The 56,287-nt window shown below is 67.0% G+C and carries 52 protein-coding genes and 1 pseudogene (1 of these 53 cut by a window edge); 28 read left to right on the plus strand and 25 right to left on the minus strand.

Annotation, left to right across the window (positions count from 1 at the left end; translation table 11 throughout):
• Positions 1-102: 102 nt before the first annotated feature.
• The 4 genes from FHJ30_RS19325 to FHJ30_RS19340 form a co-directional block, all read right to left on the minus strand.
• On the minus strand, positions 103-816 hold the full coding sequence (locus FHJ30_RS19325) for a hypothetical protein (protein ID WP_139030880.1): 714 nt from the start codon (positions 814-816) through the stop codon (positions 103-105).
• Between the two features lie 195 nt (positions 817-1,011).
• Positions 1,012-4,506 carry an ATP-binding protein gene (locus tag FHJ30_RS19330; RefSeq protein WP_139030881.1) on the minus strand — a complete coding sequence of 1,165 codons (3,495 nt, stop codon included), beginning with the start codon at positions 4,504-4,506 and terminating at the stop codon, positions 1,012-1,014.
• A complete protein-coding gene (locus FHJ30_RS19335) occupies positions 4,503-5,315 on the minus strand; it encodes a DUF4194 domain-containing protein (RefSeq protein ID WP_139030882.1) in 813 nt (270 codons plus the stop codon). Before FHJ30_RS19335 ends, FHJ30_RS19330 begins: the two co-directional genes overlap by 4 nt.
• Positions 5,315-6,763 (minus strand): DUF3375 family protein, encoded by a 1,449-nt coding sequence (locus tag FHJ30_RS19340; protein ID WP_139030883.1) that lies wholly within the window; start codon positions 6,761-6,763, stop codon positions 5,315-5,317. The genes FHJ30_RS19335 and FHJ30_RS19340 overlap by 1 nt, the downstream gene beginning before the upstream one ends.
• A 228-nt stretch (positions 6,764-6,991) precedes the next feature.
• Between FHJ30_RS19340 and FHJ30_RS19345 the strand changes: the two genes are divergently transcribed.
• From FHJ30_RS19345 to FHJ30_RS19355, 3 genes are all read left to right on the plus strand, one after another.
• Positions 6,992-7,294, plus strand: coding sequence for a hypothetical protein (locus tag FHJ30_RS19345; RefSeq protein WP_139030884.1), 303 nt, complete (start codon positions 6,992-6,994; stop codon positions 7,292-7,294).
• Positions 7,295-7,355: 61 nt separating this feature from the next.
• The gene (locus FHJ30_RS19350; protein WP_139030885.1) at positions 7,356-9,401 is read left to right on the plus strand and encodes an acyl-CoA dehydrogenase family protein; all 2,046 of its coding nucleotides are present in this window, start codon (positions 7,356-7,358) and stop codon (positions 9,399-9,401) included.
• Between the two features lie 64 nt (positions 9,402-9,465).
• The gene (locus FHJ30_RS19355) at positions 9,466-10,305 is read left to right on the plus strand and encodes a TIGR04086 family membrane protein (protein ID WP_139030886.1); all 840 of its coding nucleotides are present in this window, start codon (positions 9,466-9,468) and stop codon (positions 10,303-10,305) included.
• Here FHJ30_RS19355 and FHJ30_RS19360 read toward each other — a convergent pair whose 3' ends face one another.
• Positions 10,306-10,704 carry a YchJ family protein gene (locus FHJ30_RS19360; RefSeq protein ID WP_240793770.1) on the minus strand — a complete coding sequence of 133 codons (399 nt, stop codon included), beginning with the start codon at positions 10,702-10,704 and terminating at the stop codon, positions 10,306-10,308.
• 163 nt (positions 10,705-10,867) lie between these two features.
• On the opposite strand from FHJ30_RS19360, the gene FHJ30_RS19365 reads away from it, so the two are divergent.
• From FHJ30_RS19365 to FHJ30_RS19390, 6 genes are all read left to right on the plus strand, one after another.
• On the plus strand, positions 10,868-11,659 hold the full coding sequence (locus tag FHJ30_RS19365) for a hypothetical protein (RefSeq protein ID WP_139030887.1): 792 nt from the start codon (positions 10,868-10,870) through the stop codon (positions 11,657-11,659).
• 27 nt (positions 11,660-11,686) lie between these two features.
• The gene (locus FHJ30_RS19370; protein WP_139030888.1) at positions 11,687-12,691 is read left to right on the plus strand and encodes an aldo/keto reductase family protein; all 1,005 of its coding nucleotides are present in this window, start codon (positions 11,687-11,689) and stop codon (positions 12,689-12,691) included.
• A gap of 7 nt (positions 12,692-12,698) precedes the next feature.
• A complete protein-coding gene (locus FHJ30_RS19375; RefSeq protein ID WP_139030889.1) occupies positions 12,699-13,553 on the plus strand; it encodes an SDR family oxidoreductase in 855 nt (284 codons plus the stop codon).
• Between the two features lie 104 nt (positions 13,554-13,657).
• Positions 13,658-14,785 (plus strand): sulfite oxidase, encoded by a 1,128-nt coding sequence (locus FHJ30_RS19380; RefSeq protein ID WP_139030890.1) that lies wholly within the window; start codon positions 13,658-13,660, stop codon positions 14,783-14,785.
• Between the two features lie 75 nt (positions 14,786-14,860).
• Positions 14,861-15,244, plus strand: coding sequence for an RNA-binding S4 domain-containing protein (locus FHJ30_RS19385; RefSeq protein WP_139030891.1), 384 nt, complete (start codon positions 14,861-14,863; stop codon positions 15,242-15,244).
• A complete protein-coding gene (locus tag FHJ30_RS19390; protein WP_139030892.1) occupies positions 15,241-16,704 on the plus strand; it encodes an amidohydrolase in 1,464 nt (487 codons plus the stop codon). The genes FHJ30_RS19385 and FHJ30_RS19390 overlap by 4 nt, the downstream gene beginning before the upstream one ends.
• Positions 16,705-16,717: 13 nt before the next feature.
• On the opposite strand, the gene FHJ30_RS19395 is transcribed toward FHJ30_RS19390, so the two are convergent.
• Positions 16,718-17,224, minus strand: a complete 507-nt coding sequence (locus FHJ30_RS19395; protein ID WP_139030893.1) for a hypothetical protein — start codon at positions 17,222-17,224, stop codon at positions 16,718-16,720.
• 246 nt (positions 17,225-17,470) lie between these two features.
• Here FHJ30_RS19395 and FHJ30_RS19400 point away from each other — a divergent pair, with 246 nt between their 5' ends.
• From FHJ30_RS19400 to FHJ30_RS19410, 3 genes are all read left to right on the plus strand, one after another.
• The gene (locus FHJ30_RS19400) at positions 17,471-19,009 is read left to right on the plus strand and encodes an HNH endonuclease signature motif containing protein (RefSeq protein WP_139030894.1); all 1,539 of its coding nucleotides are present in this window, start codon (positions 17,471-17,473) and stop codon (positions 19,007-19,009) included.
• Between the two features lie 163 nt (positions 19,010-19,172).
• Entirely contained in the window at positions 19,173-19,790 is a 618-nt protein-coding gene (locus FHJ30_RS19405) for a uracil-DNA glycosylase (RefSeq protein WP_139030895.1), read from the plus strand.
• A 12-nt stretch (positions 19,791-19,802) separates the two neighbouring features.
• Positions 19,803-20,735 carry a hypothetical protein gene (locus FHJ30_RS19410; RefSeq protein WP_139030896.1) on the plus strand — a complete coding sequence of 311 codons (933 nt, stop codon included), beginning with the start codon at positions 19,803-19,805 and terminating at the stop codon, positions 20,733-20,735.
• 21 nt (positions 20,736-20,756) lie between these two features.
• Here FHJ30_RS19410 and FHJ30_RS22055 read toward each other — a convergent pair whose 3' ends face one another.
• From FHJ30_RS22055 to FHJ30_RS19425, 4 genes and pseudogenes are all read right to left on the minus strand, one after another.
• Positions 20,757-21,599 carry a type II toxin-antitoxin system HipA family toxin gene (locus FHJ30_RS22055; protein ID WP_373683161.1) on the minus strand — a complete coding sequence of 281 codons (843 nt, stop codon included), beginning with the start codon at positions 21,597-21,599 and terminating at the stop codon, positions 20,757-20,759.
• 153 nt (positions 21,600-21,752) lie between these two features.
• A pseudogene (locus FHJ30_RS22060) lies at positions 21,753-22,006 on the minus strand (HipA N-terminal domain-containing protein); the annotation flags it as partial.
• 3 nt (positions 22,007-22,009) lie between these two features.
• The gene (locus FHJ30_RS19420; protein WP_139031016.1) at positions 22,010-22,255 is read right to left on the minus strand and encodes a helix-turn-helix transcriptional regulator; all 246 of its coding nucleotides are present in this window, start codon (positions 22,253-22,255) and stop codon (positions 22,010-22,012) included.
• 270 nt (positions 22,256-22,525) lie between these two features.
• Positions 22,526-22,939, minus strand: a complete 414-nt coding sequence (locus tag FHJ30_RS19425) for a hypothetical protein (RefSeq protein ID WP_139030897.1) — start codon at positions 22,937-22,939, stop codon at positions 22,526-22,528.
• Between the two features lie 116 nt (positions 22,940-23,055).
• On the opposite strand from FHJ30_RS19425, the gene FHJ30_RS19430 reads away from it, so the two are divergent.
• The 4 genes from FHJ30_RS19430 to FHJ30_RS19445 are packed head-to-tail and all read left to right on the plus strand — an operon-like array spanning position 23,056 to position 27,785.
• The gene (locus FHJ30_RS19430) at positions 23,056-23,757 is read left to right on the plus strand and encodes a FadR/GntR family transcriptional regulator (protein WP_139030898.1); all 702 of its coding nucleotides are present in this window, start codon (positions 23,056-23,058) and stop codon (positions 23,755-23,757) included.
• Positions 23,758-23,787: 30 nt separating this feature from the next.
• Complete coding sequence (locus FHJ30_RS19435) at positions 23,788-24,825, plus strand: asparaginase (protein ID WP_139030899.1); 1,038 nt, start codon at positions 23,788-23,790, stop codon at positions 24,823-24,825.
• Positions 24,826-24,831: 6 nt separating this feature from the next.
• On the plus strand, positions 24,832-26,253 hold the full coding sequence (locus FHJ30_RS19440) for an aspartate ammonia-lyase (protein WP_139030900.1): 1,422 nt from the start codon (positions 24,832-24,834) through the stop codon (positions 26,251-26,253).
• Positions 26,254-26,270: 17 nt separating this feature from the next.
• Positions 26,271-27,785, plus strand: coding sequence for an amino acid permease (locus FHJ30_RS19445; RefSeq protein WP_139030901.1), 1,515 nt, complete (start codon positions 26,271-26,273; stop codon positions 27,783-27,785).
• A 105-nt stretch (positions 27,786-27,890) separates the two neighbouring features.
• Here FHJ30_RS19445 and ggt read toward each other — a convergent pair whose 3' ends face one another.
• Entirely contained in the window at positions 27,891-29,732 is a 1,842-nt protein-coding gene (gene ggt, locus FHJ30_RS19450) for a gamma-glutamyltransferase (RefSeq protein ID WP_139030902.1), read from the minus strand.
• A gap of 182 nt (positions 29,733-29,914) precedes the next feature.
• Between ggt and FHJ30_RS19455 the strand changes: the two genes are divergently transcribed.
• The 5 genes from FHJ30_RS19455 to FHJ30_RS19475 all read left to right on the plus strand — a co-directional run bounded on the left by FHJ30_RS19455 (position 29,915) and on the right by FHJ30_RS19475 (position 35,522).
• Positions 29,915-30,862, plus strand: a complete 948-nt coding sequence (locus FHJ30_RS19455) for an L-lactate dehydrogenase (RefSeq protein WP_139030903.1) — start codon at positions 29,915-29,917, stop codon at positions 30,860-30,862.
• A gap of 95 nt (positions 30,863-30,957) precedes the next feature.
• Positions 30,958-31,206 carry an SCO4226 family nickel-binding protein gene (locus tag FHJ30_RS19460; RefSeq protein ID WP_139030904.1) on the plus strand — a complete coding sequence of 83 codons (249 nt, stop codon included), beginning with the start codon at positions 30,958-30,960 and terminating at the stop codon, positions 31,204-31,206.
• A gap of 146 nt (positions 31,207-31,352) precedes the next feature.
• Complete coding sequence (locus FHJ30_RS19465) at positions 31,353-32,669, plus strand: ATP-binding protein (protein WP_139030905.1); 1,317 nt, start codon at positions 31,353-31,355, stop codon at positions 32,667-32,669.
• Between the two features lie 9 nt (positions 32,670-32,678).
• Positions 32,679-33,926 carry a low temperature requirement protein A gene (locus FHJ30_RS19470; RefSeq protein ID WP_139030906.1) on the plus strand — a complete coding sequence of 416 codons (1,248 nt, stop codon included), beginning with the start codon at positions 32,679-32,681 and terminating at the stop codon, positions 33,924-33,926.
• Positions 33,927-34,010: 84 nt separating this feature from the next.
• Entirely contained in the window at positions 34,011-35,522 is a 1,512-nt protein-coding gene (locus FHJ30_RS19475; RefSeq protein ID WP_139030907.1) for a carboxylesterase/lipase family protein, read from the plus strand.
• Here FHJ30_RS19475 and FHJ30_RS19480 read toward each other — a convergent pair.
• Entirely contained in the window at positions 35,519-36,115 is a 597-nt protein-coding gene (locus FHJ30_RS19480) for an HD domain-containing protein (RefSeq protein WP_139030908.1), read from the minus strand. The genes FHJ30_RS19475 and FHJ30_RS19480 overlap by 4 nt on opposite strands.
• Before the next feature lie 9 nt (positions 36,116-36,124).
• The gene (gene gluQRS, locus FHJ30_RS19485) at positions 36,125-37,006 is read right to left on the minus strand and encodes a tRNA glutamyl-Q(34) synthetase GluQRS (protein ID WP_139030909.1); all 882 of its coding nucleotides are present in this window, start codon (positions 37,004-37,006) and stop codon (positions 36,125-36,127) included.
• A gap of 331 nt (positions 37,007-37,337) precedes the next feature.
• On the opposite strand from gluQRS, the gene FHJ30_RS19490 reads away from it, so the two are divergent.
• Positions 37,338-37,805: an Lrp/AsnC family transcriptional regulator gene (locus FHJ30_RS19490; RefSeq protein ID WP_139030910.1), complete on the plus strand. Its 468-nt coding sequence runs from the start codon at positions 37,338-37,340 to the stop codon at positions 37,803-37,805.
• A gap of 3 nt (positions 37,806-37,808) precedes the next feature.
• Here the strand turns inward: FHJ30_RS19490 and FHJ30_RS19495 are convergent, their stop codons facing one another.
• On the minus strand, positions 37,809-38,264 hold the full coding sequence (locus FHJ30_RS19495) for an Lrp/AsnC family transcriptional regulator (protein ID WP_139030911.1): 456 nt from the start codon (positions 38,262-38,264) through the stop codon (positions 37,809-37,811).
• A gap of 105 nt (positions 38,265-38,369) precedes the next feature.
• Between FHJ30_RS19495 and FHJ30_RS19500 the strand changes: the two genes are divergently transcribed.
• Positions 38,370-39,020, plus strand: coding sequence for a LysE family translocator (locus FHJ30_RS19500; RefSeq protein ID WP_139030912.1), 651 nt, complete (start codon positions 38,370-38,372; stop codon positions 39,018-39,020).
• Positions 39,021-39,026: 6 nt separating this feature from the next.
• On the opposite strand, the gene FHJ30_RS19505 is transcribed toward FHJ30_RS19500, so the two are convergent.
• The 6 genes from FHJ30_RS19505 to FHJ30_RS19530 all read right to left on the minus strand — a co-directional run bounded on the left by FHJ30_RS19505 (position 39,027) and on the right by FHJ30_RS19530 (position 44,606).
• Complete coding sequence (locus FHJ30_RS19505; RefSeq protein WP_139030913.1) at positions 39,027-40,004, minus strand: hypothetical protein; 978 nt, start codon at positions 40,002-40,004, stop codon at positions 39,027-39,029.
• 46 nt (positions 40,005-40,050) lie between these two features.
• A complete protein-coding gene (locus tag FHJ30_RS19510; RefSeq protein ID WP_139030914.1) occupies positions 40,051-40,425 on the minus strand; it encodes a nuclear transport factor 2 family protein in 375 nt (124 codons plus the stop codon).
• 39 nt (positions 40,426-40,464) lie between these two features.
• Entirely contained in the window at positions 40,465-40,968 is a 504-nt protein-coding gene (locus FHJ30_RS19515; RefSeq protein ID WP_139030915.1) for a DUF456 domain-containing protein, read from the minus strand.
• Positions 40,969-41,083: 115 nt separating this feature from the next.
• Positions 41,084-42,283 (minus strand): NADP-dependent malic enzyme, encoded by a 1,200-nt coding sequence (locus FHJ30_RS19520; RefSeq protein ID WP_139030916.1) that lies wholly within the window; start codon positions 42,281-42,283, stop codon positions 41,084-41,086.
• Between the two features lie 289 nt (positions 42,284-42,572).
• Positions 42,573-43,181: a TetR/AcrR family transcriptional regulator gene (locus FHJ30_RS19525; RefSeq protein ID WP_139030917.1), complete on the minus strand. Its 609-nt coding sequence runs from the start codon at positions 43,179-43,181 to the stop codon at positions 42,573-42,575.
• Positions 43,182-43,319: 138 nt separating this feature from the next.
• Entirely contained in the window at positions 43,320-44,606 is a 1,287-nt protein-coding gene (locus FHJ30_RS19530; RefSeq protein ID WP_139030918.1) for an MFS transporter, read from the minus strand.
• A gap of 111 nt (positions 44,607-44,717) precedes the next feature.
• Here FHJ30_RS19530 and rraA point away from each other — a divergent pair, with 111 nt between their 5' ends.
• The 3 genes from rraA (at position 44,718) to FHJ30_RS19545 (ending at position 48,625) form a co-directional block, all read left to right on the plus strand.
• Positions 44,718-45,215: a ribonuclease E activity regulator RraA gene (gene rraA / locus FHJ30_RS19535; RefSeq protein WP_139030919.1), complete on the plus strand. Its 498-nt coding sequence runs from the start codon at positions 44,718-44,720 to the stop codon at positions 45,213-45,215.
• A 110-nt stretch (positions 45,216-45,325) separates the two neighbouring features.
• Positions 45,326-46,978, plus strand: a complete 1,653-nt coding sequence (locus FHJ30_RS19540) for an MDR family MFS transporter (protein ID WP_139030920.1) — start codon at positions 45,326-45,328, stop codon at positions 46,976-46,978.
• Positions 46,979-47,185: 207 nt separating this feature from the next.
• Positions 47,186-48,625, plus strand: coding sequence for a sugar porter family MFS transporter (locus tag FHJ30_RS19545; protein ID WP_139030921.1), 1,440 nt, complete (start codon positions 47,186-47,188; stop codon positions 48,623-48,625).
• 7 nt (positions 48,626-48,632) lie between these two features.
• On the opposite strand, the gene FHJ30_RS19550 is transcribed toward FHJ30_RS19545, so the two are convergent.
• From FHJ30_RS19550 to FHJ30_RS19565, 4 genes are all read right to left on the minus strand, one after another.
• On the minus strand, positions 48,633-49,154 hold the full coding sequence (locus tag FHJ30_RS19550) for a GNAT family N-acetyltransferase (RefSeq protein WP_240793771.1): 522 nt from the start codon (positions 49,152-49,154) through the stop codon (positions 48,633-48,635).
• 200 nt (positions 49,155-49,354) lie between these two features.
• Positions 49,355-50,518, minus strand: a complete 1,164-nt coding sequence (locus FHJ30_RS19555) for a mannitol-1-phosphate 5-dehydrogenase (RefSeq protein WP_139030922.1) — start codon at positions 50,516-50,518, stop codon at positions 49,355-49,357.
• Complete coding sequence (locus FHJ30_RS19560; RefSeq protein WP_139030923.1) at positions 50,518-52,551, minus strand: PTS mannitol transporter subunit IICBA; 2,034 nt, start codon at positions 52,549-52,551, stop codon at positions 50,518-50,520. The genes FHJ30_RS19555 and FHJ30_RS19560 overlap by 1 nt, the downstream gene beginning before the upstream one ends.
• Before the next feature lie 75 nt (positions 52,552-52,626).
• Positions 52,627-53,355: a TetR/AcrR family transcriptional regulator gene (locus FHJ30_RS19565; protein WP_139030924.1), complete on the minus strand. Its 729-nt coding sequence runs from the start codon at positions 53,353-53,355 to the stop codon at positions 52,627-52,629.
• 161 nt (positions 53,356-53,516) lie between these two features.
• Here FHJ30_RS19565 and ptsP point away from each other — a divergent pair, with 161 nt between their 5' ends.
• Positions 53,517-55,202 (plus strand): phosphoenolpyruvate--protein phosphotransferase, encoded by a 1,686-nt coding sequence (ptsP, locus tag FHJ30_RS19570; RefSeq protein WP_139030925.1) that lies wholly within the window; start codon positions 53,517-53,519, stop codon positions 55,200-55,202.
• A gap of 8 nt (positions 55,203-55,210) precedes the next feature.
• On the opposite strand, the gene FHJ30_RS19575 is transcribed toward ptsP, so the two are convergent.
• Positions 55,211-56,014: an alpha/beta fold hydrolase gene (locus tag FHJ30_RS19575; RefSeq protein ID WP_139030926.1), complete on the minus strand. Its 804-nt coding sequence runs from the start codon at positions 56,012-56,014 to the stop codon at positions 55,211-55,213.
• 50 nt (positions 56,015-56,064) lie between these two features.
• Between FHJ30_RS19575 and FHJ30_RS19580 the strand changes: the two genes are divergently transcribed.
• Positions 56,065-56,287: the 5' portion of a helix-turn-helix domain-containing protein gene (locus FHJ30_RS19580; RefSeq protein WP_120692758.1), read on the plus strand. It continues 182 nt past the right edge of the window; 223 of the gene's 405 nt are visible here — the first part of the coding sequence; the start codon lies at positions 56,065-56,067; its stop codon lies beyond the right edge, outside the window.

Here is a 56,287-nt window from a genome sequence, read left to right on the forward strand (position 1 = left end):
GCAAATACTGGAAGAATCAGCAGCATAGGACGTGTTGCAACGACCCCTTGAACCTGCCTGGGGAAATGGCACATTAAGTGAGAGAGCGTTTGATGCTCCGGGTCAGCGGTAGGTGAAGCTCATCAGCACAGCCTTCAGGGTTTGGCCTTCAACACCCCAGTACCACTCTTTTGCCGCCTCGTCGTTTGCGAACGGTTGGCCCGCGAACACCACGTCGGCAGACAAGACGCGGTTGCCGAGCATGATGAGCCCGTGCTGCACCTCCCCGTCCGGCGAGACGGGCAGTCCCGCGGTGAGCCCCATCCCGTAGGTGGCCGCACCATCAGTGCGGTCAACAAAGAATGACGAGTGGGGCGTTGGAACGGAATGCCCCCGCAGTCCCAGTACGGGGTCCGTCTCAATGACGGTCCGGTCCACAGTGCTGGCCACGACGTCGGCAATTTCTCCGGTGTAGATGGAGATTTTCGCCTGGCTGGTGGGATCGGACACCGTTGCCGTGCCCACGAAAGGCGAGGCGGATGCCTCGAAGAGCTCCGCATGCCAGCCCCTCGGGTATTGGAACGAAAGCCGGCCGTCCGGGAAGGTGAAGGTCACCAGGCTGTCAGCACTGAAGCCAGGCGGGACCGGCCGCTCCCCTGCCGCGGCCGGGCTTGGCGTGCGGGTCTCGGAAGTGAGGCTCGGTGATGCCGGGGCAGAAGCCATGGGAGCCGGGGATGCAGCGCCTTCGGACGAGACGCTGGCCATGCAGCCTGTGAGGGTGAGGGCTGCGACGGCGGTGAGCGCCATGGAGGTGGCGGCGCGGTGTGCTGGGCGCATTTGTGGTGCCTTTCAAGGGAAGGCCGCCAACCTCATCGGGCGTCAGATGCGGGACCCAGCGTTCCACACGTTGCCCTGCGGGAGGATGAAGGCGAATGTTTGATGCCGACCAGCATGGCACCGGAACAACACCCTGCAACAGCACGCGCGCAATATATCCATCGATTTGTTATAAAGCCGGTCGGCTGGTAACGGCTAGCGCAAAACGATGTCCACAGGGTTCGCTTCCGAGCGCCAGGCGCCTTCTTCGCCCGGCCGCGGCCTGATCACCGGCGCCGTGAGCACCCCGGAGCGGTTGGTGCGCTTGTCCCGGAGGATTTCGGTGACGGAACCAAGGTGCCGGGACAGGTCGATGACGTTCTCCGGGGCAGCCAGCAGCAGCTGGAAACCGAATTCGTGCAGCGCCTTGATCCCGGCGCCCGCGAACTCCTCGGAGGCCAGGACAAAGGCCTCGTCCATCATCACCGTGCCGTACGTGGTGAAGCCCTGCTCCGCGATGCCCAGCTGGTAACTCAGTGCAGCGGCCATGATGAAGGCCGTGAAGCGCTGGCGCTCCCCGCCGGACATGGAGCCGGTGTCCGCGTGCATAAACACCTCAGACTTCTTCGCTCCGCCCTTCTTGCCCGACGCCGGCCCCGCAACTTCACGGTGCTCCTTGCACTGGATGAACAGATGGCCGCGCACGTCCAGCACCTCGGCCCGCCAGCGCCTGTCCTCCGGCGCCTGCGAGCCCAGCCGCTTCACCAGGGTCTCAAGGGACTTGTAGCGGGCGGTGAGCTCGGCGTCGTCGTCCCTTTCCTGGCCGGACACCTCCGCCTTCGAGGCGTCCGGGCGGCCGGCATCTCCCTTGGCGGGCCGCGTGTGCCGGGCCTTCAGGGCGTTCTGGATGGCGTCCTTGAACTGCTTGGCCGTGGGCGGCAGCGTCTGCTTGATGTCCAGCTCAAGGAAGCTGCCCTCGTGGAAGTTGACCTGGGAGAGGATGCCGTTCAGCGGCAGGATGCGGCTGGTAATGGAGCGGCGTTCCTCGTCGAGCAGGTGCAGCAGCGTGCTGAACGATTCGTGCGTCCGCTGGTTGAAGAACTGCCGGAATTCCGCCTCCTGGGCGGGCAGCCCGTCGCTCACGATCGCGTGATACCGCGTCTCGAACTCGCCCGCGGCGCCGATTGTGGTGCCATGGTCCGCGGAGATGGCACTCCCCCAGTCGCGGACGAAGGCCTCGAAAATCCTCGTGAGCCGCTCGGCCGTCGCCTGCCCGCGGGACTCCGCGGCGTGCAGGTCACCCAGCAGGCCGGTCCGCACCCGGTTGGCCAGATTGTCCAGCTCGTGCATCTCCGTCACGTCGCCGAATTCCGCGAAGTAGGGTTCCAGCGCAGTAACGGTAGCGTCCGACGGCGGCGCCTGGGCCAGGCGGTCACGCGCAGCTTCCAGCAGCGAATCCGCAGCGGTCAGCTGCCGGTCCAGCGACTTGTACTCGCTTTGCTGGACGGCCGCGGCCTCGGTGCTGGACTGGTGCTTCTGCCGTACTTCTTCGATGGCCGCGCGGAGGGGCTCCAGGTCCGCCTGGGCGGCCAAGGCGTCCTTGAGGCGCTGCCCGATCCGGGCCAGCTCGTCGGCAGCAACCTCCGCCGAGACCTGCTCCCAGGAACGGTGGTCCTCTGCGATCCGGCGGAGCGCGTCGAGCTGCCGGCTCATGCCCTGGTGCGAGTCTTCCCGGCTTTGCGCCAGCTCCGCCGCCTTGGCAACCTCCTGCCGCAGGTCCTCTACCTGTCCGGCAACGAGTTCAAGCTTGGCCGCATTGTCGAACCCGAGGACGTAATCCTGCCGGCTGGTGAAGCGGTCGTCCTTTTCGACCGTGTGGCGGTTGCGCTTCACCACACCTCCCAGGCTGAGGCCACGGTCCAGCCCGGCAAGCTCGTCCGGATCCTCAACGCAGGGGTAGGCGAAATCAAGCGCGATCCGCTCACGGATCCAGGACCCCGCTTCGGCCGCGACGCCCGTGGTGAGGATGTCGAGCTTGGTCAGCAGGTCGCCGTCGCGCACGTCCTCCAGCGCCAGCGCGCCGCCGGAAAGCGGCTTGGAAACGTCCACCGCGCGCAATGCGCCGCGCACGTTGTGGCTGTTAAGGTAGCGGGTCACGGCGCCGAAGTGCCCGCCCGGCACCAGCAGCGTGGTGGCCAGGTTGCGGAGCGCACGCTCGGCAGCGGGGCGCCACTTCTCCTCGCCGTCGGCAAGGTCCATCAGCTCGCCGGCGAACGGCATGCGGTCTTCCGGGATGCCGGTGGCGGCGGCAATTGCCGCACGGTTTTCAATGCTCGACGGCGGCAGCAGCGACTTGCGCGTCTTCAGCGAGACGAGCTCCTGCTCGGCGGCAGCCAGCTCCCGCTTCTTCGTGGCATGCGCGTCGAACGCTTCGAAGCGCAGCTCCTGCAGGGCCTGGGAGTCGTCCTTGAGCTCCGCCGACCTGGCCGCAGCGTTCTCGTGCGCCTGTTCCCAACCGTCGGAGGACCACTCAAGCTGCAGGCCGGCGTCGGACAAAGCCTGGCGCGCCGCCTCCTCCACCTGCTCGCGGAGCTTCAGGCCCACGCGGGCGTTCTCCAGCGACTGCTCAATGGCGGAAATCGCGTTGCCGCCCTGGTTGTTGTAGTCCGCCTCCAGTTGCCGCAGTTCCTTGGCCAGGCCGTCCCGGACCATTCGTTCGGCGCCGAGCTCCTTGGCCTTCGCCTGGGCCAGCTCCTTGAAGCGGACCAGCGTTTTCTCGTGGACAGTGACGGCCAGCTGCTGCCTGTATGCCTCGAACTCCTCGCCGGTGAGGTCCCGCAACCGGTTCGCGTCCAGCAGCGCCTGCGCATACTCCTTGTTGAGCCCGGGGACCGGGGCGAGCTGGTCGCGCTGCTGCCGGACGTCCTCCAGCCGCTGCCGGATGGACATCAGGTTGCTGAATTCCTCCACGACGTCGTCCGCTGCTGCGAGCGTTGCCGGGGCGTCCAGGACCTGGTCGCGGAAGAACGTGTTGACGCTGCCGCCCAGCCCTTTGCCCGCCTGGATCACGCGAAGCAGCGGAAGGGCCTGGTCCGAGTTGATGCCGAGCAACCGGCGGAACCGTTCGGCAAACGCCTTGTGGACATCGAAAACCTGGGCGTCCGGGAAAATCGTCTCCAGGGCAGCCTTGGTGAACCGCTTGTCCGCGATGCCCTCCAGCGCCTCAAGGTCCAGCGGCTGGTGGTCGATCAGGTAGAACCGTCCCACGCTGGACTCCGTGCCGTTCTTTGGCAGGTCGAACAGCGCCGAAACGGTCACCCGCGTGCCTGCGGCGTTATCGAACGTCAGGGCGACGGCGGACCACGTAGCACCCGGCCGCTGGAAGGCACTCGCCGAGCCCTCGCCCACGGCCTTGTCGCCCACCTTGCCGCGCATGTACGTGAACGTGGTCCGCTTGTCCTCCACGGCACCGCCCGAACGCTGGGCGGCTGCCTCATTGGACCTGGGCCGCGCGTCGAAGACCCGCAGCATGGCATCGAACAGGGTCGACTTGCCCACACCCGAGTTGCCGGTCAGCAGCGTACCGTTCCGGTCCACGTGCATGGTGTGCGCCCCGTGGAAGGTGCCCCAGTTGACCACCTGCACCAGGGCAAGGCGCATCTGGCCCGGGTTCACCACGTCGCCCATCGGAAGCATGCTCGCGATGCTCACTTGGTGCCCTCTTCAGTTTCGGTGGTTCCGTTCTGCTCCGCAGCCGATGCTGCGCCTCGACCAAACTCACCATCAGCGTCGTCGTCCTCCGGCGCCGGATCCCGGTCGAGGTCCAGCATTGCCTCGGTGCCCGCGGGATCTGTGGTCGCCACCACCAGGGCCTCGATTTGGGCGGGGATGTCGCCGATGTTCTCGAACGGGAGGGCCAGGGGCAGGGCGTTGGAGATGGTGTAGACGTCGTCCAGCCCGGTGGGCAGGAGGAGCTGGCGGGCCAGGAGCTTGGTGATGGCCCTGTTCACCACGTCAGAGTCCCGGAGCGCATCCTGCTGGCCTGCCGGCTGGTAGTGGGCCACGAGGTCCGCGATCTCCTCACGCGTGATGGTGGGGTCCGTCTGCGCCGTGACATGCCGGTCCAGCAGCAGGCGCAGGCGGAGCAGCACAATGGTCTCCACCCGGCTGAGCGCACGCTGCTGCCGGAGGATGCTGGAACGGGCACTGCCCCCGATCGCGTCCGGATCCACCGGCCGCAGGACGGCGATCTTCCGCTCGTGGTCCAGCTCCATGGTGAGGAACAGTTCCGACAACCGGCTCCGCAGGATCACTTGGTTGTCCAGGAGGACGGTCCAGAGCTTCTCGTCCCGGCCGCCGTCGATATACGGACCCTTGAGCAGCTTCACCAACGCCTGCCGCACCTTCATGGAGAGCACGCCTGTGTCGCCGGGAAAGAGGGCCGCGCCGTCCACGAACGTGTCCCGCAGGGTGGTTCCCCCGGTAACGGGTCGCTCGTGGTTCGTGACTTCAGTCATCATCAATCCTTCTTGAGCGTCACCAGCGGCAGGTAGGCCCTGCGCGTGGTGCCGTCGATCTGTTCAAAGTCCAGGGCGTCGAGGGCTTCCCTGTCGAAGCCCGCTCCGGCGTGGAGGGCGTGGGAGAGGAGCGCCCGGATGGTGTTGATGTGCTGCTCCTCCGGCGGCAGCTGCTGCCAGGCTTCGGAAAGGGTGGCGGCGCCGGCCATGGCCTCGCGCACCACCTCCGGCTTAGCCTTGCCGGTCCTCGGGGAGCGCACGCGGTCCGAGTCGCTGAAGGCGATGGGATCCGCGAGTTTGGGCGGGGCGGCGAACTCGTCCGGGTCGAACAACTTGACCATGGACAGCGATTCGAACCCTGCGTTGTAGAGGACTGGACCGCGGACCAACCCGGGGCGTTCCCGCTCGTACGGAAGGGACCGGATGGCCTGCTCCGCCTCCCGGAGGACCTGCCGGAGCCGGACCGACTGGCGGAAGTCGTCGCTTTGGACGTACGTGTTGAGGCTTTCGCTCAGCTTGCCGTAGATCCGCTGGATCTGGCTGTGCTGCTGGCGCAATTCGGCCACCAGGTTCTTCAGGGTTTCCCGGTCCTCGGGCGACAAGTCGTCCGCGAACTGCCGGCTGAGGACTTCCCCGATGGCGGACCGGAACCGCACCTGCTGCTGCGGGTCCTCCAGGAACGCGGTGAAGGAGCGGAAGGTCCTGCCCTCCGGGCTCTGGCGGAGGCGCTTGTCCGCCTCCAGGACCTGGGCCATGGTGGCGCCCTTGGTCAGCGACTCCTCGATGATCTGGTTGCGCAGCTCGCCCACCAGTTCCTCGATCCGGTCACGCATCTTCTTGTAGTCGGCGGGCAGGCTCGCCGCCAGGTCCAGGATATTGCCCGCGGCTTCCACCGCCTCGTCGTCGTCCAGCAGGCCATCGAACTCGCCGGAGCTGATGTCCTGGATCAGCTGCTGGCGTTCCTCAATCTCCTCTTCGAGCGACTCGAGGCGGGCGCTCTGATCCGGATTGGTCTCGTTGGCGAGCTTTTCGACGTCGCCCAGCAGCGTGCCCAGGCGCGACCCGTTGAGAGTGGACCGTTCACTGGAGAGGCTGTCGAGGAAGGCGAGCACACGGGCCGCCGGTTCCGTTACCTCGTAGACGATCCGGCCGGACTGGTTGCGGCGCGTCAGGAACTGCCGGCGCGTCCATTCGTCACCAAAGGTCTTTCCGTTGGCCCCGCCGCCGAGTCCGGGCTCCCGCCTGCGCAGCTCCTCAAGGAAGGAGTCGACGTCGGCATGGAATTCCTCGAGCGGAAGCTGGGGACGGGTGCGGGTGAAGGATGCCTGCAGCACCGCTATCACCCAGGGGGCGGAGCGCGTCAGGGCCCAGGCAGGTCCCTTGGTGAGGAGTTCGAGGTCCCGGAGCCGGGCGCTGATGGCGTCAGCGGATGACCTGGCGGAGCGGGGCACACACTCTCCTTGGGCTGTTTACGGGGCGGGGCGGCGGCTTGGACGGAAAACTGCCAACTACAAGGTTAACGCAGGCGCCGCGACCGCTTCGTGACCTACCGGGCCGTAGTGTTTCGATCCCATACCAACAGCCTTTTCCGGCCCTGCTTCTGTGGCTGGCCGGAGAGGTCCCAACCTACGCTTCTGCTACTGATCTCAACCAAAGCAACGTCGCAGCAGGGGGACCCAATGCAGTTCGATCTCAGTTCAGTGGACAACGCCACCTTGGTGTTCGTGGGCACCCTGGTGTTCGGCGTGATCCTTGCAGCATTCGTCCTGGCGGCAGGGCTGGTTGCCCTGGTACTGCTGGGCGTCGGAAAGCTCAGCTGGACCGTGGTCTCCACTATCCTCCTGGCCGTGGTCCACGGCATCAACGCAGGCTGGGACAGGCTGGTGCACCACGCCGCCGCGGTGGACGTTGCCGGCGACTTCCAGGCCCAGCCATCCCCTAGCACCGGAACCTACCCGCGGGTAATCTTGAGGGACAGCTGAAGGGTTCTCCAACCCGGCGGATCCATGGCGACACCGGCCATTCCGGCCAAGGAGATAACCCATGAGCTCCGCCACTGACAGCACTTCCGCAACAAGCCCTGCCACCGGCCTCCCCGTCGCCACCGGCACGGCAACAAACGCCCCGGCCGGGGACACCCCCGTACCCGCCGGAAAACTCGGGGCCGGCGCCACGGAAAAAGATGCCCGCGCCGTGGCAGAGGCTGCACGGGAAACCGGCTGGGAGCGGCCAAGCTTCGCGAAGGGGCTGTACCTGGGCAGCTTCGACCTCGGGCTGGTCCACCCCTGGCCCACCCCGGATCCTGCCTCCGTGGACCGGGGTGAGGCATTCATGCGCCGGCTGACCGAGTTTGCCCGCAGCATGGACGGCCGGGTGATCGAGCGCGAGGCCAGGATTCCGGACGAATACATCCGGGGCCTGGCGGACCTCGGCGTTTTTGGCATGAAGATCCCCGAGGAATACGGCGGCCTGGGACTCTCCCTGGTGTACTACGGCCGGGCCCTGGCGCTCCTGGGCAGTGTCCATCCGAGCCTCGGAGCCCTCCTCTCGGCCCACCAGTCCATCGGCGTACCGGAACCGGTCAAGGTCTTCGGGACCCCTGGGCAAAAGCGCGAATACCTGCCGCGCTGCGCCGCCGGGGCCATCACCGCCTTCCTGCTGACGGAACCTGATGTGGGCAGCGATCCTGCCCGGCTGGGCAGCACCGCGACGCCCACGGACGACGGCGAGGCGTACCTTTTGGATGGCGTGAAGCTTTGGACCACCAACGGCGTGGTCGCCGAGCTGGTGGTGGTGATGGCCGTGGTCCCGGCGCACACCGATGCGGACGGCACCCGGCACAAAGGCGGCATCAGTGCATTCGTGGTGGAGATGGACTCGCCAGGCATCACCGTGGAGAACCGGAATGCATTCATGGGCCTGCGCGGGATTGAGAACGGCGTCACCCGGTTCCACCAAGTCCGAGTGCCGGCCGCCAACCGGCTGGGCCGTGAAGGCCAGGGGCTGAAGATCGCGCTGACAACACTTAATACCGGGCGCCTCGCGCTGCCGGCGCTGTGCGTAGCTTCCGGCCGGTGGAGCCTGAAGATTGCCCGTGAATGGTCCAACGCGCGCACCCAGTGGGGCAGGCCGGTGGGCGAGCACGAGGCTGTGGGCAAGAAGATCGCCTTTATCGCAGCCTCCGCCTTCGCCCTGGATGCGGTTTTCGAACTCTCCGCGGAGCTTGCGGACGCGGGCCAGAAGGACGTGCGGATCGAAGCCGCCCTGGCCAAGCTCTGGGCCACGGAGATCAGCTGCCGGATTGCCGACGAACTGGTGCAGATCCGCGGAGGCCGCGGTTTTGAAACCGCCGAATCGCTGGCGGCACGCGGCGAGCGCGCCGTCCCGGCCGAGCAGCAGCTGAGGGACCTGAGGATCAACCGGATCTTCGAGGGCTCCTCGGAGATCATGCGGCTCCTGATCGCCCGGGAAGCGGTGGATGCGCACCTGGCCGCCGCGGGCGAGCTCGCATCGCTGGACGCAAGCCTGTCCGACAAAGCGAAGGCCGCCGTCGGGGCCTCCGGCTTTTACGCCAAGTGGCTGCCTAAGCTGGTGGCCGGCGCCGGCATGGATCCGCGCTCGTACGGTGAATTCGGCCGGCTGGCCAAGCAGCTGCGGTTTGTTGAACGCTCGTCACGGCGCCTTGCCCGGCAGACGTTCTACGCCATGGGCCGCTGGCAGGCCAAGCTGGAACGGAAGCAGGCGTTCCTGGGCAGGGTGGTGGACATCGGCGCCGAGCTGTTCGCCATGACGGCCTGCTGTGCCCGGGCGGAAATGCTGCTCCACACCGCTCCCGAAAAGGCAGCCAGCGCCTACGAGCTCGCCGAAGCCTACTGCGAGCAGGCCAGGGTGCGCGTGGACGAGTACTTCGACCAGCTGTGGCGGAACACGGACGACGGCGACCACGCCCTCACGCGGAAGGTCCTCGCCGGGGATTACACCTGGCTGGAGGAAGGCGTCCTGGACCCGTCTGAAGGAACGGGCCCGTGGATCGCCGACGCCTCTCCCGGCCCCTCCCGGAAGGACAACCTGCACCGCAAATACCGGTAAAACCGCAGGTCACGAAATAGTAAGCATCCTTGCTATCTCCTGTGGGCGATGGTTGAGTGGACTTATGAGCAGCTCAACAGACCCAGAGAACCTGCCCCCGAGGCGAGCCCGGGAGGACGTTGACCGGAACGGAAGCCACCGCGGCGACACCGCCGGCGGCGAACCCACGCGCTCTTACCAGCAGGTGCCGGCAAGCGATGCCGCCCCCACCTCCACCTACGACCGCGTGCCAGCGGACCGCACAGGACCGTCCGGCGCCTACGCCGAGCGGGACTACGTCCCCACGTCCCCTGCCCCGGCTGTTGATCCGAACCTCACTGACCGGCAGACCGCCGTCGCCCGGGAAAAGGAACGGTTCGGCGGCATCAAGGTGGGCTCCGCGTTCTTCGGCTGGCTCACCGCCACCGGTATGGCCGTCCTGCTGACCGCCCTTGTGGCGGCGGCCGGAACCGCCGTTGGCCTTGCCACCAACACGGACGTCAACGAGGCCGTCAGCCAGGCGGCGCAGAACCAGGGCACGGTGGGGCTGGTGGGCATCATTGTCCTGCTGGTCATCCTGTTCCTGTCCTATTACTGCGGCGGCTACGTGGCAGGCCGCATGGCGCGCTTCAACGGCGCCAAGCAGGGCCTTATGGTGTGGATCTGGGCGCTGATCGTGGCGGTCCTCGTCTCCATCCTCGGCCTTGTGTTCGGGCAGCAGTTCAACGTCCTGGCCAACCTCATCAGCTTTCCGCGCATCCCTGTCAATGAGGGCCAGCTGACCACCACCAGCATCATCGCCGCCGTGGTGGTCGCCCTGGTGGCGCTGGTCGGCGCAGTGCTGGGCGGCCTTGCGGGCATGCGCTTCCACCGGAAAGTGGACCGGGCCGGCTTCACGCCTGACAGCGACTACGACGACGAGTAGTCAGGCCAGGATGTTCCCGTCCAGGTAGAGCCAGCGCCGATGTTCCCGGATGAACCTGCTGTCCTCGTGGAGGATCCCGCGTTCGGGGCCGTGCCGGTAGTAGGCCTTGAACTCCACGGTCCCCTCGGTATCCAGCGGCCCTCCCCGGGAGGTGGACAGGATATCCAGGCGCCGCCACTCCATCCCCGGATCCAGCTCCAGTTCCGCCGGCGCTGTCCGGGGATGCCAGGTGCGCAGGAGGTAGCCACTGTCAAGGAGCACGAACGCGCTGTACCGGGAGCGCATCAGTTGCTCTGCGGTGGCAGCCTCCGCTGCGCCCCGGTGAAACTGCCCGCAGCACTGTCCGTAGGGCTCCCCGGACAGGCACATGCAGTTTTCGTGGTCCCTGGATTCAGTCATCCACCCGATGCTGTCACATGGGTAACAGCTTTGCTACAACCGGTGAAGCACCAGCCCACCCGGCGGCACAGCCCCGCAAAAATCCGTAAGGTGGAGAAGGAGCCGGCGCCCGGGCAGGGTGGTGCCGCCCGCGGCCCCGCTGCCGGCAGAGAGGAGAGATGACGTGGAAAATCCGGATACGCTCATCCTCAACCTGACTTTCTTGGGCACCGTGGGAGTCGCATTCCTGATGTTCCTGGTCCTCTTCCTGCTGGGCGTCATCACGCTGGTCCTGGCAGGACTTGGCCGGCTCGCCGCCGTCGTGCTGTTGGCCCTGTTCGGCAGGGGCACCGGACACGAATCGCTCCCGCTGGTGCGCTTGACGGGCCCCGCCGGCAGCCGGCAGGGGCAAGGCACGGCGTCCGACGGCGGTGCTGCCGCGGCGTCCCCACCACGCCCGCCGCGCGCCGGGCTGCTGGTCCGGGCATTCCGCCACCGGCCGGGCAAGGCGCCCCGTGATTGGCGCACCGCGCTGAAGCCCGCCCACGTGAAGTCGTCGCTGCGCACCGCCGTCGAACACCACCCGGCACTGGCCGCTGCCCGCCGCGAACCGCCCGTCCTGGCTGAGGACTGGGCCGCCGCCGTTGCTGATGCCGACGCCCGCGCAAAGGCCCGGGCGCGCGCAGCAACACCGCAGATTAAGCTCTCCGTGCGTGACCTGCCTGACCCGGCAGTGCCGGCCGAAAACGTGGCGGAAGTGGCGCCGCTGGTGGAGTCCGCGCTGGATAACAGCCGTCCTTCCCGCGAACTGCCGCGGTCCTTCAAGAAGCCGCAGGTCCCCCACCCCCTGGCTCCGCTGGACACCGGCTCGCTGGCATCCCTGTCCGGTCCGGCGCACATCAGTAAGGCGGCGGAAGCGGGCAGCGGGGCTGGAACCAGCGGCCCCGCTCCAAAGGGCAAACAGCCCTTACCCTGAGCAACCATCTGGGCTAGCGTGAAACCCATGGAATTCAGATACCTCGGAAACAGCGGATTCAAAGTCTCGGAAATCACGTTCGGCAACTGGCTGACGCACGGTTCGCAGGTTGAAAACGACGTCGCCTCGCAGTGCGTGCGCGCCGCCCTTGATGCCGGCATCAGCACGTTCGACACCGCCGATGTCTACGCAAATACGGCCGCGGAGACCGTCCTGGGCGAAGCCCTGAAGGGCGAGCGCCGCGAGTCCCTTGAGATCTTCACCAAGGTTTACGGCCCCACCGGCCCCAAGGGCAAGAACGATCTTGGCCTGTCCCGGAAACACATCATGGAGTCCATCAACGGCTCACTACGGCGGCTGCAGACGGACTACGTGGACCTGTACCAGGCCCACCGCTACGACTTCGAGACGCCCCTGGAAGAAACGATGCAGGCGTTTGCGGACATCGTCCGGCAGGGCAAAGCCCTGTACATCGGCGTCAGCGAGTGGACCGCCGAGCAGCTGCGCGAGGGCCACGCCCTGTCCAAGGAACTCGGCTTCCAGCTCATCTCCAACCAGCCGCAGTACTCCATGCTGTGGCGGGTCATCGAGGCGGAGGTAGTGCCGGCATCGGAGGAGCTGGGCGTGTCCCAGATTGTCTGGTCGCCCATGGCCCAAGGCGTCCTCAGCGGCAAGTACCTGCCCGGCCAGCCCGCCCCCGAAGGCAGCCGCGCCACGGACGAGAAGGGCGGAGCCAAGATGATCGAGCGCTGGATGCGCGACGACGTCCTGGCCGGCGTGCAGGAACTCAAGCCCATCGCCGAGGAAGCCGGGCTGTCCATGCCGCAGCTGGCGGTGGCATGGGTGCTGCAGAACCCGAACGTCGCCTCGGCCATCGTGGGCGCCTCGCGGCCCGAGCAGATCGCGGACAGTGTGGCGGCCGCTGGCGTGAAACTGGAGCCGGAGGTCCTGAAGAAGATCGACGACGCCATCGGCTCGCTGGCCGAGCGCGACCCTGCCCAGACCAAGTCTCCTGCGAAACGGGAAGCGTAGGCGCACTGTGGCTTCCGGGCTCCCGGACCTGGCCGTCACGGGCTCCACTGGCGGGCTGGGTGGAATGGTGGCGCGGCAACTTGCCGCGGCAGGTTTCGCCCAGCGCCTGCTGGTCCGTGACGCTGCACGCGCTCCCCAACTGGACGGCGCCGCGCCGGCGGTGTGCAGCTATGAGGATTCGGCGGCCACCCGGGCGGCCCTGGACGGGGTGAAGGTCCTGTTCATGGTGTCCGCTGCGGAAGCGGAGGACCGGGTGCAGCAGCACCGCGGCTTCGTGGATGCCGCTGCCGCCGCGGGCGTGGAGCATCTGGTGTACACATCCCTCTACGGCGCGGCCCCGGACGCCACCTTCACACTGGCCCGGGACCACTACGCCACGGAGGAGCACATCAGGGCGTCCGGCCTGGAGTTCACGTTCCTGCGGGACAACTTCTACCTGGATTTCCTGCCGCTGCTGGCCGGGGAGGACGGCGTGATCCGCGGTCCGGCCGGGGACGGGGTCTTCTCCGGCGTTGCCCGCGAGGACATTGCCCGCTGCGCTGTTGCCGTGCTGCGGGACCCCGCCATCCACAAGGGCGCCACCTACAACCTGACCGGGCCGGAGGAACTGACCCTGGCGCACGCCGCCGAAATCCTGACCCAGCAAACCGGGCGCACCATCACCTACCAGCCGGAGACGGTGGAGGAGGCGTACGCCTCCCGGGCCTCCTACAGCGCCCCGCCCTGGCAGGTGGACGCGTGGGTCAGCACGTATACAGCCATGGGCGCCGGTGAGATGGCAGGGATCTCCCCCGATGTCCATGGCCTTACCGGCCAGGACCCCATCACCCTGGCCGAGTTCCTGGCCAGGCCGGTCCTCTAAACCTCCCGGGAGGGGCGTTGACGGGCGCGCGGGCCGGGCGTAAACCTGAGGCAGGGGCGTCCACCCCGCACAGCAGAACCCCCAGGCGAAAGAGTCGCAGCGCCATGAAACAGACCTACACCAACCAGCAGCCTTCCGGCCCGGCTGCGGCGCCAGGGCCTCCTGCTCCGTCCGCGGCCGGGCCCACCACCGGGCCGCTCACCCGCGAGGAACTCCAGCTGGGCGCGCGCAACCACTCCATGCCGCTGGAGGCACTCCGACGGGACATCACTCCGCCGGGCCTCCACTACGTGCTGACGCATTTCGACATCCCGGACATGGACGCCTCCTCGTGGCACCTCCGGATCGGCGGCGCGGTTGAGATGGCCCTGGAACTGAGCATGGCGGCCCTCCGTAAGGACCCTGCCATCACGGTGCCGGTCACTTTGGAGTGCGCTGGGAACGGGCGCTCCCTCTTGAGTCCGAGGCCGCTGAGCCAGCCGTGGATCATGGAGGGCGTTGGGACTGCGCACTGGACCGGGGTTCCGCTCGCCTACCTCCTGGGAAAGGCGGGCGTCCTGCCGCACGCCGTGGAGGTCGTGTTCACAGGTTCGGACCAAGGTGTCCAGGGCGGCGTCCCGCAGCGTTACGCGCGGAGCCTGCCGATCCATGAAGCGATGCGTGCCGACGTCGTGCTTGCCTACAAGATGAACGGCAGCGAACTGCCGCCGCAGCACGGATATCCGCTCCGGCTGGTGGTGCCGGGCTGGTACGGCATGGCCAGCGTGAAGTGGCTGGAGTCCATTGAGGTGGTCACGGCCCCCTTCCGGGGCTACCAGCAGGAGGTTGCCTACCGCTACCAGGAGTCCGCGGACGACGCCGGCACTCCCGTTTCGCGGATCAGGGTGCGTTCGCTGATGGTTCCGCCGGGCATTCCTGACTTCTTCACCCGCCAGCGGATAGTCAAGCCCGGGCCGGTGCTGCTGCAGGGCAGGGCATGGTCCGGGGAGGGGGCGGTCACCGGCGTGGAGGTTGGCGTCGACGGCACCTGGCTGCCCGCGCAGCTGGAGAAGCCTGCGGGCGGGTACGCGTGGCGGAAGTGGACACTGCCGTGGGTGGCGGACCCGGGCGAGCACGAGCTTTCCTGCCGCGCAACGGACGAAACCGGGGCCACCCAGCCTTTAGAGCAGAACTGGAACTACCAGGGACTGGGCAACAACATGGTGCAGCGGGTCAGTGTGACTGTTGAGTAGTTGAGGCGGCTGGCGGCAGGGGCGGCGGGCCCGGCCCCTGGGGCCATGGCGCCGGGGCTATACTCGGTGCCAACCATGACCAGCCTTCCTTCCTCCCCCGCCAGCGTCCGCATCGATGCGTGGCTGTGGGCCGTCCGCGCATACAAGACGCGCTCAGCCGCCACCGCTGCCTGCCGCGCCGGCCATGTCCGACTGAACGGCAGCCCGGCCAAGGCGTCCGCCACGCTCATCACGGGCGACACCGTGACCGTGCGGATGTCCGGGTATGAACGCATCCTCGAAGTGCGCCGGCTGATTGCCAAACGTGTCGGTGCCGAGGCGGCCTCCCACTGTTTCACCGACCACACGCCGCCGCGCCCTGTGGCACCCGCGCTTGGCCTCCCGCAGCGCGACCGCGGTGCCGGCCGGCCCACCAAGAAGGACCGCCGCGAGATGGAACGGCTCCGCGGTCCCGCATGAGTGATCTTGTCCTGGGGAACGTGCGGATTCCGGGGGACCCCGCTCCCGTCAGCGTGCACATCAGCGCCGGCCGCGTAAGCCGGATCGGTGCTGGCGACGAGTCGCCGGACGGTGCGCGGCTAATTGATGCGGACGGCCGCTATGTGATTCCCGGGCTGTGGGACGAGCACGTCCATATGACCCAGTGGGCGCTGCACGCCAACCGGATTGACCTCTCCGGTGCGGTTACCGCCCAAGGTGCTGCCGCCGTCGTCCGTTCCCTCCTGCCCGCCGCGGACCCCGCGGTGACCACGGTCGGCGTCGGATTCCGCGACGCGCTGTGGCCCGACGCGCCCTCCCTGGCACTGCTGGATTCCGCCACCGGCGGCCAGCCGACGGCACTGGTCAGCCACGACCTGCACAGCGTATGGCTCAACTCGGCCGCGGCCAACCGGTACGGAGTGCAGGTCGAAGCTTCCGGTTTGCTGCGCGAGGAGCCTGCCTTTGCCCTGACCCGTGAACTGGGACGCCTGCCGGACTCCGTCCTGGATGGCTGGGTGGCCGACGCCGCCCACGCAGCGGCCGCCCGCGGCGTGGTGGGAGTGGTGGATTTTGAGATGACATGGAACCGGGACCCATGGCTGCGGCGCATCGCCGGCGGGTTTGACGCCTTGCGCGTGGAGGCAGGCGTCTACCCGACGGACCTTGGACGCGCCGTCGCCGAGGGCATGCGGACGGGGCAGGAGGTCGACGGTGGCCGCCGGTTGCTGCGCGTGGGACCGCTGAAGGTGCTTATTGACGGTTCCCTTAATACCCGGACTGCCTATTGCGTGGATCCCTACCCCTTCGGCGGGCACGGACTGCTAACGGTGGATCCTGGTGAGCTGACGGCGTTGCTGGAGCGGGCGCGGGACACGGGGTTTGTTCCCGCCGTCCACGCGATTGGGGACGCTGCCAATCAGGTGGCCCTTGACGCTTTTGAGGGTGCCGGGGTTGGCGGCCGGATTGAGCACGCCCAGTTCGTCCGCAGGGAGGACTTTGCGCGCTTCGGGTCGCTGGGGGTGGCGGCGAGCGTCCAGCCTGTGCACGCGTTGGACGACCGCGACGCCGCCGAAACCAACTGGGCGGGGCGGACGGAGCGGGCCTTTCCGCTGCGGTCGCTGCTTGATGCCGGGGCGTCGCTGCTGCTGGGCTCGGATGCACCCGTAGCGCCGCTCGAACCGTGGCTGGCAATGTCCGCCGCTGTCTTGCGGGCGCGCGGCGATGGGCGCGCGCCGTGGCATCCCCGGGAAGCGATCACGCGGGAGCAGGCCCTTACTGCCTCGGCGCGGGGCCGTTCCCGTGTTGCTGTTGGCCACGCGGCTGACCTGGCGCTCCTCGACGGGGATCCCCTGGCGGTGCCTGATGAGGTGTTCGCGGCAATGCCGGTGGCGGCAACGCTGCTTGGCGGGCGTTTTACGTACGACGGCGGATTGGCGTAGGTATGGTGCCTTCCTAGCCCTTGGCGCGGGCCCTCACCAGGTTGGCAAAGGGCAGTTGTCCGTACCCTTCGATGAAGGCTGCGTGGCAGTCCGCCTCGGCTTTGGTGAGCTGTTCCGCGGGCAGTTCCTTCCACGCGATAACCAGCTTTTCAGCGTCCGCGAGCTGCCAGATGAGCCGGCCGTCCCAGTGCCCCGGCGGCTTGCCCTGCCCAAAGTCCAGGAATTCCTGGATCTGCCGCCTCAGGCCGCGGTTGCCTTTGCTACCGGGGCCTGCTTTGCCCAGGTAAAGGACTGCTGCACTGTCCACCCATTCGGCGGCCAGGGCAGCTTCCGGGAGCGACGGGTCCTTTTTCTTGAAGACGCCGGCGGTGCTTGTCTTGAGGAAGCGGGGCCGGAACCCTTCCGGAGCCAGCACAGCGAAGAGCCCGGTTCCCTGGGGGATCCGCATGGCGTCGAGCGCGTCGATTGGCCGGAAGCCGGAGAAGCCTTCGAGCTTGAGGCCTTTTCTGTCGAACTGCATTCCTTCATTGAACAGCACGGCCTCCCGGTACCGTCCGAACAGGACGGTCCGCGGACTGGCTTTGCCTCGCTTATCCACATAGGTTCCGGCTGGCCGGATTTTGTCAGTCCCAGCTGGAAGACTCTCTGTATGGAAGCGGTGACGACGGCGGCAGTGGGGCTGGGTGCGGGAGGCCTCCCTGGGCCTTGTGTTGCCGAAGTCCTTCGCGCCGTGGCTACCGTCCGCCCAGCCCCTGATGGTCAGGGCATGATTGACCAGATCCGAGGGCTTGAGGATCTGAAGTCGTTGATCGCCGCGAAGCAGGCACGGATCGCAGTGGCCTACGACCTCGGAGTGCGGCGGGAACAGGCCGCCGCCGGCGTCCCTGCCGCTGACCGGGGTGTGGGTGTGGGGGCCGAGATAGCGCTGGCGCGTCGGGAGTCCCCGGCCCGTGGAGGCAGGCTCCTGGGCCTTGCCAGGGCACTGGCCACCGAGATGCCGCGGACCTTGGCCGCTTTGGAGTCCGGGCAGCTGAACGAATGGCGCGCCACCCTCGTGGTGAAGGAAACCGCGTGCCTGTCTGCCGAGGACCGGTGCGCCGTGGACGAGGAACTCGCCGCCGATACAGGGTCCCTGGCCGGCGCCGGGGACCGGGCCGTGACCGCGGCCGTCCGGGCCGCGGCGTACCGGCGGGACCCGGCCTCGGTCGCGCAGCGGGCGTCCCTGGCCGCCAACGAGCGGACCGTGACGCTGCGCCCGGCACCGGACACCATGACCCGGCTGACCGCCCTGCTTCCGGTCGCCCAGGGCGTTGCCGCCTACACGGCCCTGACCCGGCACGCTGACACCATCCGAGCCACCGGAGACGTCCGAGCCACGGGAGACGGCCGGGCCACCGGAGACGGCCGGGCCACCGGAGACGGCCGGGCCACCGGAGACGGCCGGGCCACCGGAGACGGCCGGGCCACGCGGGACGGCCGGGCCACGCGGGACGGCCGGGGCAAGGGCCAGATCATGGCCGACCGCCTGGTTGAGTGCCTCACCGGCACCCCGGCCGGGATCTCCGGCATCGACATCCAGCTCGTCATGACCGACCGCACCCTCCTCCAGGCCGACGCCGAACCAGCCCGCCTCACCGGCTACGGCACCGTCCCCGCCCAATGGGCCAGGAAAGCAGTACTCGGCGCAGCAGCCGGACCGGAATCTGCCGGCCCCGGGGCAGCTGGTCCGGCAACTGATTCCGGGTCCGCGGGCAGCGCGGAGAATACCGGGCTTCAGGTCTGGCTGCGCCGGCTCTACACGGCCCCGGCGGAGGGTGAACTGGTCGCGATGGACTCCAAGGCCCGGCTCTTCCCGCCAGGGCTCCGCCGCTTCCTCCAGGTCCGGGACGACACCTGCCGCACGCCCTACTGCGACGCCCCGATCCGCCACCACGACCACATCATCCCCTGGCACACCAACGGACCCACCACCAGCCACAACGGCCAAGGCCTCTGCGAAGCCTGCAACCACACCAAGGAAAACCCCGGCTGGACCGCCCGGCCAGATACCCAGCCGGGGCAGCGCCACTCAGTCGAACTCCGAACACCCACCGGCCACACCTACCACTCCACCGCACCACCACTGCCCGGAACCGTGCTGGCTGGCGCACCACTGGTTGGTGGAGCGCCCGTTGACCTGCCGCTGGAGGCGAGTCCACCATCCAGGCCAGCGCCTGATGTTGCCGGCGGGGCGCCGTCACGTCGTCGTCGTCAATACCGGCAACGCGTCAGGGCAACGAAGCGCGCCACCACCGGCATTCCCTGAGGCGTGAGGAGGGGGAAGCCGCCCGCCATGGGCCTCCGGAGGAGCATCGTCACGCTGTGCCTGGACAAGGGAGAGAGAACTCCGCCTGCCCACCCTTCAGCCCGGAAGCGTAGAGTGGCCTAAGACGCCTGATTCTGGACGCCTTGCTGCTGAGGGAGAAATCGTGACGATTGATTGGGACGAGAAAAAGGCCCTGCTACAGGAACCGAACATCGCGAAGGTAACCCAGCTTTGCGATGAACTGATGGAAAAGAAGCCAGGGTCTGTCGTCCCCTATATCGACCCTGTGCATGACGAGGATGAGTGCCGGATCGTCAGCCTGCAGGTCAGCCCCGGGAAAGGCACCGAGTCCGGCTTCGTCTCGCACTACAACGACGACGAGGCCGCCCGCCGGGCCACCCAGATCTACGAACTGGCGGAACTCGATCCCCGCTATGTGATGCCCTGGAACGCCTACCCCTGGGTCCGCGACCCTGACATGCCCTCGGCTCTCAATGTGCAGGAGAAGACGGACGGACTCCGCCCCTTCCGGCAGTTCCTCAAGATCAACTCCCGGGTCTCGGCAATCATCGCCCACGGCACCGATGCCTCGACCTTCCTCACCCTCTTCGAGAAGACCTACCACCAATCCCTCAGGAACAGCGGCATCAAGGTGTACAAGGCCTCCGCCCTGGGTGGGCGCGCCTTCGCTGTCTCCGAGGCCAAGCAGGAAGAACTGCTGGCCAAGAGTGTGGAGATCTACAAGGACGCCATGCAGCGGGCCGGCATCCAGCACCTTTAGGCTCTTCCCGTCGTGGACGTTAGAGCGTGGCTGCTCGATTCCGATCCCGCACTCCGCTGGCAGGTCCTCCGCGACCTCACTGACGCTTCGCCCGAGGTTTTTCTCGCCGAGCGGGAGTTGGTGGCCACCCGGGGCTGGGGTGCCCGGCTGCTCGCGCTGCAGGGGGCGGACGGGCAATGGGACGGCGGCACGTACTGGCCGGCACTCGACGACGACCCCGACGGCCAGCCCTGGACTGCAACCACCTACAGTCTGTTGCTCCTGCGCGACTTCGGCCTCAGGCCTGACAGCCGGGAAGCCTGCCGGGCGGTCACCTTGGTCCGGGAGAACAGCCGCTGGGAGGAAGGCAACCAGCCGTTTTTCGACGGCGAAGTCGAACCCTGCATCAACGGAATGGCTGTGGCGCTCGGGGCCTACTTCGGCGAAAACGTGGACCGGGTGGTGGAGCGGCTGGCCCGGGAGCAACTCGCTGACGGCGGCTGGAACTGCGAGGCCGAGCGGGGCTCGACGCGTTCCTCGTTCCACACCACCATCTGCGTCCTCGAAGGGCTCGTGGGGCATGAACGGGCAACCGGCGGAACCCCGGAATCCCGTGAGGCCCGGCGCCGGGGAGAGGAATACCTGCTGGAACGGCGGTTGCTGAGGCGGAAATCCACCGGCGCCCTGATTAGTAACGATTGGCTCCAGTTCTCCTACCCCACCCGGTGGTTCTACGACGTTCTCCGCGGGCTGGACTACTTCCGGTCCGCCGGCGGCAGACCGGACAAGCGCCTGGCGGAAGCAGTGGACGTGGTCCGCTGCAAGCAGCAGCCGAACGGCACCTGGCTCCTGGAAAACACCCACCCCGGCAAGGTCCACTTCCCGCTGGAAGCAGGCGACGGACAGCCAAGCCGCTGGAACACCCTCCGCGCACTGCGGGTCCTCAGGTGGTACGACGGCCCTTAGCGGCGCCGCTAACAGTGCGGGTCAGCCTTCCAGCAGGCGGCGCCGGTGCTTCAGCTCCTTGATCCAATCCCTGGTGACCGGGCCCGAAAACGGCGATCCGCCGTCGTCGGCATTCCTTGCCCCGCTTCCATCCAGGCCGCGGAAGGCGGTGCCCGCCTCCAGGTCCGCGATGAGAGGGGCGGCCGCCTTCAAGGCAATATCCGCTGCCTGGGCGGCGGCACGGTCGGTTAGTCCCATCTCGGCAGCCCAACCCAGGAAATGGCGGCGGGAGATTCCGGTCCGTTTTCCGTCGAGGGTCAACGCCAGCGTTTTGTCTCCATAAACCACTGTGGAGGGAATGTCGTACACGGGAGCTATGGTCCACTCGCCGTCGGCCTGCTGGACCATGGACACGTTCTTGGCGTGCAGGTCGCCGTTGCCTGTCAGCCAGGCATAGGCGGCCTGGATGGCGAGATTCCTCAGGGCGGGAAGCGGTGCGGAGCAATGTCCTGCAAGCGCGTGGCAGACCCTGCTGTAGCCGACGTTGTACTTGTCCGCCGGGTACAGCTTCAGCACCTGGGCGCCGTCTTCTACTGCCAGCCGCCGCACCTCGTCCGGTCCGCCGCCGGGCACCGGAATGCGGTCGAAACGCTCCACCAGCAGCCCCGGCCGGCCCGCAACATCCCGGATCAGCCGAACACGGCTCAGCGGGATCCGAAGTTTGGCCGCATAGCGGAACATCACAAACTCGTTCTCCACCACGTGCGGGAACTCTGGCGCGTTGAGCTTGAGGATGAACTGGCGTCCGGTCGCTGTTACAGGCACCGAAATCATTCCGGCGGACAGCTTGTCCTGCACGCCGGCCAAGGCCACCGGATCGATCATGTCGGGGTCCCCCAGCAGCTGGTCGAAGTCCACCGCCTGTTTCGGGTCCAGCGGCACCGCGTGGTCATCCGGGTCCAGGCGCTCCCCATGGCCCACGATCTGCACGTCTCCCACGGGATTCGCTCCGGCTGCGATGAGCAGGGAGAGGTCGTCGTCAGCGCTGGTCTTGATCGAGCGCCGCAGCGCATTAAGGCGGCGGCCCTCGGGCAAAAGGCCTGTGAAATAGGGCGCGCCGCCCCCGCGGCAGAAAGGACCGGCTCGCTGCTGAGCGGCAAGGACGTGGCGACGGCGGCTCCCCCTGTTTTGAGGTAGGCGGGCAAGTAGCTGAACCGCGTGCCGCCGTCGTGCCTTTCGAGCCGTGCGGCCAGCACGCCCGCTTTGTAGATGTCCGCGATGCGGTGCCTCACTGTTCAGCGCCGTCCCCCGACTGGCGGCACGGAGAGGGCGCGGGCGGCAGGGCTTGAACGCGTTGCGACCTGCAATTCGAGGCCCAGCGTCTCAAGTACCGCCACCAGGGAGTCAAGCTGAACGCTCGGTTTCCCCTGCTCCACGAAACGCACGAAACGCTCGGAGACGCCTGCCATATCGGCGAGGTCGTGCTGTGTCAGTCGGAGGACTGCGCGGCGCGCGCGGACCTGGGCCGCGAGGCCTTCAATAAAAGTATCCGTCTCAACCTCCGTAGGAACGAACGTACCGGTTAGGGCCTCCTCTGACTATAGAAGCCTTACGCCCTCGCCGCATAGAGCCCTTTCGGTACGAACGTACCTAAAGACGTCCAAGACTTGGACGGGGGCTGCGACTGGGGGCTCGGTCTGTAGGTCCGGTCCTGGATGTCATGGGCCTGGGCCCAGCAGAGGAAGCGCTCAGGGAATCCGTTGCCGCAACCACGCTGACAGCGCGTGCGCATGGAATGAAGCGCAATACTGCTAGAAGAGCGGGGCCGTATTCTTCTCCACGAGGGCGGGATTGCCCACGGACTCCCGCTTCTTCTTGAGGAACCCGGCGCGCTGGTACCGCTGGGCCATGATGAACCCGGCGGGCGTGCCCTGCTCGTAGGACTCAACGAAGACGGCTTCCTGCCGCCCCTCCGACGTTGTCATGTAGCCGTCCCAGGCAAGGGCGACGCGATCTGAGAGTGGTTCCTGCATAAGCGACTGCCGGGCGGCCACAACGCCTGCCTCAAGCTGACCTTCCACGAGGTACCTCTGCAGGTTCCGCTGCCCGCCACGCTCCCGGATTACAAACGGCACCAGATCCGTTCCGGACGAGACCACTGAATCAATTGCGTGATCCAAAGCCATGAAAGCAAGATTGACGAGTTCCTCCGAGTATTCATCCATGGCAGCAGGCTACGGGGCGGAACCCTGATGCGGGAGGCTCTTGGGTAAAAATTGAGAGTCTCCCTGCGAATCCGTCACGCATTGACACCCGCTGTGACCCCTGCCATATTTAAAGCGTGAACCTGTCAGACAGCCGGACAGCAGGACAGCCTGCACCCCTCGCGCGGCTCAGCGCTGCCGAAGCGGTGTTCAACGCCATCCGGCGGGACATCGAGTCCGGACTGGTTCCCGTGGGCAGCAAGCTCAGCTCCGAGGCCACGCTTTCGCAGCAGTACGGAGTCAGCCGCTCGGTGATCCGGGAAGCCCTCCGCTCCTGCACCGCCCTGGGCCTGACGGTCACCAAAACGGGGAAGGGGACGTTCGTCGTTGCCGACAAGGTGGCGAACGACCTCACGCTGGGCCAGTACTCGGCCCGTGACCTCACAGAAGCCAGGCCGCACATCGAAATCCCGGCCGCCGGGTTGGCCGCCGAGCGGCGGACCGAGGAGGAACTGGAAACCCTTCGGCACCTGGTGGCCGCCATGGCCACCGAGACTGATCCGGAATCCTGGGTCTCGCTGGACTCCAGCTTCCACGCTGCCATCGCCGGCGCCAGCGGCAACAAGGTGTTCGCCAGCGTGGTGGCGGACATCCGCGGCGCCCTGGCCCACCAGTCCGAAACCTTGAACATGGTGGCGGACAGGCAGCACGCCTCAGATGTGGAACACCAACAAATCCTCTCCGCCATCGAGGCCGGCTCCCCGGAAGCGGCGCGGAAAGCCATGGCCCACCACCTCCACGCCGTGGGCCAGGCCCTCGACTCCATCCTCAACAACTAGCCACCGCCAAGTACCCCACCCAAGGAATCCATGCCCTCCCCTGTGCTTTCTGCTGCCCACAGCGTTGCTGCGTTGCTTCCGCAGCACGCTCCCCTGGTCACCGCCACCCGCGACGGGCTGGTGGAAAGCATCCATTACGGATCGGCCATCGCCCTCGAGTCGGACGGCACCACAGCGGCGGCTGCAGGCGAACCCTTGGCGCCGTTCTACCCCCGGTCCTCCCTCAAACCGCTGCAGGCCGTAGCCATGGTCCGCGCCGGCCTGGACCTCCCGGCCGAACTCCTGGCCCTGGCCGCCGCGAGCCACTCGGGTGGCGCAAAGCACCGCCAGGGAGCCCTGCGGATCCTCGAACAGCACGGCCTCAGCGTCAGCGATTTTGCGAACAGCCGGGACCTCCCCTACGGCCCGGCGGAACGCGAGGAGTGGCTGCGCAACGGGGGCCGCGCCACGCAGCTCACCCAGAACTGCTCGGGCAAGCATGCGGCTATGGCGGCAACGTGCATCATCAACGGCTGGCCGGTCAAGGGCTACCTTGACCCCTCGCACCCGCTGCAGCAACTGGTTGCCGGGACCGTCACCGAGCTGACGGGCGAGGAACCGCTCGCCCTCAGCACCGATGGTTGCGGCACGCCATTATTTGCCATGACGCTGCGCGGCATGGCCCGCGCCTTCGGCCTCATTGCCCGCGCCGCCGCGGACGACGACGGGACTGCGGCAGCCGCCGTCGGCCTCGCCATGCAGCGCCACCCGGAGATGGTGGCCGGGGAAGGCCGCGACGTCACCGAGCTGATGCGCCTACTTCCGGGCGCGGTGGCGAAGGACGGCTTTGAAGGCGTCCAACTGGTGGGCCTGGCGGATGGCCGCTCGGTGGCCGTGAAGATTTCCGACGGCGGCGACCGCGCCCGGATGCCGGCCATCGTCAGGCTGCTTGAGGCGCTGGGCGTAGATGCTTCACCGCTCCTTCCCCTTGCCACGGCACCGGTTCTCGGTGGCGGGCATCCTGTGGGCCTGCTGCAGGCAACCGACTTCCTGAACCAACTGTCCACACCCGTCAACGAAGCCCCGTAAGGACACATGACCTCCATCGATACCACCGCCCCAGCACTGACCCGCTCCGAACACGACCTGCTCGGCGACCGCGACATACCCGCGGACGCCTACTGGGGCGTCCATACCCTCCGCGCCGTGGAAAACTTTCCCATCACGGGCCAGAAGCTGTCCTCCAACATGCACCTGGTTCGCGGCCTGGCCGCAGTCAAGCTCGCAGCCGCCCGCACGAACCGGGAACTTGGCCTGCTGGATGCAGAACGCGCCGATGCCATCGAGCTGGCCTGCCGCGACATCCTGGACGGCCGGTTTGCCGACCAGTTCGTGGTGGACGTCATCCAGGGCGGTGCCGGGACGTCGTCGAACATGAACGCCAACGAGGTGATCGCCAACCGCGCCCTCGAAATCCTCGGCCACCCCAAGGGCGACTACGCCCGCCTGCACCCCAACGACCACGTCAACCTCAGCCAGTCCACGAACGACGTGTACCCCACGGCGGTGAAGCTGGGCACCATCTTCGCGGCCCGGGAACTGCTGGCTGCCCTGGCCGGGCTGGAGGAAGCCTGCGCCGCAAAGGCCCTTGAATTCCGCACGATAGTGAAGATGGGCCGCACCCAGCTGCAGGACGCGGTTCCGATGACTCTGGGCCAGGAATTCGGCAGCTACGCCATCACCATCGGCGAGGACCGGCTGCGCCTGGCCGAGGCTGAACTGCTGATCCACGAGATCAACCTCGGGGCCACCGCCATCGGCACCGGCCTGAATGCCCCGGCAGGCTACGCGGAAGCCGCCTGCCGGCACCTCGCGGAAGTGACCGGGCTCCCCCTGGTGACGGCCCCTGACCTCATCGAAGCCACCCAGGACGTGGGCGCCTTCGTCCACCTGTCCGGTGTGCTGAAGCGCGTGGCCGTGAAACTGTCCAAGACCTGCAACGACCTCCGCCTGCTCTCCTCCGGCCCGCGCGCCGGCTTCGGCGAAATCAACCTGCCGGCCGTCCAGTCCGGCTCCTCCATCATGCCCGGCAAGATCAACCCGGTAATCCCGGAAGTGGTCAGCCAGGTGGCCTACGAAGTCATCGGAAACGACGTCACCATCACCATGGCGGCCGAAGCCGGACAGCTCCAGCTCAACGCCTTCGAGCCGATCATCGTCCACAGCCTCCACAAGAGCATCTCCCACCTGGAAGCCGCGTGCCGCACCCTTACGGCCCGCTGCATCCGGGGCATCACCGCCAACACCGAACACCTCCGCCGCACCGTGGAACAGTCCATCGGCCTGGTCACAGCCCTCAATCCCCACCTGGGCTACGCCACCGCCACCGCCATCGCCAAGGAAGCACTCGCAACCGGCAAGGGTGTGGCCGAACTGGTCCTGGAACACGGCCTTCTCACAGATGCGCAGCTCCAGGAACTCCTCAGCCCCGAACGCCTCGCCAACCTCAGCAAGTAGCCCAAAGGACAAACCCCATGACTAATGCCCCCTTACCCGACCACGTCATCGACGGCGGCCACGCGCACGCCTCCGAAACCGCCCTGCATGCCGAGGACAAGGGCTACCACAAGAACCTGAAGCCCCGGCAGATCCAGATGATCGCGATCGGCGGCGCGATCGGCACCGGGCTGTTCCTCGGCGCGGGCGGCCGGCTCAACGCGGCCGGCCCGTCCCTGGTCATCGCCTACGCAGTGTGCGGGTTCTTCGCGTTCCTGATCCTGCGTGCCCTGGGCGAACTGGTCCTCCACCGCCCCTCGTCGGGCTCGTTCGTCTCCTACGCCCGCGAATTCTTCGGTGAAAAGGCCGCGTTCGTCTCCGGCTGGTTCTACTGGATCAACTGGGCCACCACCACCATCGTGGACATCACCGCCGCCGCCCTCTACATGAACTTCTTCGGCAACTACATCCCCTGGATGGCAGCCGTCCCGCAATGGGCCTGGGCCCTGATCGCCCTGGTGGTGGTCCTGTGCCTGAACCTGGTCTCGGTCAAGGTCTTCGGCGAAATGGAATTCTGGTTCGCCCTGATCAAGGTCGCCGCCCTGGTCATCTTCCTCATCGTCGGCACCTACTTCGTCATCTTCGGCACCCCCGTGGACGGCCAGCAGGTGGGCCTGAGCCTGCTGTCCGATAACGGCGGCGTCTTCCCCAACGGCTTGCTGCCCATGATCATCCTCATGCAGGGCGTCCTCTTCGCCTACGCCTCCATCGAACTCGTCGGCACCGCAGCCGGCGAAACCGAAAACCCCGAAAAGATCATGCCCAAGGCCATCAACTCCGTGGTCTTCCGCATCGCGGTGTTCTACGTCGGCTCCGTGATCCTGCTGGCCCTGCTGCTGCCCTACACCGCCTACGAAAAAGGCGTCAGCCCCTTCGTGACCTTCTTCGGCTCCATCGGCATCCAGGGCGTGGACGTCATCATGAACCTCGTGGTCCTCACCGCCGCCCTGTCCTCCCTCAACGCCGGCCTCTACTCCACCGGCCGGATCCTGCGCTCCATGTCCGTCAACGGCTCCGCCCCCAAGTTCGCCTCCCGCATGAACAAAGCCGGCGTCCCCTACGGCGGCATCGCCATCACCGCCGCCGTCTCCCTCCTGGGCGTCCCGCTGAACTACCTCGTCCCGGCCCAGGCCTTCGAGATCGTGCTGAACGTGGCTTCCGTGGGCATCATCATGACCTGGGCAACGATCGTCCTGTGCCAGATCCAGCTCGAACGCTGGGCGGACAAGGGCTGGCTGGAACGCCCCTCCTTCCGCATGTTCGGCGCCCCCTACACCGGCTACCTCTCCCTGCTCTTCCTGGTGGGCGTGCTGGTCATGGTCTTCATCGACTCCCCGCTCACCATGCTGGTCACCGCCATCGCCTCCGTCCTGATGGTGTTCGGCTGGTACGCCTGCCGCAAACGCATCCGCGACATCGCCGAAACCCGCGAAGGCTTCACCGGCATCTCCCCCGTCATCGCCAACCCGCCCGCGGCCACCTTCAAGAAGTAGCCCCGGTACTTAATGTCCGACGGCGGCACCCAGGTTCTGGAGCTACAGAACCCGGGTGCCGCCGTCGGGGTTTAACGCCCGCCGCCTCAAGCGGCAGCGGACCAACTACTTCGAGGGGTTCACCACCATGGCCGATCCGCCGCCGCGCCGTGCCGGCTCGGCCGCGGCGACAACCAGCCCGTCATCCAGGAACTCGATGGCGGTGGCGGCGCCGATTTCTGCCGCCGATGTTCCGGGGGCGCCGGCTGCCACAAGCTTGTGCTTGTACGTCCAGGTCAGGGCGGAACCATACTGATCGATGAACGCCTGCTCAGCCGTAACATTCTCCGTGTTCCGCTGCGCGGCGCGGGGCGCGGCCAGGGCCTCCGAGATGCCCATCCCCAGGTCGATGCGGTTGATGAGCGTCTGCAGGACCGTGGTGATGATGGTGGAGCCGCCCGGGGAACCGAGTGCCACAAACGGTTCGCCTTCCTTGAGCACGATGGTTGGCGACATGGACGAGCGCGGCCGCTTGCCCGGCTGGATCCGGTTGGGATCCGTCTCGTTGTACACCACCGAGAAGTCCGTGAGCTCGTTGTTGAGGATGAAGCCGCGTCCCGGAACCACAATGCCGGACCCGCCGGTCTGCTCGATGGTGAGGGTGTACTCCACCACGTTGCCCCACTTGTCTGAAACGGTCAGGTTGGTGGTGGAAATGTTCTCGGTGTCCTTCTCATCGGCGAGCGCTGCCGGCTTCACCGGGCACACGCCGTCGTACGAGGTGACGTCCCCGGCAGTCTGCAAAGGCTTGGGAGCCGCCGCCTGCAGCGGATTGATCTCGCACGCCCGCTCCTTGCCGAACACAGGGTCCAGGAGCGCCGCCGTGGGAACGTCCACAAAGGCGGGATCGCCCACGTACTTGGCGCGGTCCGCGAAGGCAAGGGCGCTGGCCTCAAGGTAGTGGTGCAGCACCTTGGGCACGTCAGTCTTCAGGGACGGAAGATCGAACACCTCCAGGATGTTCAGCGCCTCACCCACGGTGGTTCCGCCGCTGCTGGAGGGGGCCATCCCGTAGACGTCGTAGCCGCGGTAGTTCACGTGGGTGGGATCCTGGTCCAGCGCCTCGTAATCCTTGAGGTCCTTGGTGGTCATCACGCCGGCGGGACCCGGCAGGGTGGAGCCCGGAACCATCGGCGGGTTCTGGACGGTGTCCGCGATTTCTTTTGCAAGGGGACCTTTATAGAAGGCCTTCATTCCCTTCTTGGCCAGCAGCTTGTACGTTTCCGCGAGGGCGGGGTTCTTGAAGATTGTCCCCACGGCCGGCGCCTCACCGCCCGGCAGGAAGAGCTCACTGGTGGACGTAAAGGGCTGGAAGCGGTCCTTGTTGTCCTGCGTCTGCAGCTGGAACGTGGCGTCCACAACAAAGCCCCTGCTGGCAACGTCGATTGCCGGTTCAAGCGCGTCCTCGAGGCTGACGCTCCCCCAGCGCTCCAGTGCGCGCTCCCAGGTGGCGGGCGTGCCCGGCACACCCACTGACATGCCGCTCGTTGCCTGCTTGCGGAACGGATACGCCGCCCCTGTGGCCGGGTCTATGAAACCGTCCCGGGGCATGGCCGCCGGGGCCGTCTCGCGGCCGTCGATGGTACTGACTTTGCCGCTGGCGGCGTCGTAGTACACGAAGTACCCGCCCCCGCCGATGCCGGCGCTGTAAGGCTCGGTGACGCCCAGGGTGGCTGCCGCCGCGACGGCGGCGTCCACGGCGTTGCCGCCCTCGCGGAGGACTTCGATGGCCGCCGCCGAGGCTTCGGGGTCCACGGTGCTGACAGCCCCGCCGTACCCGGTGGCTTTGGGTGCTTTTTGGGTTTGCCGCTCGTCGGCGGAAGCGGCAGGACTCACGATGGCACTGGTGGTCACGCTCATCGCCAGTGCTGCAGTCACGGCAGCGAGCCGGCGTCCCAGATTTGGCATGGTTGCTCCTGAACGGGTGTGGGTGAAGTGGCTCACACGCTACTCCTCGGGCCAGACACTCTCAACGGTGCCGCCTACGCTCTTGCCCCGCAGGCTCCCGCGCTCGGTAGCATAAAAGCGATTGCCGGCAGCAGCACCATCAGCGCGGGCCCAGCTCCGGGCCGGGGAAGACGAGGTACTTCATGTCAGGATCTAAACTCGCCATTGTCGGGGCCGGGAGCGTGGGGACCTCCCTGGCGTACGCCGCCCTCATCCGTGGTTCGGCCAGCAACATCACCTTGTTCGACGTCAATGCCGCCAAGGCCGGGGCCGAAGTCCTGGACCTGGCGCACGGCACCCAGTTCGCTGCAGCCGCTGCCTCAATGACCGGCGGCGGTGACATCGCGGTGACGGAGGGTGCGGACGTCGTCGTGATTACCGCCGGGGCCAAGCAGGCGCCGGGCCAGACGCGCCTGGACCTGGCCGGAACCAACGTCCGGATCCTGGAAGACCTCATGCCGCGGCTGCTCGAGCGCTCCCCGAACGCGGTCTACGTCCTGGTCACCAACCCCTGCGACGTGCTCACCGTGGCGGCGCAGAAAATCTCCGGCCTTCCAACGGGACGCATCTTTTCCTCCGGCACTGTCCTGGATACCTCGCGGCTGCGCTGGCTGCTGGCACGGCGTGCCGGGGTGGCTGTGGCCAGCGTCCACGCCAGCATCGTGGGCGAGCATGGTGATACGGAGTTCCCGGCCTGGTCCACCGCCACCATCGGCCCCATCCCCGTCCGTGACTGGAAGGTGGACGGCGAGCGCGTCTTCACCCCCGGGTACCTTGCCGAGACTGCACGCGAAGTGACCCAGGCGGCCTACAAGGTCATCGCCGGAAAGGGCGCAACCAACTACGCCATAGGACTCTCCGGCGCACGCATCGTGGAAGCACTCCTTCGGGATGAGAACGCGGTGCTGCCGGTGTCCACGGTCCTGGACGGGCAGCACGGGATTTCGGGGGTGGCGCTCTCGCTGCCGAGCGTTGTGGGACGCGGCGGCGTCCACACCGTCCTTGAGATGCCCATGGACGACGGCGAAGTGGTGGCCCTGCAGCATTCCGCGGACACCCTCCGGAACTCGCTGGCCACGCTGGGAGTCTGACGGGCCTGCGCCCTCCCTGTTGACGGCCCACGGGCTTAGGGCTAGCCTCAGCGACATCCTGCTGTTTCAACGATGAACCAAGGAGCACAAAGAACATGCCGGAATTCATGGACGTCCACCACAATATGGTCGGAATCACCAAGGAGGCCCTCCAGGAGGCCCACAACGCGGACCTTGCCATTCAAGACGACGAGAGCGTGGACTTCAAATCGGCTTGGGCCGATCCCGAATCAGGTTTTGTCTACTGCCTGTCAGAAGCCCCCTCTGCTGACGCTGTGCGGCGTATCCATGAGCGCGCGGGCCACCCCGCAGACGAAGTGCATCCTGTTCCGATCAAGGTCTGACCACTGGCCAGTTGGCCGTCATGTAATGCAACGTCCCCGCAACCCTTCGTCGCGGGCTGATCGCTTATGCTCAGCAGAGCGCTTTACCTTGCTGCTCTGTGCGGGCCAGCGACGCAGTTCAACGACGAACCACCCGGGAGTAACCCATGACCAACTGGCGCATCAGGGATTTCCATTCGGCAGACCTGGACGGGATCCTGCACCTCTGGGAGAGCCTCAAGGCGAACAACGTCGAGCCTGTCTATGCCCTATCGGAGGTGCTGGCATCCTGCGAGAAGGACCACGCCGTGGTGGCGGTGCAGGGCGAGCAGGTGGTGGGTGCCGCCGTCGGACGCGCAGCCCACGACCAAGGCTGGATCGTCTTCCTTGCTACCCTGCCTGAGTACCGCGGCCGGGGCATCGGCACTTCACTGCTGGCCGCGGTCGAAAACCGGATGGCGCCCCACGGGCTGAACAAGCTCTCGGCCCTCATGCCGGAATCGGAAACCCGGGTGGAGGCGTTCCTCAGCCGCGGCTTCGCGTTGAAGAAGAACCTGCGCTACTTCGAACGCACCATTCCCGTCCAGCGGCAGGAGCTTGGCGCGCTGGGCCAGCTCGGCGGACGGGTCCTGGCGCGGGACCTCTGGGAAAACGTGGCGGGCATGCGCAAGGAGAAGGAACTGCTGGAGCGCCGCCTGGTCCTCCCGCTCGCTGAAGCGGATCTCGCCGATGAATTCGGCGTTGTGCCGCCGCGCGCCGTCGTCCTCTTTGGCCCTCCCGGTACCGGCAAGACCACCTTCGCCAAAGCCATCGCCTCCCGCCTGGAATGGCCCTTCGTGGAGGTTTTCCCCTCCCGTCTTGCCGCCGACCCGCAGGGCCTGGCCGGCGCACTGCGCGAAACGTTCCTGGAGATCGCCGAGCTGGAGCACGCCGTGGTGTTCATCGACGAGGTGGAGGAGATCGCCGCCCAGCGCTCGGGCGAGCCGCCGTCACCGCTGCAGGGCGTCACCAATGAGCTCCTCAAGATCATCCCGGCCTTCCGCGAACAACCCGGCCGGCTGCTGGTCTGCGCCACCAACTTCATCCGCGCCCTGGATTCGGCCTTCCTGCGCCACGGCCGGTTCGACTACGTCATCCCCATCGGGCTGCCCGACCGGCAAGCCCGTGAAGCCATGTGGCAGCGCTTCATCCCCGCCCCCGTGGTGGACGCCGTAGACGTGGAGCTGCTGGTGGACAAGACCGAGGGCTTCTCCCCCGCGGACATCGAGTACGCGGCGCGGAGCGCCTCCCAGCGTGCGCTGGAGAAGGCAGTGTACGACGACGGCGGGCTGGCTTCCGGCGGTACCGCGTCTGTCCGCGAGGCCGTCCGGAAGGGGCCTTCCACGCAGGATTACCTCGACGCCATCGCCGACACCCGCACCACCGTCAGCGCCGAAGTGCACCAGGACTTCCTTGAAGACATCGACGCATTGGGACGCGTGTAGCTTTGACATATGTCCTCCAACCCCCTCCGGCATGCCATGGCGCGCATGGGCGGCCGGGACCCGCATGAGAAACACCGCGCCGCCACCCCGCTTGAGCTCTTTTTCGACCTGACGTTTGTGATCGCGTTCGGCGTGGCGGGCAGCCAGTTCGCCCACGAAATCGCGGCAGCCCACTTTGTCCCCGGCCTGCTGGGGTTCTTATTCGCGATGTTCGCCGTGATCTGGGCGTGGATCAACTTCACATGGTTCGCCAGCGCCTACGACACCGATGACTGGATCTTCCGCGTGGTCACGATGATCCAGATCGTGGGGGTCCTGATCCTCGCCATGGGGATCGAGCCCATGTTCCACTCGCTGGTGGACGGGGACCACGTGGACAACGCCGTGATGGTTGGCGGCTATGTGATCATGCGGCTGGCACTGGTCACTCAGTGGCTGCGGGCCGCGCGGCAGGATCCGGCCCGGCGCCACACCTGCCTGCGCTACGCAAAATACCTTGCGCTGGTGCAGCTCGGGTGGATAGCGGTTCTTTTTATCGAATCCGACGTCTTCGTCACGTTCCTTATGATCGTGCCCTTGATTGCGCTGGAGATGGCCACGCCCTATGCGGCAGAGCGCAGGGCCAGGACCCCCTGGCACGCGCACCACATTGCCGAGCGCTACGGGCTGCTGGCCATCATCGCCTTGGGTGAATGCCTCATCGGTGCCATCGAAACGCTGCGGGCCATCGTGGGCAACCACGGCTGGAGCGTCGACGCGGCACTGGTGGGATTCGGCGGAACTGCGCTGGCCTTTGCCATGTGGTGGATCTACTTCATGCTCCCGGCAGGCCGGGCCCTCCACCTGCGCCGGCACAGGTCCTTCCTCTTCGGTTACGGCCACATGCCCATCTTTGCCGCGATCGCGGCAACGGGTGCCGGCCTGCACGTCGCCGCCTACTACATTGACCACGAAGCGCATATCAGCGCCGCAGTGGCAGTGGCCAGCATCGCCGTTCCGGTGGCCCTGTTCAAGGGCTCAGTGACCTGGCTGTACAGCATCATGGTGGGTCCCGACCGCACTGTCATCACCGTCGCCGCGGGGGTACTGGCCGCGACCGCCGCTGCCGTTGGCCTGGCTGCGGCCGGAGTCTCGGTTCCCGTATGCCTGCTGGTCATTGTGCTGGCGCTGGGCGCGTCGATCGTTATTGATGAGCGCCGCGGTTCCGAACGGCTGCACCACGCCCTGGAAAGGCTGGAAGCGGAGCCTGCTCCCTAAGCGGTGACTTTCGGCCCTGCACCCGGCCGCCCATGGTTGCCAAGGTGGGAGCGTGCGCGGACAACCCCAGGCGTGGAGGTAGCAATGGACACCGTCATCACAACCAACCAAGGCCAGCTGCGCGGAACCGTATCCGACGGGGTGCACCGTTTCCTCGGCGTTCCGTACGCGGCGACGACATCGGGTGGAAACAGGTTCCGTCCGCCCCAGCCGGTGCAGCCCTGGAGCGGCATCCGGGACGCCACCCAGTACGGCGCAGCCCCTTTCCAGCTGGCTCCCCCGGAAAGTGCGGGCAGCGAGTGGGACACCGCGCTGGGTGGCGAGGACTGCCTGAACCTCAATGTCTGGACGCCCGGCCCCGGCACCGCAGGCCTGCCGGTCATGGTCTGGATCCAGGGCGGCGCGTTTGAAATCGGCTCGACGGCGGCCTACAACGGTGCAAACTTCGCAAGGGACGGCGTGGTCTGCGTGGTGATCAACTGGCGGGTGGGTGCCGACGGCTTCCTGGACTTGGGTGACGGCTCCGCCAACGTCGGGCTGCTCGACCAGGTGGCCGCCCTGGAGTGGGTTCGCGACAACATCCATGCCTTCGGCGGTGATCCCGGGAACGTCACCGTCTTTGGCCAGTCCGCGGGTGCCATGAGCATTGGCGTCCTCCTCTCGATGCCCCGCGCCGAAGGATTGTTCCGCCGGGCCATCCTGCAAAGCGGAGCCGCCCACCATGCCATCCCCACCGGGACAGCCCAGAAGATCGGCCGGCTCCTCGCCGGGAAACTCGGGGTTCCGCCACTCCGCGATGCCATCGCTGCCGTGCCCACCCAGCGGCTCCTCGCGGCCCAGGCTGAGTTGAAGGCCGATCTCATTGCCCGGCCGGACCCGGAACGCTGGGGACAGGATGCCGTGGCTGGCCTGATGCTGTGGCAGCCCACAATCGACGGTGACGTGGTGCCGCAACGGCCCATCGAACGGATCGCGGCCGGCGCCAGCGCCGGAGTGGACGTCATGGCAGGCACCAATACCGACGACTGGAAGCTGTTCCTTGCCATCACCGGCGTCCTCGGGAAAGTGACCGGGCAGGACCTGGCTGAGTCCCGGAGCGTGGACGGTTTCCCACCCATGTCCGCCTACGGGCTTCCCCCGGAAGTGGCGCTTCGCGAGTACCGGTCCCACTACCCGGAACGCTCGCCCGGCGAACTGCTTGCCGCCGTGGAGACCGACTGGTGGGTGAGGGTTCCCGCACTCCGCCTGGCGGACGCGCACGCGAGCGCAGCGCTGGCCACCGGGGCGGGGACCTACATGTACGAGTTCGGCTGGCAGGCCCCGGGCCTGGGAGCCGTCCACGCCGTCGAAGTGCCGTTCGTTTTCGACACCCTGGACAAGGACTCCCGGCTGTTCGGACCACTCCTGGGGACTGACCCCCCACAGGAGTTGGCCAACGCCATGCACGCTGCCTGGGTTTCCTTCGCCGCCACAGGAGATCCGGGCTGGCCCCGCTACAATACCGAAACCCGGACCACCATGTTCTTTGACACGGAACCGCGGCTGCTTCACGACCCCAGGGCTTGGGAGCGGGAGCTCTGGAAGGACGTCCGCTAGGAGTCGTAGGACAGGTTTTCGTAGTCCGTGGTGTCTTCCTCGTCCAGTTGGTCGTCCAGTTCCGCCAGCAGCCACGGATTCACCCGCGCCAGGATCTTCCGCACTTCGTCAACCTCGACGGCGGCATAGAGCACCGGGCGGGCGTCGCGGTATTTCGTGACCGGCGGCTTGTCCGGCCACTTCTCGGCCAGGGCCTTGACGCGCTCGGGCAGGGAGTTATGCGCGTTGTCCGCAATCTTGACCAGAGCGGCGTCGTGGTCCTCGGCGATCTCGCGGATCCCGGCCAGGTAATCGTCCGGGTTGCGGTGCAGGCGGTTGGTGACCCGTTCGATGATCCGCACGGCACGCTCCGGGACGCCCATGTCCAGCAGGGCCTGCCGGGTCATTGGGGTGTCCTCGGCAATGTCGTGGAGATAGCCGGCGATGCGGATGTCGTCGTCGAAGTCAGCCAGGGCGTCCCCCACCGCCAGGACATGGTCCTTGTAGGGCCGCTTCAGCTTGTCCTTCTGGCGGTTGTGCGCCACCTCGGCCAGCACCCTCGCCGTCTCGGGTGTGAAACTGCTTGCCGGTAGGTTTTCCGTGGGTTCTGGCATGCCTCCAGCCTACGTGCCGGGCCACACCCACGGCTCCCGGGGCAAGGCATCGGGGTTAAACACTGCCAGCGCCCGGTGCAGGGGCCCCGCTGGCAGTCCAAGGGAGTCCAGCAGCCGGTCCCGCACTGCGGCCGCATTCATGCCCACCCCTGCAAGGTCGGCGAGGGTGACGGCGCCGTCGCGCTTTGCCAGCCGGACGCCGTCGCTGCTCACCACCAGCGGCACATGCGCATATTCCGGGGAAGGAATACTCAGCAGGGACGCCAGATACGCCTGACGGGGCGTGGAGGGCAGGAGGTCGTCGCCACGGACCACCTGGTCAATGCCCTGCTCGGCATCGTCAACCACCACGGCAAGGTTGTAGGCGGTCACTCCATCGTTGCGGCGCAGCACGAAGTCATCCACCGCACCGGTGAACTCCCCGTGCAGCACGTCATGAACGCGGTACTCCGTGACGTCCGCGCGCAGGCGGATGGCAGCGGGGCGGGTGGAGCGCCGGAACTCGCGCTCAGCCGCGCCCAGGTTCCGGCACGTGCCCGGGTACGCACCCTGGGGCGCATGCGGCGCAGACGGCGCCTCCTGAATTTCCCGGCGGGTGCAGAAGCACTCGTAGGTGAGGCCGGCATCCTGAAGCCTGGCGATGGCCGCGGCGTAGAGGGGACCGCGGCCCGTCTGGCGCACCACCTCGCCGTCCCAGGCCACGCCGACGGCCGCCAGGTCCCGCAGCTGCACCGCCTCGGCGCCCGCCCGCGCACGGTCCAGGTCCTCCACGCGGAGGAGGAACCTGCGGCCGGTGGAGCGGGCAAACAGCCAGGCAAGGAGCGCGGTCCGAAGGTTCCCTACATGCAGCTCGCCGGAAGGGCTGGGGGCAAAGCGTCCGGCTGGGGTCATGGCACAAGACTATGCGGCGGCGTGGTGGCAGGGGACAACACAAGAGCCCCTCAGCTACCGATGACTTCGGGAATCCGACGCCGGTAGCTCAGGGGCTCTTGCCGTGTTGGCAGAGTGACCGTGGTGTGAACAAGAGTCAATCAGGGCAGCCTCCTTGCGGGAAACAATGTTCCGCCCTCCGGGAGGTGTGCCGGGAAGCGGTAGCCTGCGGGAATCAGCGGTAGCCTCAGCCCTTATTGCCACAATTTCAGCAGACACCCTACAGTTGGGACAACAAGCAGCGTCCGGGTTGATCAGTCTGTTCAATTCTGGAGGTTCCCATCAACAGGAAATGGTCAGATTGCAGCAACTTGACGCCACGGACAGGCGGATCCTGAGGGCCCTGGACGATGATCCCCGTGTTCCCATCATGGTGCTGGCCCAGCGGCTGGGCCTGGCCCGGGGCACGGTGCAGTCCCGGCTCGAACGGATGTCCTCATCCGGGGCGCTGAGGCCCAACAGCAGCAGGGTGGTTCCTGGAGCGCTCGGGCGTGGTGTGGCGGCCGCCGTAAGCGCCGAACTGGACCAGAGCCACCTCAACGAGGCCATCGCAGCCCTGCGGAAAATTCCGGAAGTCCTGGAATGCCACGCGCCGGCCGGCGACACCGACCTCCTGATCCGCGTGGTGGCTACCAGCCCGGATGATCTCTACCGGGTCTCTGAGGAGATCCGGCTGTGCCCCGGCATTGTGCGCACGTCCACCAGCATGTTCCTGCGCGAGGTCATCCCCTACCGCACCACCGGGCTGCTAAAGGAGTAGCAGCTACACCGGGGGCCCGGCATTCGACTTCAGGTTCTTCATCACCAGCGTGGACGTCAGGCGCTCCACCCCCGGCAAGGACGTGAGCTCCGCGTCGTAGAAGCGCTGGTACGCCGGCAGGTCCTCTGCAATGACCTTCAGCAGGTAGTCAGGGGAGCCGAACAGGCGCTGGGCCTCCACGATGTTGGGGTTGTCCGCGACGCGGTTCTCGAAAATCGCCATGGTGCCCTGGTCCACCTGGCGGAGCGTGACAAAGACAATCGCCTCAAACCCCAGCCCCACGGCGGCGGGGTCGATGTCCGCTTTGTAGCCCCTGATCACCCCCGCCTTCTCAAGGTCCCGGAGCCGCCGGTGGCACGGGGCCACCGTCAGGCCCACCTTTGCGGCAAGCGCAGTGGCCGTCATCCTGCCGTCCTCTTTGAGGTGCCGCAAGATATTCCTGTCAATATGGTCGATCACGCAAGAATCTTACCGTTTCAGGACTTTGGCAGGCGAAAAAGGACAGCACTTCCGCGCCGGAAGTATCTAGGGTTTCTCCTGTAGGACCTCGTGGCAGGAGAACGAATGAACCCGGAGCTGTTTTTGGCCTTTGTGCTTGTGGCGGCCGCCCTCGCCTGCACCCCGGGGGTGGACTGGGCGTACTCCATCGCGGCGGGCCTCCGGCAACGCAGCTTTGTGCCGGCGGTGGCGGGGCTCTGCGGCGGATATGTCCTCCACACGGTCCTGCTGGTGGCGGGGTTGGCTGCCGTCCTGGCGGGAGCACCCGGGGTCCTGGGCTGGATAACGCTGGCCGGCGCAGGCTACCTGATGTGGCTGGGCATCAACACACTGCGGACATGGCGCGGAGCGAGCTTCACGGCCCGGCCGGACACCGACGGCCGCACGCGGCTGCGCACGTTCCTCCAGGGGATGGGCACCAGCGGCATCAACCCCAAGGGCCTGCTGTTCTATGTGGCGCTCGTCCCACAGTTCGTGAGCGCAGAGGCGCCCCTGCCCGTCCCGGTGCAGTCCGGCCTGCTGGGTATGACATTCGTACTGCTCGCGGGACTCGTGTACACCGCCGTCGCCCTCCTCTCCCGCAGCCTGCTGCAAAGCCGGCCCGGCGCAGCCCGCGCCGTGACGCTAGCCAGCGGGGTGATCATGGTGGCCCTGGGCATGGTGCTGCTGGGTGAACAGCTGCTGCCCGTGTTCGCCGGCGCAGCCGCTGCCGGGTAGGCCAGGCTAATCGTCGCTGAGCTTTTTCCAGTCCTGTTCCCAGATCCGGCGCATCTCTTCGTCCTTGCGGATGGGCACGGGCGCGGCGATCTCCTTCTGCGGCACCGGGTCCCCGCGTCGCCGCCCCCAGTCGCGCGGATTGAGCGAGCGCCTGCTGGAGTCCAGCACCAGCAATGCGCGGTCCGTCAGGGCGTCATTGCGGAGCACCAGGTGGGTCTTGCGCCGCCGCAGCACCTCGCCGATCGCCTGGTGGGCAGCCTCAAGCCGGCCCTCCCTGCGCAGGGCACGGGCCCGGACCAGCAGCAGTGCAGCTGAGAGGTCGTCCGCGTTCAGGAGGCCTTCGGTCCAGTCGATCACCGTACGGCTGCGGCCCAGGCTCAGCGCCAGCGAGCAGCGCGCCAGGGCCATGGGAAGCGACGGCGGCAGTCCGCTGAGCGCGTCCAGCGCGGCTTCGGCGCGGCCCGTCTCGCGCAGTGAATGGGCGAGTGCCAGGAACACCGACTCCTCGCTGAAGAGGACCGGCACCTCAACGCGCTCGGCGAGTTCGATGCGGGTGACAATCCGGGTGAGGTAGGTGGACGAGTAGCGGTTGGCGTCGTCGTCGTTCCTGGTGGTGAGCCCGCGCTGCAGCAGTTCCGAGGCCCGCAGATAGCCGCCGTGTTTGTAGGCGAGCAGGCCCGACATCAGGTAGCAGAGCCCGGCCCAACCGGGATAGGAACGCGCCAAGGTAATGAGGCGTTCGGGCTCGCGGCTGGTGAAGATGGCCTCGTGGACTGCCTTGGCGGGCTTGGGCAGCATCCGCTTGAGCCTGGGGATCTCCCCGTCCACGGACAGCAGGGCCGGATGGCGCCCGCCCAGCACACCGGTGAGGATCTCCCCCACTCCCCCGGCAAGATCATGGACCGGCGTGCGCAGCTGCGGCTGTCCGAAGGGGGTGAGGTCCCGGCTGTCCCAGTAGATCGGTGCAGTATCCCCGGCGGTCATCTTTCCATGCTAACCGGGAGATGCACCACGCCGCTGCCGCCAGTAATCAGGCCCGCTCCATGAACCATTCGATGAAGGAAACGGCGCGGCCGGCCCCATCGAACCGGATGACCCAGAGGTTGTCGTACGTGGGCCTGTCCCCCGAATAGGTGGTGACGCCCTGCACGAAGGCGGTATCGCCGTCGGCGCCCAGCAGTTCCCAGCTGAACGTCCAGTCGGCGGGTTCGTCCCGGGCGGCAAGCCAGCCCTCCACAATGCCGTCCTGGCCCAGCCACGGATCCGGATCGCCCGGCCGAGTTTCATACCGTGCGTCTTCCGTGAAGAGGGCCCTGATCTCCTCGGGCCTGTTGCTGGTCCAGGCGGCCCGGTACTTGTCCATCCAGCCCTGCACGTGCTCCCGTGCCGGCGTTCGCTCAGTCATGGTGCCGTTCTACGCCCTGTGGATCCGGGCTGCAAGCGCTCACCCGTTGGCGGCGGCGATCCACACGCCGATCACCCAGGTGCTGCCGGCAAGGCAGGCCAGGCCGAACTCGGCGAGCATGCCCAGGCCGGTCGCTTTGAGGGCTGCCCAGCTGGAGGTCGCAGCGGAACCCACGTTCCGGGTGCGAAGGAATTCGCTCAGCAGGAGGCCGGCGGCGAAGCCCACGAAGAGGCCCACCACGGGGATGATGAACATTCCCGCAACGCCGGCCACCAGCGCGGCCACGATGCTTCGGCTGGGGATGGCGTGCTCCTTCAGTTTCCTGCCGGTCAGGACGGCGCTGGCAGCCATGCCCGCCACCACGAACACCATGGCAACCGCGAACACCACCCAGCCCGCGGTGCCCGCGCCGCCCCAGATTGCCCACGCCAGCAGGCTGGCGCCGATCAGGATGCTGCCCGGAAGCACCGGAATGACTGTCCCGGCCACGCCGACGAGGATTGCCAGGCCGCACAGGATGGTCACCACAGTTTCGGAGGTCATGGGCTCCAGTCTATGGTTGGCCACCCCGTTAACCCCGACGGCGGCGCCTCCCGCGCAGGGGAGGCGCCGCCGTCGTGCATTCAGTCAGTCGTCCGTTCCGCTAAGGGAAGGGCTGCTACTCCGCTTCCACCGCAGCAGCGACGGCGGCAGTGACGGCCGGGGCGACGCGCGGGTCCAGCGGGCTGGGCACGATGTAGTCGGCCGAGAGGTCCTCCGCCGCGAGCTCGGCGATGGCGTACGCCGCGGCCAGCTTCATGGCGGGGGTGATGCGCCGGGCGCCGGCATCCAGGGCGCCGCGGAAGATGCCCGGGAAGGCCAGGACGTTGTTGATCTGGTTGGGGAAGTCGCTGCGGCCGGTGGCCACGACGGCGGCGTACTTGGCTGCCACCTCCGGAAGGACTTCGGGGTCCGGGTTGGAGAGCGCGAAGACGATGGCGTCCTGGTTCATGAGCTTCAGGTGTTCCTCGTCAAGCTTGGAGGAGGAGACGCCGATGAAGACGTCCGCGCCGTCCAGGGCCTCGGCCGGCCCGCCTGCCACGCCGCGGGGGTTGCTGCGGCCCGCGATGTCCGCCTTCTTGCTGGCTGTGTCCGCGGCGAGATCGGCGCGGCTGCTGTTGATGACGCCCCGGGAATCCAGCAGGACGACGTCGGTGATGCCGGCCGCGAGCAGGATTTCGGCGACGGCGATGCCCGCCGCCCCTGCGCCGGAGACCACAACGCGCATGCCTTCCAGGGCGCGGCCGGTGACCTTGGCGGCGTTGGTCAGGGCTGCGAGGGCCACGACGGCGGTGCCGTGCTGGTCGTCATGCATCACCGGGCAGTCCAGGGCCTCGATGAGCTTTTCCTCGAGCTCGAAGCAGCGGGGTGCGGAGATGTCCTCGAGATTGACTGCGCCGAAACTGGGGCGGAGGCGGACGAGTGTCTCCACGATTTCATCCACGTCGGTGGTGTTGAGCACCAGCGGGATGGAGTCCAGGTCGCCGAAGGTCTTGAACAGGGCGGACTTGCCCTCCATCACAGGGAGGGAGGCACTGGCACCGATGTTGCCCAGGCCCAGGACGGCCGTGCCGTCACTGACCACGACCACCAGGCGCTGGGCCCAGGTGAGGGTGCGTGCCAGTTCCGGCTTGGCGTGGATGGCGCGGCTGACCTCAGCCACACCCGGTGTGTAGGCGATGGACAGATCGCGCTTGTTGGACAGCGGAACGGTGCTGGCAATGGAGAGCTTGCCGCCCTGGTGGGCATCGAAGATCTCGGCTTCGCTCAGTGCGGTGGCTGCGGAATTATCGGTGGCTGCAAGTGCGTCAATGGACACGTCGTTGTCTCCTGGTGCTGGCCGTGGGCGCACGGCTCGTGGGGCTCAAGTCCGGAATGGCTCGAGTCGATGGCGATGGCGATGGTGCGGCAGGAAACCCAGGGGTGGCGGGCCCGTGGGAGCTTGGGGGATGGTCCCGGCCGCTCCGTTTGAACCATGGTAGGCGGACTGAAAGGACGGCCAGATCGATTTGACGGGCCGGAAGCGGTGCCAGAACGTTTTAGCACGGCGTTGTGTGAGGCAGGCCACGCCTATATGCCTGATTTAATGGCGGATTGGTCTAGACCTGTTACGCGCTTTGGTGGAGTGTGTAGCCGGGCTGGCCGGCTCCGGACAGCCGGGCACAGGCTTTTTTGAGGTCTTCCTCGGCCTCGAACAGGGACAGCCGCCGGTTCCGCACGGACTGGACCAGACCAGTGACGGTCAGCAGCAGCACGCGGGCTGCCGTGGCATCACCGCACGCCGCGGTCAGGGCTTTTTCCCCCAGGGCATCGATCTCCCGGAGGAGCCCGGTGGTGTCCCTGTCCGGGACATAGACCCCGCGGGTGAGGCACTGTTCCACTGCCGGCTGCATGACGCGCATGTGGAAGATCTCCATCACCAGCCCGGAGAGCGCCCGGCCGCGGAAGCGGGCAGCAGTGGTCCCGGCCGGCCCCTGGAGCTCCTCCAGCTGGTGGCGGTACAGCGCGAGCATCAGGTGCGTGGGGGAAGGAAAATAGCGGTACAGCGTGCCCAGCGGGACATCGGCCTTGGCCGCCACTTCAGGAAGGTCAACCGAGTCCAGGCCCTTGCGGGCAAACCCTCCTGCAGCTTCGAGGATCTTGGCGTAGCGGAACCGCTGGCGTGGTGCGGAGGGCCTGGGGGCCATGGGCGGATGGTCTGGAAGAATCTCGGGCATCAGCATTCCGGGGTTGTGTTCCGATGGTGCGCAGCGGCGGTCCTCCCCATGCCGGACCGCCTGCAATCCGGTTCAACTATACGCCACACCAATGTGGCGTAATTAGTCAGGCGCCTTACTTCCCGGCCTTCCGGAACGTCAGCGGACGCTCTTGATCTTCACCACAAAAACAGCCCCGAGCAGGCCGATAACGGCCGCTGTGGTGAAGAGTGTGCCGTACCCGCCGAATTGCGTCACCGCGAGGAAAGCGAGGCCCGTGGCGAACACTTGCGGCAGTGAGGCGGCCACGTTAATGACCCCCATATCCTTGCCACGGTCTCCGGCCTCCGGAAGCACCTGCGTCAGCAGGGCGAAGTCAACGGCCTGGTAGGCGCCGTAGCCGATGCCCAGGATGCCGGCCCCAACCAGGGCGCCCGTCCACACAGGGAAGAACGCCATGGTGAGGCCTGCCATGGCGATCATGGCGGAAGAGGCGATCACGAATGGCTTGCGCTTGCCCACCCGGTCGCTCCAGGGCCCCGCGATCACCGCAGTAATCATCACCAACACCGCATAAATGCCGGTCAGGGTCAGGACCCCCAGCGCTGGGTTCTCATGCTTGATAACATCCGCGAGGAAAAAGATCAGGTACACAATGGTCAACTGGTTGCAGACGTTGACCAGGAAGCGGGTGAGCCACGCCCATGCGAAGTCCGGGTGGCGGGCCGGGCTGATCCAGAAGCCGCGGAGGAAACTGCCCCACGAGAACGGAGGGCGGAGCTCCCTGGGCAGTGGCGGGTCATCCCGGTGGAACAGGTACGGCAGCACGGATACCAGCAGGGCGGCCGCACACATGGTGTATCCCACCATGAAGTTCCCGGAAACCACCGCCCCGAAGACCGCGCCGAGGAGGATCCCCGCTGTCTGTCCCAGGGCCGCCAGTCCCCCCACGCCGCCGCGCTGCAGCACCGGCACGCGGTCCGGAATGGCAGCGGTGATGGCGGCATAGGCAGCGTTTGCGCCCAATTGGACCAGGCACCAGAACAGGACCATCAGGGCAACAGCCGTGGCCCCGGACAATGCCAGCAACGCTGCCGTGGCCAGGATGGCACCCACCAGTACCCAGGGGGAACGCCGGCCGAAACCCGAGACCGTCCGGTCGGACAGCGCACCGAAGAGCGGATTGGCAACCAGGGATACGGCGGCCCCGCACCCAAGTACGAGGGAGGCGATGGCTTCCTTGTTGGCTTCGTCGATGCCGATGGCCTGCTGGGCGATGAAGACGTTGATGGGTCCGAAGAACGCGGCGTTGATGCCCACATTCACCAGCACCAGCCCCGTGACCCACCGCGCGGTGACCCTTCGGGTGGGCTCGGCGAGTGCCGCCGTCGTGCTTTGCTGGGCTGCACGCGGGTCCGGCAGAGCAGGCGTATCGGACAGACTCATGGCATGCTCCCCTGGTGCAGCTGACGATGGTGGAAGTCAGACTATCGTGGGCAGTATCGCATTCCCACGCCATGCCGGCGGGGTGGCCGGTCGGATCAAGGAGAGAACCACATGAGCGCAGCGTCCACGCCCGCGGAGGGCACCGCCGTCAACACCGCAGACCTCTACGACGAACGCGGCGACGAACTGGCATCGGTATCTTTGCAGTTCCAGTCCCTGGGCGGCCGTTCACACTTCAGCGGACGGGCGCGGACCATCCGCTGCTTCCAGGACAACGCGCTGGTGAAATCCACCTTGGCCACGCCGGGCAACGGCAGCGTGCTGGTGGTGGACGGCGGCGGCTCGCTGGGAACGGCCCTGATGGGGGACATGATCGCCGAAAGCGCCGTGGCGAACGGCTGGGCCGGCGTCGTCATCAACGGGGCAATCCGGGACCGGGAAGCGATCGCCCACCTGGACCTCGGGGTGAAGGCCCTGGGCAGCAATCCGCGCAAGAGCGCCAAGGCCGGCGCCGGCGAAGTTGACGTGGACGTGAAGATCGGCGACGTGACCATCCGCACCGGCGCCATGATCTGGTGCGATCCGGACGGCATCCTGGTGGAACGGTAGCGCTCGCGGAGCGGAGGAGGTTTTTCCGGCCCCGGGAATAGGACACGACGTAGGATAGTTACTGAAAGCAACTATCAATGCTTGGTCCCCTTCCTTCCCCTGGAGCATCCATGTCCAAAACCCCCGCCGCGCGCGCCGCCGGAGAAACCCTCACGCAGCGCCAGATTGTCACCGTGATGGTGGGCCTGATGCTGGGCATGTTCCTGGCATCGCTGGACCAGACCATCGTGTCCACGTCCATCTACACCATCGCCAACGACCTGGACGGCCTCTCGCTCCAGGCCTGGGCCACCACCGCCTACCTCATCACCTCCACGGTCAGCACCCCGCTGTACGGCAAGCTGAGCGACATCTTCGGCCGCCGCCCGCTGTACCTGACAGCCATCATCATCTTCCTGGCGGGCTCCCTGTATGCGGGCTCGGTCCACTCCATGACCGAACTCGCCATTGCCCGCGGCGTCCAGGGCTTGGGAGCCGGCGGCCTGCTGGCACTCGCGCTGACCATCATCGGCGACATTGTCTCCCTCAAGGACCGTGCCAAGTACCAGGGCTACTTCATGTCCGTGTTCGGCATCTCCTCCGTGCTCGGTCCCGTGGTGGGTGGCGCGTTCGCCGGTTCCGCCAGCATCCTGGGGTTCGACGGCTGGCGCTGGGTGTTCTTCATCAACCTGCCCATCGGCCTGGCCGCGCTGGCAGTGGTCTTCCTCTTCCTCCACCTGCCCGCCAAGCACATGAAGCAGAAGATCGACTACTGGGGCGCCGCGGCCATCACCCTGGCCATCGTGCCGCTGCTGCTGGTGGCGGAGCAGGGCCGCACCTGGGGCTGGGCGTCGCTGAACTCTTTCCTCTGCTACGGCCTGGGCGCCGTGGGCATTGCCTGGTTCCTCCTGGCCGAGAAGCGCGCCGGGGACTATGCGCTGATCCCCCTGCGGCTCTTCCGCAACGCCACTTTCGGATTGTCCTCGCTGCTCAACTTCATCATCGGCATCGGCATGTTCGGTGCCATCGCCATGCTGCCGATGTACCTGCAGCTGGTGAAGGGCCTCACCCCCACCGAGGCCGGCCTGATGATGATCACGTTCACCGTGGGCATCCTCACCGGGTCCATCACGGCGGGGCGCACCATCTCCTCTTCCGGCACCTACCGGATCTTCCCCATCCTGGGCACGGCAATCCTCACCGCGGCCGCCACGGTCATGGGACTCAGCCTGGGCGTGGACACCGGCCTGTGGGTTCCGGGGGTGATCGCGGTGTTCTTCGGGATGGGCCTGGGCTTCTGCATGCAGCCGCTCACCCTGGCCATGCAGGTGTCCGTGCCGCGCCGCGACATGGGGGTGGGCACCTCCTCCGCCGCGTTCTTCCGCTCCATGGGCGGCGCCGTGGGCACGGCGGTGTTTATCTCCATGCTGTTCAGCCTGGCGGCGAGCCGGATCGCGGACAGCATGAAGGCCGCGATGGAGAGCCCGGACTACCAGGCCGTCCTGCGGGATCCCTCGGTCGCAGCCGACCCCGCCAACGCCAAGCTGTACGAGTTCTTCCAGAACGGCGCGTCCAACGAGTCGCTCAATGACACCAGCTGGCTTCACACCGCCAACAGCACGCTGACCCGCCCCATCACCGAGGGCTTCGCCTACGCCATCGACGCCGTGATGCTCACCGCGGCGGTGCTCACCGGCGTCGCGTTCCTCATCAGCTTCGCCCTGCCCAACAAGAAGCTCACGGACCAGAAAGCCGCCCCGCAGGAGCACGCGGCGGTCCACTAACCTCGCCCCCACCAAACAGGGGACGACGACGGCGGCGCACCCGCCGTCGTCGTCTTTTGTTTGCGGACAAGCGGGACCGCCGCCAAGGCTCGACTGGAACGGCGCACCGTGGCATGGAACACTGTGTAACGCGCGTGCGCCGGCCAGGGGCCGGGCAGCCGACGACGTCCGCACCGCATCCACCAAAACCCAGACCAAGGGAGAACCATGCCCACTGCACAGGAGCAGACAACCGCCCGGATACCGCAGCGGGTGATCTGGCTGGCGCTCGCAGGGGCGGTGGGCGGATTCCTGTTCGGCTTCGATTCGTCGGTGGTCAATGGCGCCGTGGATGCCATGAAGGACGAGTTCGCACTGTCCGAGGCCGTGACCGGCTTCGCTGTGGCCATCGCCCTGCTGGGGTGTGCTGCGGGCGCCTTCCTCGCCGGCAAGGTGGCGGACCACTACGGCCGCATCCCCGCCATGAAACTCGGTGCGCTGCTCTTCCTGGTCAGCGCCCTGGGCACCGGCTTCGCCTTCGGCGTGTGGGACCTGATCTTCTGGCGCCTGGTGGGCGGGCTCGGAATCGGCCTGGCTTCGGTGATCGCCCCCGCCTACATCTCGGAGATCTCCCCGCGGCACGTCAGGGGCCGGCTGGCCTCGCTGCAGCAGCTGGCCATCACCACGGGCATCTTCGCCGCACTGCTGTCCGATGCGCTCCTGGCCACCAGCGCCGGCGGCGCGGACCAGCCGTACTGGCTGGGGATTGAGGCCTGGCGCTGGATGTTCCTGGCCGCGGCCCTGCCCGCCGTCGTGTACGGCTGGATCGCCTTCACCCTTCCGGAGTCCCCGCGCTTCCTGGTGTTCCTGGGCAAGGAGGACCAGGCCCGGGCGGTCTTCGATTCGATTGCTCCGGCTGAGGACACCGACCGGCACATCCGAGAGATCCAGGACGCCATCGAGGAGGACAAGCTTGCGGGCCAGAAGGGCTCCCTGCGCGGCAAGGCCTTCGGCCTGCAGGCGGTGGTGTGGGTGGGCATCATCCTGTCCGTTTTGCAGCAGTTCGTGGGCATCAACGTGATTTTCTACTACTCCACCACCCTGTGGAAAGCAGTGGGCTTCCAGGAAAAGGACTCGCTCACCATCTCCGTTGCCACCGCCGTCACCAACATCCTGGTCACCCTGGTGGCCATCGCGCTGGTGGACCGCATTGGCCGCCGGCCCATCCTGCTGGCGGGCTCCGTGGGCATGGCGGTTTCCCTGGGTGCCATGGCGCTGGCGTTCTCCACCGCCGTGGGCTCCGGTTCGGAGATTTCCCTGCCCGGCGCCTGGGGCCCGGTGGCCCTGGTGGCTGCGAATGTCTTTGTGGTGAGCTTCGGCGCCTCCTGGGGTCCGCTTGTATGGGTCCTGCTCGGCGAGATCTTCCCGTCCCGGATCCGCGCCCGTGCCCTGGGCCTGGCCGCGGCCGCGCAGTGGGTGGCGAACTTTGTGATCACGCTCAGCTTCCCGGTGATGGCTGCCGGTTCGCTGCCGCTGACGTACGCCATGTACGCGCTGTTCGCGGCGGCATCATTCTTCTTTGTGATGTTCAAGGTGCCCGAGACCAACGGGATGTCGCTGGAGCAGGCCGAGACGCTGTTCGTGGCCAAGGGCTCCGCCAGGGCGTAGGGCTCAACTACAGCGCGAGCTTCATACCTTCGTGGGAGGCCTCAAAGCCCAGGCGCCCATAGAAGCGGTGCGCCGCCGTGCGGGTCTTATGTGTGGTCAGCTGCATCAGCGCACAGCCGCGGCGCCGCGACTCATCAATGGCCCAGCGCACCATCACGTTGCCGATGCCCTGGCCGCGCAGGCTGTCCGCCACGCGGACGCCCTCAATCTGCGAGCGCCAGGCGCCCTGGCGCGAAATGCCCGGGAGGAAGCTGAGCTGGAACGTGGCAACAACGGGACCTGCTGCTCCCCCGGCCGATATCAGCTCTCCCACGATGAGCAGGTTGGAGGGGTCGGCGTCGATCGCTTCGAAGGCGCGCTCGTAAGGTCCCATGTCTTCGGTGCGTTCCCGTCCTGCGCCCATGGAGTCGTCGGCAAGCAGCTGCACGATGGCCGGCAGGTCAGCGGCCGTGGCGTGGCGGAGGCGGAAGGTCCCGCCGTCGACGTCGACAGCCAGGAGGGAGGGCAGGGTGTCCGCGTTATTACTCACCCCAACAGCATTCCACGAACCGTCCCTTGTCCTCGCGGTAGGGTTCTGCCGTTCTCCCGCTGGGGCGCAGCAAAAGGACGACGCCGGCACTCTGGTGAGTGCCGGCGTCGTGATTGCAGGAGGGTTGCGTCAAATGCCGCATGATCTGCAGGAGGGTTGCGGAAAAAGCCGCATCAAGTGAGAGAGGGTCCCTCCCGGCCTCAGGCCGGGGTGCGCGCCACCTCGCCCTGCCGCTCCTCCACCAAGGTGGAGACGGCGTTGAACAGCGGATGGTCCGGTTCCAGGCCGGTGATGCGGGCGGTGGCGTCCGCCGGGCTGGAGGACGCCAGGATTCCGGCCAGTTCCGTCGCTTCGGCGTCGGCGGGATCGTTGAAGCGCAGCGCCGCCGCGATGGCGCCCAGGAGCGCCTCCGGCACGACGCCCCGCTCCGCGAGTTCCGCGGCGGGACCGATGAACCGCTCGTGCCGGCCCAGCTTCCGCAGCGGGGCACGGCCCACGCGGTGGACCGTGTCCGGCAGGTAGGGGTTGGAGAACCGGACCAGGATTTTCTGGACGTAGGCTTCCTGCTCGTCATTGTTGAAGCCGTGCTTGCTCACCAGGAGCTGCTTGGTTTCCTCCAGCACCGCCCGGACATCCTCGGCCACGTCCTGGTCCGCCATGGCGTCGGAGATCTTCTCCAGGCCTGCCTCGAACCCGAAGTAGGCGGCCGAGGCATGCCCCGTATTGACGGTGAAGAGCTTCCGCTCGATGTACGGTGACAGGTCATCCACGAAGGTGGCCCCCGGAATCACCGGGGCGGAATCACCGAATGCGGTGCGGTCGATGACCCATTCGTAGAAGGTCTCCACCGTGACGTCCAGGCCCTGCCCGGGCTCCTGGTTGGGCACGATCCGGTCCACGGCGGTGTTGGCGAACACAACTTTCCGGTCCAGCGCCCCGGCGGCGGCCCCCGGCTGCGAGGCCACCTCCTTGGCCAGGATGTCCGTGGCATTGATCGCGTTTTCGCACGCCATCACCTGCAGGGGCGCCAGGCCGGGCTCCCTGGCCACGATGCCCTTCGCGATCACCGGCGCCACGAACTTCAGGATGTGCGGTCCCACCGCCGTGGTGACGATGTCCGCCGTCGCGATTTCCGCGATGAGCTCCGCTTCCTGCGTGGTGGAGTTCAGCGCCCGGAAGTTGTTGACCGTGCGCACCGCAGGGTTCTCCCCCACCTCGTGCACCGCGTAGCTGTCCGCTGCGGCGAGCTGGTTGATGAGCTCCTCCGCAACGTCCGCGAACACCACTTCATAGCCGGCGTCGTGCAGGAGCAGCCCAACAAAGCCGCGGCCGATGTTTCCAGCCCCGAAATGTACAGCCTTCACTATGCGTTGACCTTTCCGAAGAGCTCCAGGACTTCGTCCACGGAGGTGGCAGCCTCAAGCCGGGCAACCTGCTCCTTGTTGGTGAAGACCTTCGCTATGGAGGACAGGATGTGCAGGTGTTCGTTGTTCACGCCTGCGACGCCGACGACGAACTTGACCTGCTTGCCGTTCCAGTCGATGCCCTCCGGGTAGCGGATCACGGAAACCGCAGACTTCCGGATGTGGTCCTTCGCAGCGTTGGTGCCGTGCGGGATGGCCAGGAAGCTGCCCATGTACGTGGAGACGGACTGCTCCCGCTCGTGCATGGCCGCGATGTAGCCCTCGTCCACGGCGCCGCGGTCCAGCAGGAGCCGGCCGGCTTCGTCGATGGCGGCGTCACGCGTGGTTGCCGATCCGTCCAGCACCACGCTCTCGCGGGCAAGGATCTCATGCGTGCCTGCGCCGGCTGCCGCAGGGGCAGCTGCGGCGGCCGCGGGGCCGGCCGCGGGGGCCGCATCCATCGGAGCTTCGGCTGCGTGGGCGCCGCCTGCCTGGCCGCCCTCGGTATTGCTCTCCCGGACCAGTTCCACGATCTCGTCGTAGCGCGGGCTGCTCATGAAGTTGTCAACGGAGTAGTGGACGGCACTGGACGTGGCCGGCTTTGCGCGTTCGGTCAGGTCCTGATGGGTGATCACCACGTCGTAGTCGTCGCGAAGGTTGGCGATGGCCGCGTTGGTGACCTTGACGTCCGGGAACCCGGCCGCCTTGATCTTGTTCCGCAGCACCGAGGCGCCCATGGCACTGGAGCCCATGCCGGCGTCGCACGCGAACACGATGTTGCGCACCGGCCCGGCAAGGACGGCTACACCGCCCGTGCCGGCAGCAGCACCGGCACCGGTGAGGGTGGAGGCCACCGAGCTCTTCTTGCCCTTCATCTGCTCCATCTTCGAGGTGGCGTCGTTGAGGTCCACTTCATCGCTGTGCTTGGTGGTCTTCATGATGATGGAAGCCACCACGAAGGAGGCCGCGGTGGCCAGCAGGACCGCAAGAATCACGCCGAGGTAGCTGTCGCGGGACGTCTGGGCAAGCACGGCAAAAATGGAACCGGGGGCTGCCGGTGCCACCAGGCCCGAACCCGTGATGGCAAGGGTGGCGATGCCCGTCATGCCGCCGGCGATGGCTGCAAGGATCAACAGAGGACGCATCAGGACGTACGGGAAGTAGATCTCGTGGATGCCGCCCAGGAAGTGGATGATGGCGGCACCGGGGGCAGACGCCTTGGCGGCACCACGGCCAAAGAACATGTAGGCGAGCAGGATGCCCAGGCCGGGGCCGGGGTTGGCCTCAAGCAGGAACAGGATGGACTTGCCCTGCTCCAGCGACTGCTGGACGCCCAGCGGGGTGAGCACGCCGTGGTTGATGGCGTTGTTGAGGAACAGCACCTTGGCAGGCTCGATGAAGATGCTGGTCAGCGGCAGCAGGCCGTTGTCCACCAGGAACTGGACCACCCTGCCGGCACCCTCACTGAAGGCCGTAACTACCGGGGCGATGCCGTAGAAGCCCAGCATGGCCAACAGGGCACCCCAAATGCCGGCGGAAAAGTTGTTGACCAGCATCTCAAAGCCGGGACGGATCTTGCCGTCCCAAATCGAGTCGATCTTCTTCATGGTCCAGCCGCCCAGCGGGCCCATGATCATGGCGCCGATGAACATGGGAATGCCGGCGCCCACAATCACGCCCATGGTGCCGATGGCGCCCACCACGCCGCCGCGGACGTCGTAGACCATCCGGCCGCCGGTGTAGGCGATCAGGAGGGGCAGCAGGTAGGTGATCATCGGCCCGACGAGGCCGGTGTTCGGCTTTCCACCTGTCTCGCCAAAACCGCCCAGCTGAGGCACGGGCAGCCAGCCCTTCTCAATGAAGAGTGCGGTGATGAGGCCCCAGGCAATAAACGCGCCGATGTTGGGCATGATCATTCCGGACAGGAAGGTCCCGAACTTTTGGACGTGCACGCGCGCGCTGGTGCGGGGTTTTGCAACTGTCTCTGTTGCCATGTGATTTCCTAACCGTCATTCCTGCTGCTTCGCAGGATGGTCTGTTACTTACGACGACGTGGTGCTGGCCTGGATTCAACCGGCCGGGCTGGTGGAGATGCGGTGGAGCCACTCGAGGAAAAGCTTGAGTTCCGAGCTCGAAAGCTGGTCAGAGTGCGAGGCCTGGAGTGCGGCGTTCAGGGCGATCGCTGCCACCACTACCGAGGATTTCCCGGCGGCGCCCGGGGCCGCGCCGCTGGCGGGCTCGGCGGACACCGCAAAGATCATGGCGTCCCGGGTCATGGTGGACAATTCAAGGTTCCGTTCGGAGGCGGGCTCCGCAATCAGCATCAGCGTCACTCCCACATTGGCCGCCAGGATGGACCTGGCCGCTTCCCTGGGCTGGACGTTCAGCTGGCCCGCCGCCGCTGCCTTGTTCAGCATCTCCTCCATGAGCGCCTCGGCGTCTGCGACGATTGCCGGGCGGCTTTCCGGGCGGATGTTGCCGAACATCACCAGGTACAGTTCCGGCTGGTTCAGCCCGAACTGCACGTGGTTGTCCCACATTCTCCGGATATCCTCAAGCGGCTGTCCGGAGGGGGCGAAATCCCTTTCGCCCGCTACATATTCTTCAAACCCTGCGGCGACGACGGCGTCAAACAGGCCTTCCTTGTCACCGAAGTGGTGGTACAGAGTGGGAGCTGTCACCCCCGCCAGCTGCGTGATCTGGCGGGTGGAGACGGGAGCGCCCCCCGACTTGGCCAGCAGCTCCGCGGCAGCACGGAGCAGTCGCATTTTGGGGGGAAGCTGGCCATCCAAACTCATAACCGCTACCCTAGCACCTATAGCATTGCTATATGAACTGAATCACATACAATTTTTTTCAGGCACGTTTCCCGCCTCTGGACGTAGCAGTCCGCCGGCGGGCCGGCATGGCGCCGGACATCCCGGCGGGCCTGGCAACCGGCAGAGAATGAGGACCTTCAGTGCAGAACTTCCCAGGAGTAGGCGTCAGCCCAGGCCGCGTCATCGGCACCATCCGGCAGATGCCCAAACCCATCAGCGAACCTCCCGCCGGCGAGCAGCTGGCGCCGGGGACCACCGCGGAGGAAGCAACCGCAGCCCTGAAGGCGGCCTCCCAGGCCGTGCACGATGAACTGAAGGACCGTGCCGCCCACGCCACCGGTGACGGAAAGGCCGTCCTGGAAGCAACGGCGCTGATGGCAAAGGACACCATGCTCATCAAGGGTGCCGCCAAGCTGGTGGCACGCGGCACGTCCGCCGAGCGGGCCATCTGGGAGTCCGGCTCCTCGGTTTCCGAAATGCTCCACAACCTGGGCGGCTACATGGCAGAACGCGCCACGGACGTCCTGGACGTCCGGGCACGGATCGTCGCCGAACTGCGGGGCGTGTCCGCGCCCGGCATCCCTTCGTCCAGCACCCCGTTCGTCCTGGTGGCCGAGGACCTGGCCCCGGCTGACACTGCCACCCTGGACCCGAACAAGGTCCTGGCGCTCGTCACCGCAGGCGGCGGCCCGCAGTCCCACACGGCCATCATCGCCCGGTCCCTCGGCCTTCCCGCCGTCGTCGCCGCGGTCGGCGTGGATGAACTTCCGGACGGCACCGAAGTGTATGTGGACGGCGCCGCCGGCAACATCACCGCCGAACCCGACGAATCCCTGCGCGCAGCAGCGGAGGCGTGGGCGGCCACGGCGTCCCTGCTTGCCGAATTCAGCGGAACGGGCGCGACGGCGGACGGCCACCTGGTGCCGCTGCTCGCCAACGTGGGCGGCGGCAAGGACGCCGAAGCGGCCGCCAAGCTGGGCGCCCAAGGCGTTGGCCTTTTCCGCACCGAGTTCTGCTTCCTGGAGCGTGACACCGAGCCCAGCGTCGAAGAGCAGGCCGCTGCGTATAAGAGTGTCTTTGATGCTTTCCCAGGCAAGAAGGTGGTCCTGCGCACGCTGGACGCCGGAGCGGACAAGCCGCTGCCGTTCCTGACCGACTCCACCGAGCCGAATCCCGCCCTGGGTGTCCGCGGCTACCGCACGGACTTCACCACTCCCGGGGTCCTGGATCGCCAGCTGGAAGCCATCGCACTGGCGGAGAAGCAATCAGAAGCGGACGTGTGGGTCATGGCCCCCATGATTTCGACGGCGGAAGAGGCTGCCCGGTTCGCCTCCATGTGCGCGGACGCCGGCATCAAAACACCCGGCGTGATGGTGGAGGTCCCCTCCGCGGCCCTCACCGCCGAAGCCATCCTCCGCGAAGTGGCCTTCGCCAGCCTGGGCACCAATGACCTCACCCAGTACGCCATGGCCGCCGACCGCCAGCTCGGTCCGCTCGCCAACCTCAACACCCCCTGGCAGCCGGCCGTCCTGCGCCTGGTGGGGCTGACGGTGGAAGGATCCCGCGCGGAAGGAAACAACAAGCCGGTGGGCGTCTGCGGCGAGGCAGCCGCGGACCCGGCCCTCGCCGTCGTCCTTACCGGCCTGGGCGTGAGCACGCTGTCCATGACGGCGCGGTCCCTCGCTGCCGTGGCAGCCGTCCTGAAGACAGTGACGCTGGAGGAGGCGCAGCAGCTGGCCAAGCTCGCCCTGTCCGCCCCCAGCGCTACCGAAGCCCGGGCCTGGGTCCGCGAGAAGCTGCCGGTCCTGGCGGAACTCGGGCTCTAACCGAAACGCTAGGCCTCAGGAGCGGTGGTCTTTTGGCGCCGTGCCGGCAGGGCCACCGCCCGCACCCATCCGGTGATGATTTCCGCGGCAGCGTCCGGGGCAGTGTGCTGGACAACGTGGCCCTGCCCCGGGACCTCCGCCATGCTGCCGTGGGGAGCCACCCTCGCCAGGCGTTCGCACCAGGGACGACGCGCAACGGGGTCCTTGGCGCCGCGGAGGACCAGGACGGGCTGGCTGACAGCTGCCAGCCTTTCCTCCATGGGGTAGGCCATCATCACCGGCAGTTCAGTGAGGTACCAGCGCGGGCCCGCCCGGAAGTAGTCGCTAAAAACGAGAGCGTTCGAGGTGAGGGACTCACTGAACAGCGCGTCACGCGTGAGCGCCAGGGCCTGTTTGGTGACTGTTTTCCTGGGCGTGTCCACCACAGGCCCCATCAGCACGGCACCGGCCACCCTGCTGGGTTCCCGCAACGCCAGTTCCACGGCAAATTGCGTACCCATCGAATGGCCGACCACCACATAACGGGAAACGCCGGCCTCTGTCAGGACGGCGCCCACGAACGCGGCGAAGTCCTCGACCTGCAGCTGATGCTGGGGCCTCGACGCCTTTCCGAAGCCGGGAAGGTCGAAGGTATAGACGTCCGCTTCCTTTGACAGTTCCAGGTGCAGCCGGGCCAGGTACCGGTGGGAGACGCCGATGCCGTGCAGCAGCACGTAGGCAGGCCGGTCCTGGTGGTCGATGGGGAGAACTGACGCGTAGAGCTTGCCCTCCAGTCCTCCCGCTTTAACGTCGCGGCCGCCAGTAAGTACCATCTGCCGAGCATACCGCCCCGGGCAGGCAGAGCCGCCGGTAGGCTGGTGCCATGGCACTGATCGCTCCCCGCCCCACGGGCGCCCTCCCCCCTGAAGACGCTGAAAAGCTGCGCCGGGCGCTGGAAGGCAGCGATGACATCACCGTCTTCGTGGACGGCACCGTCCATCGGCTGCCGCCGCTGGCGAGGGACGCCGTCGTGGACCTCCTCCGCCGCTTCAGCCGCGGCGAAGCGGTGACCGTCAGCAGTGTGGAGGACATGCTCACCACGTCCA

It is taken from the genome of Arthrobacter sp. BB-1, from assembly GCF_006151685.1.
Taxonomy (GTDB): Bacteria; Actinomycetota; Actinomycetes; order Actinomycetales; family Micrococcaceae; genus Arthrobacter.

What these genes read in the sequence shown, in the direction of transcription:
- FHJ30_RS19325 (WP_139030880.1), bottom strand. Translation starts at nt 816, where the DNA reads ATGCGCCCAGCACACCGCGCCGCCACCTCCATGGCGCTCACCGCCGTC.
- FHJ30_RS19335 (WP_139030882.1), bottom strand. Translation starts at nt 5,315, where the DNA reads ATGATGACTGAAGTCACGAACCACGAGCGACCCGTTACCGGGGGAACC.
- FHJ30_RS19345 (WP_139030884.1), top strand. Translation starts at nt 6,992, where the DNA reads ATGCAGTTCGATCTCAGTTCAGTGGACAACGCCACCTTGGTGTTCGTG.
- FHJ30_RS19350 (WP_139030885.1), top strand. Translation starts at nt 7,356, where the DNA reads ATGAGCTCCGCCACTGACAGCACTTCCGCAACAAGCCCTGCCACCGGC.
- FHJ30_RS19355 (WP_139030886.1), top strand. Translation starts at nt 9,466, where the DNA reads ATGAGCAGCTCAACAGACCCAGAGAACCTGCCCCCGAGGCGAGCCCGG.
- FHJ30_RS19360 (WP_240793770.1), bottom strand. Translation starts at nt 10,704, where the DNA reads ATGACTGAATCCAGGGACCACGAAAACTGCATGTGCCTGTCCGGGGAG.
- FHJ30_RS19370 (WP_139030888.1), top strand. Translation starts at nt 11,687, where the DNA reads ATGGAATTCAGATACCTCGGAAACAGCGGATTCAAAGTCTCGGAAATC.
- FHJ30_RS19380 (WP_139030890.1), top strand. Translation starts at nt 13,658, where the DNA reads ATGAAACAGACCTACACCAACCAGCAGCCTTCCGGCCCGGCTGCGGCG.
- FHJ30_RS19385 (WP_139030891.1), top strand. Translation starts at nt 14,861, where the DNA reads ATGACCAGCCTTCCTTCCTCCCCCGCCAGCGTCCGCATCGATGCGTGG.
- FHJ30_RS19390 (WP_139030892.1), top strand. Translation starts at nt 15,241, where the DNA reads ATGAGTGATCTTGTCCTGGGGAACGTGCGGATTCCGGGGGACCCCGCT.
- FHJ30_RS19395 (WP_139030893.1), bottom strand. Translation starts at nt 17,224, where the DNA reads ATGCAGTTCGACAGAAAAGGCCTCAAGCTCGAAGGCTTCTCCGGCTTC.
- FHJ30_RS19400 (WP_139030894.1), top strand. Translation starts at nt 17,471, where the DNA reads ATGATTGACCAGATCCGAGGGCTTGAGGATCTGAAGTCGTTGATCGCC.
- FHJ30_RS22055 (WP_373683161.1), bottom strand. Translation starts at nt 21,599, where the DNA reads ATGATCGATCCGGTGGCCTTGGCCGGCGTGCAGGACAAGCTGTCCGCC.
- FHJ30_RS19425 (WP_139030897.1), bottom strand. Translation starts at nt 22,939, where the DNA reads ATGGATGAATACTCGGAGGAACTCGTCAATCTTGCTTTCATGGCTTTG.
- FHJ30_RS19435 (WP_139030899.1), top strand. Translation starts at nt 23,788, where the DNA reads ATGCCCTCCCCTGTGCTTTCTGCTGCCCACAGCGTTGCTGCGTTGCTT.
- FHJ30_RS19440 (WP_139030900.1), top strand. Translation starts at nt 24,832, where the DNA reads ATGACCTCCATCGATACCACCGCCCCAGCACTGACCCGCTCCGAACAC.
- FHJ30_RS19445 (WP_139030901.1), top strand. Translation starts at nt 26,271, where the DNA reads ATGACTAATGCCCCCTTACCCGACCACGTCATCGACGGCGGCCACGCG.
- ggt (WP_139030902.1), bottom strand. Translation starts at nt 29,732, where the DNA reads ATGCCAAATCTGGGACGCCGGCTCGCTGCCGTGACTGCAGCACTGGCG.
- FHJ30_RS19455 (WP_139030903.1), top strand. Translation starts at nt 29,915, where the DNA reads ATGTCAGGATCTAAACTCGCCATTGTCGGGGCCGGGAGCGTGGGGACC.
- FHJ30_RS19460 (WP_139030904.1), top strand. Translation starts at nt 30,958, where the DNA reads ATGCCGGAATTCATGGACGTCCACCACAATATGGTCGGAATCACCAAG.
- FHJ30_RS19465 (WP_139030905.1), top strand. Translation starts at nt 31,353, where the DNA reads ATGACCAACTGGCGCATCAGGGATTTCCATTCGGCAGACCTGGACGGG.
- FHJ30_RS19470 (WP_139030906.1), top strand. Translation starts at nt 32,679, where the DNA reads ATGTCCTCCAACCCCCTCCGGCATGCCATGGCGCGCATGGGCGGCCGG.
- FHJ30_RS19475 (WP_139030907.1), top strand. Translation starts at nt 34,011, where the DNA reads ATGGACACCGTCATCACAACCAACCAAGGCCAGCTGCGCGGAACCGTA.
- FHJ30_RS19480 (WP_139030908.1), bottom strand. Translation starts at nt 36,115, where the DNA reads ATGCCAGAACCCACGGAAAACCTACCGGCAAGCAGTTTCACACCCGAG.
- gluQRS (WP_139030909.1), bottom strand. Translation starts at nt 37,006, where the DNA reads ATGACCCCAGCCGGACGCTTTGCCCCCAGCCCTTCCGGCGAGCTGCAT.
- FHJ30_RS19490 (WP_139030910.1), top strand. Translation starts at nt 37,338, where the DNA reads ATGGTCAGATTGCAGCAACTTGACGCCACGGACAGGCGGATCCTGAGG.
- FHJ30_RS19500 (WP_139030912.1), top strand. Translation starts at nt 38,370, where the DNA reads ATGAACCCGGAGCTGTTTTTGGCCTTTGTGCTTGTGGCGGCCGCCCTC.
- FHJ30_RS19505 (WP_139030913.1), bottom strand. Translation starts at nt 40,004, where the DNA reads ATGACCGCCGGGGATACTGCACCGATCTACTGGGACAGCCGGGACCTC.
- FHJ30_RS19510 (WP_139030914.1), bottom strand. Translation starts at nt 40,425, where the DNA reads ATGACTGAGCGAACGCCGGCACGGGAGCACGTGCAGGGCTGGATGGAC.
- FHJ30_RS19515 (WP_139030915.1), bottom strand. Translation starts at nt 40,968, where the DNA reads ATGACCTCCGAAACTGTGGTGACCATCCTGTGCGGCCTGGCAATCCTC.
- FHJ30_RS19525 (WP_139030917.1), bottom strand. Translation starts at nt 43,181, where the DNA reads ATGCCCGAGATTCTTCCAGACCATCCGCCCATGGCCCCCAGGCCCTCC.
- FHJ30_RS19530 (WP_139030918.1), bottom strand. Translation starts at nt 44,606, where the DNA reads ATGAGTCTGTCCGATACGCCTGCTCTGCCGGACCCGCGTGCAGCCCAG.
- rraA (WP_139030919.1), top strand. Translation starts at nt 44,718, where the DNA reads ATGAGCGCAGCGTCCACGCCCGCGGAGGGCACCGCCGTCAACACCGCA.
- FHJ30_RS19540 (WP_139030920.1), top strand. Translation starts at nt 45,326, where the DNA reads ATGTCCAAAACCCCCGCCGCGCGCGCCGCCGGAGAAACCCTCACGCAG.
- FHJ30_RS19545 (WP_139030921.1), top strand. Translation starts at nt 47,186, where the DNA reads ATGCCCACTGCACAGGAGCAGACAACCGCCCGGATACCGCAGCGGGTG.
- FHJ30_RS19560 (WP_139030923.1), bottom strand. Translation starts at nt 52,551, where the DNA reads ATGGCAACAGAGACAGTTGCAAAACCCCGCACCAGCGCGCGCGTGCAC.
- FHJ30_RS19565 (WP_139030924.1), bottom strand. Translation starts at nt 53,355, where the DNA reads ATGAGTTTGGATGGCCAGCTTCCCCCCAAAATGCGACTGCTCCGTGCT.
- FHJ30_RS19575 (WP_139030926.1), bottom strand. Translation starts at nt 56,014, where the DNA reads ATGGTACTTACTGGCGGCCGCGACGTTAAAGCGGGAGGACTGGAGGGC.